This is a genomic window from Pseudomonas sp. HY7a-MNA-CIBAN-0227, assembly GCF_040310325.1.
GTDB lineage: Bacteria > Pseudomonadota > Gammaproteobacteria > Pseudomonadales > Pseudomonadaceae > Aquipseudomonas.
This window is the reverse complement of record NZ_JBEOPT010000023.1, coordinates 1-56,951: the sequence shown is the minus strand read 5'-3', so window position 1 is coordinate 56,951 and position 56,951 is coordinate 1. Positions and strand designations below refer to the sequence as shown.

Annotated in this window: 49 protein-coding genes and 5 pseudogenes (1 of these 54 running past the window's edge); 26 read left to right on the top strand and 28 right to left on the bottom strand. The window is 59.8% G+C overall.

The window, feature by feature from the left end:
- Positions 1–355, bottom strand: a pseudogene (locus AAEZ06_RS25490) (transporter substrate-binding domain-containing protein); its annotated part reaches 65 nt to the left of the window's first position; the annotation flags it as partial.
- A gap of 255 nt (positions 356–610) precedes the next feature.
- On the opposite strand from AAEZ06_RS25490, the gene AAEZ06_RS25485 reads away from it, so the two are divergent.
- From AAEZ06_RS25485 to AAEZ06_RS25470, 5 genes and pseudogenes are all read left to right on the top strand, one after another.
- Positions 611–2,764, top strand: coding sequence for a TonB-dependent receptor family protein (locus tag AAEZ06_RS25485; protein ID WP_350616833.1), 2,154 nt, complete (start codon positions 611–613; stop codon positions 2,762–2,764).
- 104 nt (positions 2,765–2,868) lie between these two features.
- Positions 2,869–2,949: pseudogene (locus AAEZ06_RS28645) on the top strand (outer membrane lipoprotein carrier protein LolA); the annotation flags it as partial.
- Positions 2,950–3,156: 207 nt separating this feature from the next.
- A complete protein-coding gene (locus AAEZ06_RS25480; RefSeq protein ID WP_149413915.1) occupies positions 3,157–3,486 on the top strand; it encodes a hypothetical protein in 330 nt (109 codons plus the stop codon).
- Between the two features lie 125 nt (positions 3,487–3,611).
- A pseudogene (locus AAEZ06_RS25475) lies at positions 3,612–4,055 on the top strand (GNAT family N-acetyltransferase).
- A 248-nt stretch (positions 4,056–4,303) separates the two neighbouring features.
- Complete coding sequence (locus AAEZ06_RS25470) at positions 4,304–4,552, top strand: DUF1652 domain-containing protein (RefSeq protein WP_149413917.1); 249 nt, start codon at positions 4,304–4,306, stop codon at positions 4,550–4,552.
- 53 nt (positions 4,553–4,605) lie between these two features.
- Here the strand turns inward: AAEZ06_RS25470 and AAEZ06_RS25465 are convergent, their stop codons facing one another.
- A complete protein-coding gene (locus tag AAEZ06_RS25465; RefSeq protein ID WP_350616830.1) occupies positions 4,606–4,968 on the bottom strand; it encodes an NUDIX hydrolase in 363 nt (120 codons plus the stop codon).
- 142 nt (positions 4,969–5,110) lie between these two features.
- Between AAEZ06_RS25465 and AAEZ06_RS25460 the strand changes: the two genes are divergently transcribed.
- On the top strand, positions 5,111–6,082 hold the full coding sequence (locus AAEZ06_RS25460) for a Gfo/Idh/MocA family protein (protein ID WP_149413919.1): 972 nt from the start codon (positions 5,111–5,113) through the stop codon (positions 6,080–6,082).
- A gap of 5 nt (positions 6,083–6,087) precedes the next feature.
- On the opposite strand, the gene tkt is transcribed toward AAEZ06_RS25460, so the two are convergent.
- Complete coding sequence (tkt, locus tag AAEZ06_RS25455) at positions 6,088–8,166, bottom strand: transketolase (RefSeq protein ID WP_350616827.1); 2,079 nt, start codon at positions 8,164–8,166, stop codon at positions 6,088–6,090.
- A gap of 190 nt (positions 8,167–8,356) precedes the next feature.
- On the opposite strand from tkt, the gene AAEZ06_RS25450 reads away from it, so the two are divergent.
- Positions 8,357–8,584 carry a DUF465 domain-containing protein gene (locus AAEZ06_RS25450; RefSeq protein WP_149413921.1) on the top strand — a complete coding sequence of 76 codons (228 nt, stop codon included), beginning with the start codon at positions 8,357–8,359 and terminating at the stop codon, positions 8,582–8,584.
- Between the two features lie 146 nt (positions 8,585–8,730).
- Here AAEZ06_RS25450 and hglS read toward each other — a convergent pair whose 3' ends face one another.
- A complete protein-coding gene (gene hglS, locus AAEZ06_RS25445) occupies positions 8,731–10,113 on the bottom strand; it encodes a 2-oxoadipate dioxygenase/decarboxylase HglS (RefSeq protein ID WP_149413922.1) in 1,383 nt (460 codons plus the stop codon).
- Positions 10,114–10,320: 207 nt separating this feature from the next.
- On the opposite strand from hglS, the gene AAEZ06_RS25440 reads away from it, so the two are divergent.
- Positions 10,321–12,957 (top strand): MGH1-like glycoside hydrolase domain-containing protein, encoded by a 2,637-nt coding sequence (locus AAEZ06_RS25440; protein WP_350616825.1) that lies wholly within the window; start codon positions 10,321–10,323, stop codon positions 12,955–12,957.
- Positions 12,958–13,011: 54 nt separating this feature from the next.
- Here the strand turns inward: AAEZ06_RS25440 and AAEZ06_RS25435 are convergent, their stop codons facing one another.
- Positions 13,012–13,326, bottom strand: a complete 315-nt coding sequence (locus tag AAEZ06_RS25435) for an SCP2 sterol-binding domain-containing protein (RefSeq protein WP_149413924.1) — start codon at positions 13,324–13,326, stop codon at positions 13,012–13,014.
- A gap of 56 nt (positions 13,327–13,382) precedes the next feature.
- Entirely contained in the window at positions 13,383–14,093 is a 711-nt protein-coding gene (locus tag AAEZ06_RS25430; protein WP_350616822.1) for a histidine phosphatase family protein, read from the bottom strand.
- A gap of 205 nt (positions 14,094–14,298) precedes the next feature.
- Between AAEZ06_RS25430 and sohB the strand changes: the two genes are divergently transcribed.
- Positions 14,299–15,321 carry a protease SohB gene (sohB, locus tag AAEZ06_RS25425; protein WP_350616820.1) on the top strand — a complete coding sequence of 341 codons (1,023 nt, stop codon included), beginning with the start codon at positions 14,299–14,301 and terminating at the stop codon, positions 15,319–15,321.
- A gap of 517 nt (positions 15,322–15,838) precedes the next feature.
- Here the strand turns inward: sohB and dhaL are convergent.
- The 4 genes from dhaL to AAEZ06_RS25405 are packed head-to-tail and all read right to left on the bottom strand — an operon-like array spanning position 15,839 to position 19,429.
- Complete coding sequence (gene dhaL, locus AAEZ06_RS25420; protein ID WP_149413927.1) at positions 15,839–16,483, bottom strand: dihydroxyacetone kinase subunit DhaL; 645 nt, start codon at positions 16,481–16,483, stop codon at positions 15,839–15,841.
- 3 nt (positions 16,484–16,486) lie between these two features.
- Complete coding sequence (locus AAEZ06_RS25415) at positions 16,487–17,488, bottom strand: dihydroxyacetone kinase subunit DhaK (protein ID WP_149413928.1); 1,002 nt, start codon at positions 17,486–17,488, stop codon at positions 16,487–16,489.
- A 40-nt stretch (positions 17,489–17,528) separates the two neighbouring features.
- The gene (locus AAEZ06_RS25410; RefSeq protein ID WP_149413929.1) at positions 17,529–18,644 is read right to left on the bottom strand and encodes an MDR/zinc-dependent alcohol dehydrogenase-like family protein; all 1,116 of its coding nucleotides are present in this window, start codon (positions 18,642–18,644) and stop codon (positions 17,529–17,531) included.
- 29 nt (positions 18,645–18,673) lie between these two features.
- Positions 18,674–19,429, bottom strand: a complete 756-nt coding sequence (locus tag AAEZ06_RS25405; RefSeq protein WP_149413930.1) for an SDR family oxidoreductase — start codon at positions 19,427–19,429, stop codon at positions 18,674–18,676.
- A 55-nt stretch (positions 19,430–19,484) separates the two neighbouring features.
- Between AAEZ06_RS25405 and AAEZ06_RS25400 the strand changes: the two are divergent.
- Positions 19,485–19,574, top strand: a pseudogene (locus AAEZ06_RS25400) (outer membrane lipoprotein carrier protein LolA); the annotation flags it as partial.
- 11 nt (positions 19,575–19,585) lie between these two features.
- Here the strand turns inward: AAEZ06_RS25400 and AAEZ06_RS25395 are convergent.
- The 3 genes from AAEZ06_RS25395 to AAEZ06_RS25385 are packed head-to-tail and all read right to left on the bottom strand — an operon-like array spanning position 19,586 to position 23,110.
- Entirely contained in the window at positions 19,586–20,593 is a 1,008-nt protein-coding gene (locus AAEZ06_RS25395; RefSeq protein WP_350616817.1) for a substrate-binding domain-containing protein, read from the bottom strand.
- 55 nt (positions 20,594–20,648) lie between these two features.
- Positions 20,649–21,626 (bottom strand): ABC transporter permease, encoded by a 978-nt coding sequence (locus AAEZ06_RS25390; RefSeq protein WP_350616815.1) that lies wholly within the window; start codon positions 21,624–21,626, stop codon positions 20,649–20,651.
- Entirely contained in the window at positions 21,623–23,110 is a 1,488-nt protein-coding gene (locus AAEZ06_RS25385) for a sugar ABC transporter ATP-binding protein (protein WP_350616813.1), read from the bottom strand. Before AAEZ06_RS25385 ends, AAEZ06_RS25390 begins: the two co-directional genes overlap by 4 nt.
- Positions 23,111–23,392: 282 nt before the next feature.
- On the opposite strand from AAEZ06_RS25385, the gene rpiB reads away from it, so the two are divergent.
- The 3 genes from rpiB (at position 23,393) to AAEZ06_RS25370 (ending at position 26,890) form a co-directional block, all read left to right on the top strand.
- On the top strand, positions 23,393–23,854 hold the full coding sequence (rpiB, locus tag AAEZ06_RS25380; RefSeq protein ID WP_133100166.1) for a ribose 5-phosphate isomerase B: 462 nt from the start codon (positions 23,393–23,395) through the stop codon (positions 23,852–23,854).
- Positions 23,855–23,917: 63 nt separating this feature from the next.
- Positions 23,918–24,898, top strand: coding sequence for a sugar-binding transcriptional regulator (locus AAEZ06_RS25375; RefSeq protein ID WP_149413934.1), 981 nt, complete (start codon positions 23,918–23,920; stop codon positions 24,896–24,898).
- Between the two features lie 429 nt (positions 24,899–25,327).
- Positions 25,328–26,890: a TerC family protein gene (locus AAEZ06_RS25370; protein WP_149413935.1), complete on the top strand. Its 1,563-nt coding sequence runs from the start codon at positions 25,328–25,330 to the stop codon at positions 26,888–26,890.
- Between the two features lie 15 nt (positions 26,891–26,905).
- Here AAEZ06_RS25370 and AAEZ06_RS25365 read toward each other — a convergent pair whose 3' ends face one another.
- Positions 26,906–27,283, bottom strand: coding sequence for a thioredoxin family protein (locus AAEZ06_RS25365; protein WP_149413936.1), 378 nt, complete (start codon positions 27,281–27,283; stop codon positions 26,906–26,908).
- A gap of 375 nt (positions 27,284–27,658) precedes the next feature.
- Here AAEZ06_RS25365 and AAEZ06_RS25360 point away from each other — a divergent pair, with 375 nt between their 5' ends.
- From AAEZ06_RS25360 to AAEZ06_RS25325, 8 genes are all read left to right on the top strand, one after another.
- A complete protein-coding gene (locus AAEZ06_RS25360) occupies positions 27,659–28,507 on the top strand; it encodes a transporter substrate-binding protein (RefSeq protein WP_350616810.1) in 849 nt (282 codons plus the stop codon).
- A gap of 51 nt (positions 28,508–28,558) precedes the next feature.
- A complete protein-coding gene (locus AAEZ06_RS25355; protein WP_133100161.1) occupies positions 28,559–29,221 on the top strand; it encodes an amino acid ABC transporter permease in 663 nt (220 codons plus the stop codon).
- Between the two features lie 9 nt (positions 29,222–29,230).
- On the top strand, positions 29,231–29,893 hold the full coding sequence (locus AAEZ06_RS25350; protein ID WP_350616808.1) for an amino acid ABC transporter permease: 663 nt from the start codon (positions 29,231–29,233) through the stop codon (positions 29,891–29,893).
- Positions 29,890–30,687, top strand: a complete 798-nt coding sequence (locus tag AAEZ06_RS25345) for an amino acid ABC transporter ATP-binding protein (RefSeq protein WP_350616806.1) — start codon at positions 29,890–29,892, stop codon at positions 30,685–30,687. Before AAEZ06_RS25350 ends, AAEZ06_RS25345 begins: the two co-directional genes overlap by 4 nt.
- A 23-nt stretch (positions 30,688–30,710) precedes the next feature.
- On the top strand, positions 30,711–31,100 hold the full coding sequence (locus AAEZ06_RS25340) for a RidA family protein (RefSeq protein ID WP_149413940.1): 390 nt from the start codon (positions 30,711–30,713) through the stop codon (positions 31,098–31,100).
- A 117-nt stretch (positions 31,101–31,217) separates the two neighbouring features.
- Positions 31,218–31,982, top strand: coding sequence for an IclR family transcriptional regulator (locus AAEZ06_RS25335; RefSeq protein WP_149413941.1), 765 nt, complete (start codon positions 31,218–31,220; stop codon positions 31,980–31,982).
- 10 nt (positions 31,983–31,992) lie between these two features.
- Positions 31,993–33,201, top strand: a complete 1,209-nt coding sequence (locus AAEZ06_RS25330; protein WP_149413942.1) for an amino acid deaminase — start codon at positions 31,993–31,995, stop codon at positions 33,199–33,201.
- Positions 33,202–33,229: 28 nt separating this feature from the next.
- Complete coding sequence (locus AAEZ06_RS25325; protein WP_350616803.1) at positions 33,230–34,138, top strand: sugar kinase; 909 nt, start codon at positions 33,230–33,232, stop codon at positions 34,136–34,138.
- Positions 34,139–34,206: 68 nt separating this feature from the next.
- Here the strand turns inward: AAEZ06_RS25325 and AAEZ06_RS25320 are convergent, their stop codons facing one another.
- The 13 genes from AAEZ06_RS25320 to AAEZ06_RS25260 all read right to left on the bottom strand — a co-directional run bounded on the left by AAEZ06_RS25320 (position 34,207) and on the right by AAEZ06_RS25260 (position 50,757).
- On the bottom strand, positions 34,207–34,482 hold the full coding sequence (locus AAEZ06_RS25320; RefSeq protein WP_149413944.1) for a peptidylprolyl isomerase: 276 nt from the start codon (positions 34,480–34,482) through the stop codon (positions 34,207–34,209).
- A 59-nt stretch (positions 34,483–34,541) separates the two neighbouring features.
- A complete protein-coding gene (locus AAEZ06_RS25315) occupies positions 34,542–37,079 on the bottom strand; it encodes a PAS domain-containing hybrid sensor histidine kinase/response regulator (protein WP_350616800.1) in 2,538 nt (845 codons plus the stop codon).
- 152 nt (positions 37,080–37,231) lie between these two features.
- Positions 37,232–39,187: an acetoacetate--CoA ligase gene (locus AAEZ06_RS25310; protein WP_350616798.1), complete on the bottom strand. Its 1,956-nt coding sequence runs from the start codon at positions 39,185–39,187 to the stop codon at positions 37,232–37,234.
- A gap of 93 nt (positions 39,188–39,280) precedes the next feature.
- Positions 39,281–40,054 (bottom strand): 3-hydroxybutyrate dehydrogenase, encoded by a 774-nt coding sequence (locus AAEZ06_RS25305; RefSeq protein ID WP_350616796.1) that lies wholly within the window; start codon positions 40,052–40,054, stop codon positions 39,281–39,283.
- 7 nt (positions 40,055–40,061) lie between these two features.
- Entirely contained in the window at positions 40,062–41,453 is a 1,392-nt protein-coding gene (locus tag AAEZ06_RS25300) for a GntP family permease (protein WP_149413948.1), read from the bottom strand.
- A gap of 298 nt (positions 41,454–41,751) precedes the next feature.
- The gene (locus tag AAEZ06_RS25295) at positions 41,752–43,158 is read right to left on the bottom strand and encodes a sigma-54 interaction domain-containing protein (protein ID WP_149413949.1); all 1,407 of its coding nucleotides are present in this window, start codon (positions 43,156–43,158) and stop codon (positions 41,752–41,754) included.
- A 15-nt stretch (positions 43,159–43,173) separates the two neighbouring features.
- Positions 43,174–44,745 (bottom strand): ABC transporter ATP-binding protein, encoded by a 1,572-nt coding sequence (locus tag AAEZ06_RS25290; RefSeq protein WP_350616793.1) that lies wholly within the window; start codon positions 44,743–44,745, stop codon positions 43,174–43,176.
- A gap of 14 nt (positions 44,746–44,759) precedes the next feature.
- Positions 44,760–45,782: an ABC transporter permease gene (locus AAEZ06_RS25285; protein ID WP_350616791.1), complete on the bottom strand. Its 1,023-nt coding sequence runs from the start codon at positions 45,780–45,782 to the stop codon at positions 44,760–44,762.
- Positions 45,782–46,843, bottom strand: a complete 1,062-nt coding sequence (locus AAEZ06_RS25280) for a microcin C ABC transporter permease YejB (RefSeq protein ID WP_149413952.1) — start codon at positions 46,841–46,843, stop codon at positions 45,782–45,784. The genes AAEZ06_RS25285 and AAEZ06_RS25280 overlap by 1 nt, the downstream gene beginning before the upstream one ends.
- Positions 46,843–48,726: an extracellular solute-binding protein gene (locus AAEZ06_RS25275; RefSeq protein ID WP_149413953.1), complete on the bottom strand. Its 1,884-nt coding sequence runs from the start codon at positions 48,724–48,726 to the stop codon at positions 46,843–46,845. The genes AAEZ06_RS25280 and AAEZ06_RS25275 overlap by 1 nt, the downstream gene beginning before the upstream one ends.
- A 139-nt stretch (positions 48,727–48,865) precedes the next feature.
- Entirely contained in the window at positions 48,866–49,147 is a 282-nt protein-coding gene (locus AAEZ06_RS25270) for a peptidylprolyl isomerase (RefSeq protein ID WP_149413954.1), read from the bottom strand.
- A 49-nt stretch (positions 49,148–49,196) separates the two neighbouring features.
- Positions 49,197–50,285 (bottom strand): 3-deoxy-7-phosphoheptulonate synthase, encoded by a 1,089-nt coding sequence (locus tag AAEZ06_RS25265; RefSeq protein WP_149413955.1) that lies wholly within the window; start codon positions 50,283–50,285, stop codon positions 49,197–49,199.
- Positions 50,286–50,622: 337 nt separating this feature from the next.
- Positions 50,623–50,757 (bottom strand): hypothetical protein, encoded by a 135-nt coding sequence (locus AAEZ06_RS25260; RefSeq protein ID WP_256666320.1) that lies wholly within the window; start codon positions 50,755–50,757, stop codon positions 50,623–50,625.
- Between the two features lie 281 nt (positions 50,758–51,038).
- On the opposite strand from AAEZ06_RS25260, the gene AAEZ06_RS25255 reads away from it, so the two are divergent.
- Positions 51,039–51,485 carry a GNAT family N-acetyltransferase gene (locus AAEZ06_RS25255; RefSeq protein WP_149413956.1) on the top strand — a complete coding sequence of 149 codons (447 nt, stop codon included), beginning with the start codon at positions 51,039–51,041 and terminating at the stop codon, positions 51,483–51,485.
- A 64-nt stretch (positions 51,486–51,549) separates the two neighbouring features.
- Here the strand turns inward: AAEZ06_RS25255 and AAEZ06_RS25250 are convergent.
- Positions 51,550–51,745: pseudogene (locus tag AAEZ06_RS25250) on the bottom strand (helix-turn-helix domain-containing protein).
- Between the two features lie 81 nt (positions 51,746–51,826).
- Between AAEZ06_RS25250 and AAEZ06_RS25245 the strand changes: the two are divergent.
- The 4 genes from AAEZ06_RS25245 (at position 51,827) to AAEZ06_RS25230 (ending at position 56,385) form a co-directional block, all read left to right on the top strand.
- On the top strand, positions 51,827–52,192 hold the full coding sequence (locus AAEZ06_RS25245) for a helix-turn-helix domain-containing protein (protein ID WP_149413957.1): 366 nt from the start codon (positions 51,827–51,829) through the stop codon (positions 52,190–52,192).
- Positions 52,193–52,343: 151 nt separating this feature from the next.
- Positions 52,344–52,985 carry a response regulator transcription factor GacA gene (gene gacA / locus AAEZ06_RS25240; protein WP_133100139.1) on the top strand — a complete coding sequence of 214 codons (642 nt, stop codon included), beginning with the start codon at positions 52,344–52,346 and terminating at the stop codon, positions 52,983–52,985.
- 61 nt (positions 52,986–53,046) lie between these two features.
- Positions 53,047–54,870: an excinuclease ABC subunit UvrC gene (uvrC, locus tag AAEZ06_RS25235; protein ID WP_350616835.1), complete on the top strand. Its 1,824-nt coding sequence runs from the start codon at positions 53,047–53,049 to the stop codon at positions 54,868–54,870.
- 54 nt (positions 54,871–54,924) lie between these two features.
- Positions 54,925–56,385 carry a tyrosine-type recombinase/integrase gene (locus AAEZ06_RS25230; RefSeq protein ID WP_350616786.1) on the top strand — a complete coding sequence of 487 codons (1,461 nt, stop codon included), beginning with the start codon at positions 54,925–54,927 and terminating at the stop codon, positions 56,383–56,385.
- Positions 56,386–56,951 lie beyond the last annotated feature (566 nt).

The window sequence follows — 56,951 nt, the reverse complement described above, 5'->3', positions numbered from 1 at the left end:
AGGCGTAATACTCGACCGGAAAGTTGAACACTTGTGCCCGTGCGGCGCTGGGGGTCATGGAACAGATACACACGTCATAACGGCCTTGCCAGCGTCCTGCCGCGATCACTTCCCAGGACGGCGTCTCCAACTTCAACTTGACCCCAAGTTTCTCGGCAACGGCCTTGGCAACATCGACGTCGAATCCATCCAGTTGGTTTTGTTCGTTGAGAAAAGAGAAGGGCGGGTAGTTCTCCATCAGTACGCCGACCAACTGTTTGGATTGGGTGATGCGGTCCAGCGTCGGCCCGGCAAATACTGCCGGGCTCGCCAATAGCAGGGCCAGGCCCAAGGGAACAACAGGGCGTAAATTCATATGGACACCAAGGTAAGTTAATAGGCGTTTTTTATATTAAAACGCGATAACCAATTTATGTTTAATGATTTTATGTGCTGTTGAGTAGGGTTTTAGTTATATGTTTTTTAAACTGTTGCTCAGCCAACAGTGACTATAAGCAACCGATAAATACTGAGTGTGCATTTGTTAATTCGATTCTGGGCTTGGCGTGGGCTTGCGTGACCTGCCGATCAACCGGGTCTTCCAAGCTCAGACCTCATCAAGGATAGGCACATGCGCCTGCGACAACCTTTGCTTCTTCTCTGCCCTCGCCTGCTCGGCTTCGGCGCGGCCATGACCCTCAGCCAACTGGCCCCGGCCCAAGACTCTATAGGGACTCTCCAACTGGCCCCGGTCGAAGTGACCAGCACCGAAATCAGCGAGGGCGAAGCGGCCCAGGCGCAACTGAAAAATGTACCGGGCGCTACCAACTACATCGATCTCGATAGCGTCAAGCAAGGCCGGGTGAGCACCAACGAAGACGTGCTCAAATACCAGGCCGGTGTCTACGCCAAGGCGGCGAACAACGAGGGGGTGAAGATTTCCATTCGTGGTTCGGGGATCAATCGCGGCCCTGGTGGCCATGCGTCCGGGCTGTACGAGACCTTCGACGGCCTGCCACTGACCGGCCCTGGCGGCACGCCTTATGAGCTGAAGGACCCGTTGTGGCTCAGCCGGGTCGAAGTGCTGCGGGGCGCCAACGGTTTTGATCGCGGGGCGCTGGCGTTGGGCGGGACGATCAACTACGTCACCCGCACTGGCTACGATGCACCCAAGTTGCAAGTGCGCTATGAGGCCGGCAGCCATGGTTACGCTCAGCGGGAGATCAGTTCCGGGCAGGTGCTGGGCGATGCCGACTATTACATCAGCCTGACCGACTCCGAATACGACGGTTTTCAACACCAGAGCGCGGGCAGTGGCAAGGGCGTGGCGGCCAACGTTGGCTACCGCTTCAATCCCGACCTGGAAACCCGTTTCTACTTGCGCTACCGGGAAACCGCCAACGATAGCCCCGGCAAGTTGACCCGCCAGCAGATCAGCCATGACCCTCGCGCGGCTAACGCCCTCAACCAGGCCCGGGACTCCAAACGCCTGCAACCAGGCTCGACCTGGATCGCCAACAAGACCACCTTGCGTCTGGATGACAACGCCAGGATCGAGGCCGGACTGGTTTATCACGATTACCCGATGGACCTGCGCGAAGGCACCAACCGCCTCAAAGTTGCCTACACCGATATCAGCGGCACCTTGAATTACATTCGCCAGGACACCCTGTTCGGTCGCGACAGCAAGACCACTGTCGGCCTGCGTACCACCCAAGGCATGCCCAATAACGGCGCTTCTGAATATGTGCGGGTGCCGACCGACAAGACGGCCCCCTATGCTCCCGGCACCAAGACCCGCGACTATAGCTACCTGGGTTCCGACACCGTGCTGCATATCGGGAATGACCTTGAACTGGTGCCGGACCTTTGGCTGACCACCGGCCTTGCGGCGATCTATACCCGCCGGGAAACCGAGGTCACCTATCCGGATACCCATGCGCCCTTGAGCAAGCACGACTGGGATTACGCCCCCCGCGTCGGTTTGCGCTACGACTTCAACCCGCAACTACAGGTGTACGGCAACCTCAGCCGCTCGGTCGAGCCGCCCCATGCGTGGTCGATGATCTGGGGTTCCAACAAGTTTTTCCCGGATAAAAGTGATCCGGCCAGCGGCTTGGCGCGTGAAGGCGTGGACCTGCAAAACCAAACCGCAACCACCCTGGAAGTGGGCGGGCGCGGCGAAGAATGGTTTGGGCAATGGGACCTGGCGCTGTATCACTCCGAGGTGCGCCACGAGTTGCTTACCGTGGAAACCCAGGCCGCGAGCCCCACCCAATCTCAGGTGCTCGCCGAGTCAAATGCCAGCCCCACAATTCACCAAGGCATGGAGCTGAGCCTGATCAGCCCGCTGTGGGACGGTGGCAACACCGGCAAGCTCGCCCTGCGCCAGGCCTACACCTACAGCGATTTCCACTACCGCAACGATGACCGTTTTGACGACAACATGCTGCCGGGCATCCCCAAGCACTATTACCAGGCGCAACTGCGCTACAGCCATCCCACCGGTTTTTACACCAGCCTCAATGGCGAGCACTCGTCGCGGGTTGCAGTGGACTATGCCAACTCCTACTACGCGGCGGCCTACACGCTGCTGGGTGCAACCGTCGGCTACGACGCGCCCAAGCAGGACTGGCAAGCCTGGGTTGACCTGCGCAACCTCACCAACAAGCGTTATGCCAATACGATAACGCCGGGTTATGACGACAAGGGCCGCGACGTTGCACGCTCCACGCCCGGTGACGGCATGGGCGTGTACGCCGGGGTTTCATGGAGTTTGCGTTAAGGCCAGGCCTCTACCCGTTTTTTGAGAGTGCTGATATCTGTGGCAAGCCCTAATGCCGGTAAGTTAAGCGAAGGTGATCCACTGTAGGAGCGAGCTTGCTCGCGATGGTCGCTAACGATAACGCGGAAAACCTGGCACCCCGTGGGTGCCTCAAGTTTTTCGCGAGCAAGCTCGCTCCTACAATTCGGCATTAGGGCTTGCCCGCGCTGGGCTGCGCAGCAGGCCTGAAACCAGTCACCACGGACGGTCTGAAAAGTCGTAGTGACCTGATTGGGGGTACTTTGCGGCCCAGTGGGAGCAAACCCCTCGCACCGAAGGCAATTTGCTGGCCCCGCTGTTACAAAATAATCGCCAAAATCACTTTTATTTTCAGGTGGTTAGGTGGGGTTTAAATGCGCATTGTAACAAGCACGCTGATCGCCTTATCCCTGGCGGGCGGGGCTGTGTCTGCCCAGGCAAAAGAGCTGCGCGAGAACGATCGCTTCATGTGCAGTTGGGGGGCGGGCACGGCGGCAAGGGCCCAGGAACTGAAGTTGTCCGGCGTTTCGCTGTATGCCGCACGACAGAAGATTCAGACGTACAAGTTCAACAAGTCCTGGATGCACATGATGGCCATGGGCATTACCGAACAGACCTACGACAGCCCCTCGCGCCTCAAGCCACCGGTAATCCGCAAGAGTTTTTATGAGGAATGCGTCCGGTACAAACTGGCGCGTAAATGACCCGGCCGATTCAGTCGTGGCAGAAGGCGTGGTCGCCTAGCCCCTTACAAAACAACCACAATCATTGTGTTTATTTACCCTCGCGCCACTCCCTACAATCCAGCGTTTCAATGGAGGAGGTGGCTATGACGTCGGTCGTCAGGGTGGCAACGGTTGGGGATATTGAAGTGCTCTTCGAGATCCGCACCTCGGTGGTGCAGAACCATTTGAGTCGTGAGCAAATGACTGAGTTGGGCATAACCCCGTAAGTGCTGGCGGATAGCATCAATGAGTCGCCCTGTGCCTGGATCGCCGAGGTCCAAGGCAAGCCTGTGGCGTTTTCCATGGTGGATCTCGCTGAAGGCGAGGTATTTGCCATGTTTGTCCTGCCTGCTTATGAGAATCGCGGGCTGGGCCGGTTGTTGATGGCCGTGGCCGAGCAGGCGTTGTTCGAACACCACGAAGAGATTTCCCTCATCACCGATGGCCGGGGTGACGTCAGGGCCAACGGGTTTTACCAGCGACTCGGTTGGTCGGTCATCGATGACGTCGACGGTGACGACGTGCGTTACCAGAAGCGTAGGGCCTGAAGCTGCGGCGACACCGCTCAGTGCCCATATTCGATCTGCCGCTGGCCGTCATTGTCAGGAATCAAGTGCTTCCACCGGCATCGGATGAGAGGTCGCTACGTGGTTTTTTTGGCGCCATTGAACAGGCAGTTTTGCGAAATTGTGGGGTAGCTAACACTTTCGTACTAATTGTCCGCGCACGGTGTAAAAGCTCATCTAATCTAGACGGATAAAATCCGCCGAGTCAGGTCCCAGGAAGGGTGTCCAGCATGATCTCGATCGTTGAATTCAGTCGCATCATGGAGTCCGGCTTCCTGCCGCTTTCGTGTGACTGCACCCTGAGCAAGGACGGCTCGCTGCGGATTCGCATCTTTGAACCCGAGTCTGGGCGGGTGGACTTGCTGCTGACGGGTGTGTCCACCAACGTCCTGGACAGCATCCGCTCCATCTCCAATTTGATTGGCGAGCTGCGTACCGAAATCAAGGCCGGTCGCCGGGGTTTTGCGGCGGTGGGGTAGGGGGCGCAGAGCGTTCCAGGGCAATACTATCCGTAGCGTGTGCCTGGCGGCGCCTAGAGGCGGCGCAGAAAGGACCTGACAATACGCTTGGTGGCCTGCGTGGTATCCAGTTGGTCGATGTCTCCGTAGGCGTGCCACTGACAGTCGATGATTTCGCTGCGTGGCTGGGCTTCGTCGATGTTCACCACTGAAGCCTCAAACACGTGATGCACGGTGTTGTCCGCCGTCAACTCCTGCAGATACAGCAAGCCATCGACGTTCAGTCCGGTTTCTTCCTCCAGCTCACGAGCGGCCGCGCCGACCGGCTGTTCATTGCGCTCGACCTTGCCGCCTGGCAGCGCCCATTTCGATCTGGCCTTGCGCACGAAGAGGATGCGCCCTTCGTGTTCGCAGATGACTGTTGCCCGTATTTTCATCGTCTGTGCCCCTGCAGTTGGATGATTGTCATAAAAGTGTAATTCAATTGTCATGATGGATGTTTGAGGCGCAGGCTGGAGAGGACGTGGGAAAACGCAGATACTGCCCCACTGGAAAAAAACACGACGAAGAGGGATGCAGATGAACACCGTGCGCTGGGGCATGATCGGCTGTGGCAGTGTCACTGAGATCAAGAGTGGACCGGCATTCTACAAAGCGCCAGGTTCTGCCCTTGTGGCCGTGATGGGGCGCCGGGAGGAGGCGGTGCGCGATTATGCGGCACGCCATGGCATTACCCGGTTCTACACCAATGCCCAGGCGCTGATCGATGATCCCGAGGTGGACGCGGTGTACATCGCCACACCGCCCGACAATCACCTTGAATACAGCCTGCTGGTGGCCGCCGCTGGCAAGCATTGCTGTGTCGAAAAGCCCATGTCGTTGAACGCCGAGCAGAGTGTGCTGATGCAGCGCACGTTCGAGCGGGCAGACCTGCATTTGTTTGTCTCCTACTACAGGCGGTCGCTGCCGCGTTTTCAGCAAGTGCGGGACTGGCTGCTGGACGGGAAAATCGGCGAGTTGCGTCACCTCACCTGGACGTTGTGCAAGCCGCCGTCCCCGGCTGATGAGAGTGCAGGTAACTGGCGTACCGACCCTCAGGTCGCCGGTGGCGGTTATTTTGCTGACCTGGCCAGTCATGGCTTTGATCTGTTTCAGTTCCTGGCGGGGGACATTGTCGATGTTGCCGGTTTCAGTGCCCACCAGGCTGGGCGTTATGCGGCTGAAGATGCCGTGACCGCCAGTTGGCGTTTTGCTTCGGGGGCCCTGGGAATGGGCTGCTGGAACTTTGTTGCGGATCGGCGGGAGGATCGGGTCGAGTTGATCGGCAGCAAGGGGCGCATTACGTTTTCGGTGTTCGATGAGCAACCGTTGCGGCTTGACGGTGTGTTCAACCTGACCCTGGAGGTACCTAACCATGCGCATATCCAGTGGCATCACGTGCTGGGGATGAATGCACATATCCGGGGCGAGGCGCAGCATCCGGCGGTGGCGATCGAGGCGCTGAAGACGGATCGGATCATGGATCGGATTCTGGGCCGTAGTGTGGCCTAGCGAGGCTAGGTTGGCGGCAACACAGCCATAGCGTGTTGAATTTGCTCTTTAGCCAGCTTCACCACGTTTTCCACGGTAAACCCGAACCTGGCCTGCAGCTTGGTCAGCGGTGCCGAGGCGCCGAAGCGGTTCATCACCACCTTGGCCCCGGTCTGCCCCACATAACGATCCCATCCCAGGGGCCCAGCCTGTTCTACGACCACCCGCGCTTTCACCGCCGGCGGCAAGACACTGTCGCGATAGGCTTGGTCCTGCTCTTCAAACAGCTCCCAACTGGGCATCGACACCACCTGCGCTGTCACGCCATCAGCCGTCAGCTGTTCATAGGCGTCCACTGCCAGACTGACTTCGCTGCCGGTGGCGATCAGGATGACTTCGGGCTTCCCGGCGCCGGCCAGCACATAGGCGCCACGGGCCGTACCTGACGCCGCTGCGTATTTCGTGCGGTCCAGGGTCGGCAAGGCCTGGCGCGACAGTACCAGACAACTGGGCCGATGGGTCTGGGCCAGGGCGACTGTCCAAGCCTCCAGGGTTTCATTGGCATCCCCCGGACGCAGGGTCAGCAGCCCCGGCGTGGCGCGAAGTTGGCTTAGGTGCTCGATGGGCTGGTGGGTCGGGCCGTCTTCGCCGACGCCGATGGAGTCATGGGTAAACACGAAAATCACCGGCAGTTCCATGATCGCTGCCAGGCGAATCGGTGGCTTCATGTAGTCGCTGAACACCAGGAAGGTCGAGGTGTACGGGCGCAGATAGGACAGTGCCATGCCGTTGGCAATGGCGCCCATGGCGTGCTCGCGAATGCCGAAGTGCAGGTTGCGTCCACTGTAGTCCTCGGCACTGAACCGCCCGGCACCGTCGAAGGTCAGGTTGGTCTTGGTGGACGGCGACAGGTCTGCCGAACCGCCCAGCAACCAGGGAATCTGCTGGGCGAACGCGTTCAGCACCTCGCCACCCGAAGCGCGGCTGGCGACGCCTTTGGCATCACTGGCAAAACGGGGCAAGCCCTTCTGCCAATGCTCAGGCATTTCCCCGGTGCGCATCCGGCGCAGTTCGTCGGCCAGTTCTGGTTCGTGCTGTTCAAGATGGGCCAGGGTTTGTGTCCAGTGCTTGTACAAAGGCTGGCTGCGCTCCACGAGCGCATCACGCAACACGGTGCGCGCCTCATCAGGCACCAGGAAACTGGAATCCTGAGGCCAGCCATAGACGGCCTTGGTCAGGCGAATTTCCTCGTCCCCCAGGGGCTCGCCATGGGCAGCGGCGGTATTGTGCTTGTGGGGCGAGCCATAACCGATAACGCTATCGACCACGATCAAGGTCGGTGCGTCCGTATTGCGCTGGAACGTTTGCAGGGCGTTGCTCAGGGCCTGCAGGTTATTGGCGTCGGTCACGTGCAAGGTGTGCCAGCCGTAGGCCTGGAAGCGCTTGATCACGTCCTCGCTGAAGGCAAGCTCGGTATGGCCTTCGATGCTGATGGTGTTGTTGTCGTAGATCCAGCACAGGTTATCCAGCTTCAGGTGGCCGGCCATGGACGCGGCTTCGCTGCTGATGCCTTCCATCATGTCGCCGTCGCCGCACAGGGTGTAGACGTTGTAGTCGAACAGCACCTGGTCATCGCGGTTGAAACGCCGGGCCAGCCAACGCTCGGCCATGGCCATGCCGACGCTGTTGGCGCAGCCCTGGCCCAACGGCCCCGTGGTGGTTTCGACGCCGGTGGTCATGCGGTATTCGGGGTGGCCCGGGGTCTTGGAATCCATCTGCCTGAACTGCTTGATGTCATCCAGGCTGATGGCCGGGAGGCCGGAGCGTTTGCCGTGCTCGTCAATCTCCACCACGCCGGCCAGGTGCAGCAGCGAATACAGGAGCATCGAGGCATGACCCACCGACAACACGAAGCGGTCGCGGTTAGGCCAGTCGGCGTGTTCGGGGTGGTAGCGCAGGAAGCGGCTCCACAGGGTGTAACCCACCGGCGCGAGGCCCATGGGCGTGCCGGGATGGCCGGAGTTGGCCTTCTGCACGGCGTCCATGGCCAGGGTGCGAATGGTGTTGATGCATTGGGTGTCGCAAGCGTTGGCGGCGTGATTCATTGAACCGGTTCTCCCTCGGGTGGCGATCTACAGTGGAGGCCGCTGGGGAGTAAAGGTTTTATCCATCAACCTGTGCCGCGACGAACGGGAACGCAAACACGACAGGCTTAATCTCAAACATGACAAAAGCCCCTCGGATGGGCTAGCTTCAAAGTGTATTCAGTCATTGATCAACTTGCGGAGGTACTCCATGCCAGTGAAACACGACCTGTATCAGGACCTGGATCTCACCAAGGAAGACATTCAAAAACGCAGGGCGGACGACAAGTATCTGGATTCGCTGCTCCACCAATACGACAGTGCCGACAAAGAGGTGGTGGACTTTGAGTCATCCGGCGGCGTAGATGAAGAGCTAGAGAAACTGAAAAAGAAACGCTTGTTGGTCAAAGACAAGATCGTTAACCAACTCGGTTCCTGAGGGTCAAGAGGATCGCAAATATTTGTTCAGAATTGTTTGAAGGACAGCGGTGATACCGCTGTCCTATCATGCCAACCGTTCGCCCGACCCTGGGGTACGTTGACTGCGCATGGAATGCGTTGTGGCGTCGGGCGAACTCTTTCCCTTCACGCCAGTGCCGGCAACCCCAGCGCCGTGGCGCACTCAGCGAGCGAGCGTTGTTGGGTCTCGCCATACAGCTGCAGCTCATCAATAGTCCAGCGTCCCAGGGCCTTTTCAAATTCCGCCTGATTGGAGTTGGTCGCATAGTGAGTTTGTGCGGCATCCCCCAGGTTCGACTGGAAAATTCCCGCTGCACTTACCGGCAGGAAATCCTCATATACCAACGGCTCCACATCCACATGACCGGTCGCGATCAGTTCGCTGAGGCTGCATGACGGATCAGCTTGTGCTCCACGACCCTTGTCGGTGACGAAGTAGCGAAAGAACGCCAACCCTTGCTCACGCATCTGCCGATGATCATCCGGGAAGGCCTCGAAGTGCTGCGCCATCAGCTCGGTGTAGCGTGAGGCATTGGCTTCATTGGGAAATGCCCCCAAGTCATCGCGTGCAGCATTCAGCAGTTGGTCGTACAGCGCCCGGCCCTTGGGCGTCAGCGCCACGCCGCGCTGTTCGATCTCGCCGAAGCGTGCACTGTGACTGCCTTTGGCGTCAGTAAAGGTAATGGCTTCGTCCAATGCCTTGAAACTGGTCTGGCGCAACAGGATCGGGCATTGGCGCCGTGGTGGGCCTTCGATCACGGCCTTTGGTGTGATGCCTTTGCCGGGCATGGCGGCCTGCACCTGGTCGATGTCCAGGGTGCGCGGTGTCAGGTGGTTGATGTGCGGGCCCTTGAACGCCACCACATCGGCGACCAACCGGTGCTGATTGCTCAACTGCTGGTACTGGGCAGCGCTGACGGTGGCGGTGTGGTGCCAGCGAAAGGTTTCCAGGGCTTGTTGGATAAACTGGTCGGCGTCTGCCTGCTCAAGGCCGCCGTCGGCTTCACACTGCTCGATCAGCGCCAGGGCGCGAGGGGTGAAGATCGAGCGCTTGGCCAGTGCCGCCTGGGCAAAGGCGCGCAGTTCAGGGTTTTCGATCAGCTCCAGGCGTAGCAACGAGGTGAAGACCCGAAATGGGCTGGTCTGCAACGCGCTTTCATGCACGGCGCGAAAGGCCGTGGAATGCACCGGCACCCCGGCCGGGGTCAGGTCGTAGTAACCCACCGGCTGCATGCCCATCACTGCAAACAGACGGCTAATGGTCGCCAGTTCGAAGGCGGTGCCCAGGCGGATGGCGCCGTGGCGTTCCATGTCCAGGCGCTGGATTTCCCCGGTGCGCTGCAGTTGCCGCGCCAGGCCGGTGTCTGTCGCCAGCACCCGTGCATTGGTCTCGGCTACCAGTTCCATCAACGCGCCATACAGCGGCACTTCATCGCGATACATGTCGGACATGGCCTTGGAGAAGCCTTTGCGGATGTCGTCTGGGCTGACATGACGGGCGGTTGGCATAGAAAAATTCCTGGCAGCTGTTAGAAGGGCTTGGCCGTTTGCGCTGATTTTGTTGGGCGCCGCGATGCCTTGCAAACGAAGATTCCTCTGGACTTCATTCTGCAAATGAATGAGCTGAACCGGCGCTGAACTTGATTGTGTTCCCGTGCATCTGATCGACCGTGGGCTCTACACTGGCCCTTACCTCAGTGCGCGATGGAAGACTCGATGACGGCCAAGCCTTTGACGAACATTCTGCAAACGATTGAAGGCCAGCGCTTAGCTAAAGATGACGCCGAGCGCTGGCGCGACTGGGGCCCCTACCTCAGTGAGCGGCAATGGGGCACGGTGCGCGAGGATTACAGCGCCGATGGCGATGCCTGGCGCTACTTCCCCCACGAACACGCACGCAGCCGCGCCTATCGCTGGGGCGAGGATGGCCTGGCGGGTTTCAGCGACAAGGCGCAGCGCTGGTGCCTGGGCCTGGCGCTGTGGAACGAGCGCGATGGCATCATCAAGGAGCGCCTGTTCGGCCTCAACAATGCCGAGGGCAACCACGGCGAAGACGTCAAGGAACTGTACTTTTTCCTCGATGGCGTTCCCAGCCATGCCTACATGCGCATGCTCTACAAATACCCTCACGCCGCCTTTCCCTATGACGACCTGATCAGCGAAAACGCCCGCCGTGGCTTGGCGGATGCCGAATACGAAATCCTCGACACCGGGGTGTTCGAAGACAATCGCTATTGCGACGTCAGCGTCGAATACGCCAAGCACCAGCCCGACGACCTGTTTATGCGGGTGACCGTGCACAATCGTTCCGATCAGCCGACGCGCTTGCAGGTGATGCCGCAGGTGTGGGCGCGCAATGACTGGAGTTGGACGGCCGATGTACCCAAGCCCGAACTGCGTCTTGAGGGCGAGCGGGTGTTGGCGCGTCACCCTGAGTTGCTTGACCGCCACCTCAGTGCCTGGGGTCAGGACGGCGTCGAATGGCTGTTTTGCGAGAACGAAAGCAACTTCCCAATACTTGACGGGCAGCCGGCGCCGGGCCAGTTCAAGGACGGGATCAACGATTACGTGGTGGCCGGCGCTGAGACGGCGATTCGCCGGGACGCGGGGACCAAGGTCGCTGCCCGTTTTATCCTTGAGTTGGCGGGGCTGGAAAGCAAAACCTTATACCTGCGCTTTGCTCCGGTGGATGCGCCACAGGTCAACGCGCGCAAGCTGTTCGAGCAGCGCCGCCAGGAGACCGACGATTTCTATGCGACGCTACAACAGGGCATCGCCGACGATGACGCGCGCAATGTTCAGCGCCAGGCTCTGGCGGGGTTGCTGTGGTCCAAACAGCTGTATTACTTCGACGTCAAACAGTGGCTTGATGGCGATCCCGCCCAACCCGCACCGCCGCCCGAGCGCCTGCATATCCGTAATATTCATTGGCGGCACCTGTCCAACTTTGACATCGTCTCCATGCCCGACACCTGGGAGTACCCGTGGTACGCCTCCTGGGACCAGGGTTTCCAGGCGGTGGCCTTTGCCCTGATCGATCCTGGCTACGCAAAGCAGCAATTATTACTACTGGTGAAAGATCGCTTCATGCACCCCAACGGCCAATTGCCGGCCTACGAGTGGCGTTTCGACGATGCCAACCCGCCGGTCCATGCCTGGGCCAGTTGGCGGGTGTATCAGCAGGACAAGGCGTTGACCGGCGTGGGCGACCTGGACTTCCTGGAGCGGATCTTCCACAAGCTACTGCTGAATTTTTCCTGGTGGGTCAACCGCAAGGACGCCGAGGGCCGCAACCTGTTCCAGGGCGGGTTCCTGGGGCTGGATAATATCGCCTTGTTCGACCGCTCGGCCACGTTGCCCCCCGGCTATCAATTGGATCAGGCCGACGGCACCGCCTGGGTTGCTGCCTATGCCCTGGACCTGATGCGCATCGCCCTGGAACTGGCCAAGCGCAATGGCGTGTATGTCGACATTGCGGTGAAGTTCTTCGAGCACTTTCTTTACATTGCAGGCGCCATTAATCGGGTCGATGACAGCGCTGAAGGCCTGTGGGATGAGCACGACCAGTTTTTCTATGACGTGCTGCACCGCCCCGACGGCCACAGCGAGCCGGTACGCCTGCGCTCCATCGTCGGCTTGATGCCGCTGTTTGCCGTGCTGGTGCTGGAGCAGCACGAGCATGAAGGGCTGGAAGGGTTGCGCGAGCGCTTGCTGGGCTTTATGAGGCATCGGCCGGATTTGGCCAAGCTGGTGTCGCGCTGGAACGAGCCGGGGCAGGGCAATCGCCTGTTGCTGGCGTTGCTGCGGGGTGAGCGGACCAAGGATTTGCTCAAGCGCATGCTCGATGACACGGAGTTCCTCTCGGCTTTTGGTGTGCGTTCACTGTCCAAGTCATACGCCGAGCAGCCGCTGGCGCTGAAGATGAATGGCGATACGTTGTGTGCCCGCTATGAGCCGGCGGAGTCCGACTCGCGGCTGTACGGCGGTAACTCCAACTGGCGTGGGCCGTTGTGGATGCCGGTCAACTACATGTTGATTGAGTCGCTGCGCGAATTTCACCGCTATTACGATGACAATTTTTCCGTGGAATACCCGACGGGCAGCGGTTATCTATCCTCTCTGGAAGAGGTGGCCGACAGCCTCAGCCAACGCCTGACGCGACTGTTTTTGCGGGATGAAAATGGCTTGCGCCCGTCGATGGCGAGTTACCCGCAATTGGAGGCAGACCCGCACAGCCGTGACATGGTGTTGTTTCATGAGTACTTTCATGGCGAAACCGGGCGTGGTTTGGGGGCTTCGCATCAGACGGGGTGGAGTGCGTTGGTGGCGTTGCTGTTGCAGCCCAGGGTCTGAAATGAAAAATCCCGCCAGAAGGCGGGATTGGTCTATCCAGGGTTTCCCCTTGGATCAGGCCGGGAACAGCTCGCTCAGCTTCATCGCCAGCATCATGTCGCCTTCGGCGCGCAGTTTGCCGCCCATGAAAGCCTGCATGCCGTCGGTGGAACCGTCGACGATGCCTTTCATGGTCTCGGCGTCCATGACCAGGGTCACTTGGGCGTCGTCATTTACGCCTTCTTTCAGTACGCAGGTGCTGTCCTTGACGATCAGCGAGAAGTTCTCGGTCTCGTCGATACGGAAACCGAACACCAGGTCCAGGCCGGCAGCAGCGGCTGGGTTGAATTTGGCTTTCATTGCTTCTACGGCTTTAGCTACGTCAGTCATGGTTCGATCCTTTTATGGGTGATTCCAGCGACCCAGGGGTCACGGTTGGCCGCAGCTCATCGGAAAGTGATGAGCTGCGGCGCCTTCAACAGTTGCAAGTGGGTATGGCTGTTGAAGGAAGCCAGTGCCACCTCGCGACCACGGAACTTCAAGTGGTTGAGCGAGGTGTTAACGATTTGCCAGTTCAATTCGAAGGCCTGGGTGGCAGGCATTCGGGTAATCAGGTGGAGCAGGGCGGTGATGGTGCCGCCGGAGGTAAACACGGCGATCTTGTCGCGGTTATCGGCGGCTTCAAGGATGCGTTGCAAGCCCCCCTGGACGCGTTCGATAAACCCCAGCCAGCTTTCCAGGCCCGGTGGATCATAAGTGCCGGCGAGCCAGCGTTCGATGATCAGGGCGAAGATGCGCTGGAATTCACTGCGGTTTTGCGCGGCATTGCGCAGGATATCCAGGGCTTCGGGTTCGCTATTGAGCAGGTCAGGGAGCAGGGCCCGGATGATGGCGTCGGCGTCGAATTCGTTGAAGGCACTGTCGATTTCCAGGGTAGGAACTGAAAGGCCGAGGGCGCTGAATTGTTCGAAGGCGCTGGTCGCGGTGTGCTGCTGGCGGCGCAAGTCACCCGAAACACAGCGGTCGAAGGTCAGCCCCAGTTCTGCCAGGTGGCTGCCCAATACTTGCGCCTGCTGCACACCAATGGGCGACAGCACGTCATAGTCGTCTGCACCGAAGGAGGCCTGGCCATGTCGAATCAAATAGATGCTGCCCACGTCCGTTCACCCGGTACGTTGAAAGTCTGGCGAGGTTATGAGGATGCCGAGAAGCTGTCAATGAAAAAACATACGCTTGTTTTAAAAGCTCGTTAGAGGCCCGCTACAAGTGGTTTCATCACTGGCTCCCCGGCAGTCCCGTCGGTATGCTTGGGCAATCCGCGCCCGCACTTGACAGAGGGCGCGCCGCATTTAAGGAGTTGCTGTGGATTTCCTTGCTGAGTACGCAAGTTTTCTGGCTAAAACCGTCACCCTGGTGGTTGCCATTCTGGTGGTCTTGATCAGTTTTGCTGCGCTGCGCAGCAAAGGCCGGCGCAAGAATGCCGGCCAGTTGCAGGTCAGCAAGCTCAATGATTTCTACAAGGGCCTGCGTGAGCGCCTGGAGCAGAACTTGCTGGACAAGGATCAACTCAAGGCCCTGCGCAAGTCTGAAAGCAAGGCCGAAAAGAAGACCAAGAAAAATCCTGAAGCCAAGCCTCGGGTGTTCGTGCTGGATTTCGACGGCGACATCAAGGCCTCGGCCACCGAAAGCCTGCGTCATGAAATAACCGCGCTGTTGAGCCTGGCCACGCCCAAGGACGAAGTGGTGCTGCGCCTGGAAAGCGGCGGCGGCATGGTCCACAGCTACGGCCTGGCCTCTTCGCAACTGGCGCGGATTCGCCAGGCGGGCGTGCCGTTGACCGTGTGTATCGACAAGGTCGCGGCCAGCGGCGGCTACATGATGGCGTGCATCGGCGAGAAGATCATCAGCGCGCCGTTTGCCATCCTTGGCTCCATTGGCGTCGTAGCGCAGTTGCCCAACGTCAACCGCTTGCTGAAAAAGCACGACATCGACTTCGAAGTGCTGACTGCCGGCGAATACAAACGCACCTTGACGGTGTTTGGCGAAAACACCGAGAAGGGCCGGGAAAAGTTCCAGGAAGACCTGGACATCACCCACCAACTGTTCAAGAATTTCGTTTCCCGCTACCGCCCGCAACTGGCCATTGATGACGTGGCCACCGGCGAAGTCTGGCTCGGCGTCGCGGCGCTGGACAAACAACTGGTGGACGAACTGCAAACCAGCGACGAATACCTGTCCACTCGGGCCAAGACAGCCGAGCTGTACCACCTACACTATGCCGAGCGCAAAAGCCTGCAAGAGCGGGTTGGCCTGGCAGCCAGTGGCTCGGTGGACCGATTGCTGCTGACCTGGTGGAGCCGCTTGACCCAGCAGCGCTTCTGGTAATACGGATCAAGGGTGCGCAGGCCTCGATGAGGCCTGCGGCACTGCTGGTATTGGATGCCTCATCAACGACCCCACCACCAACGCCCCCAGCAAGCCCAACAACCCGCCACACAACACGTTCGGCTGGAGGCGTGTAGGGAAGCAGTTCCAGTCTGCACGAGCGCTTGCTCGATCCAGTCAGGGTCAATCAGGCGGGTGAAACGGTCGAAAGAGGAAGGAGTCAGGTTGGTGGCTTCTTGAAGAGAAAGCTGAAGTGACATCAACCGGCCTAACAGAAAATAAGCGCGCTTCTACAATTGGCTGTGTTGTGTGTCAATTCAGGATGAGCGCTGTCCTGTGGCGAGCGGGCTTGCCCGCGTTGGGCTGCGTAGCGGCCCCCAAACCAGCAGCCTAGGTCGATCAGAGACACCAAAGCGACCGGCCAGGGAGCGCTTCGCACTCCAACGGGAGCAAGCTCCCTCGCCACAGATATAAGCACTCACAAAAAGAAGTGTAGAAACCAATGCTGCAATGGGTGCTATACCAGCCTGGGCTCAATGGAGTCCGCCAGCCTTGTCAGTATCAAGCAGCACGATACGGCCCCGGCATCCAGTACCCCCAACGAACGCTCACCCAACCGGCTGGCTCGACCAATCCTGGCCACCAGATCCTTGGTCGAATCACGCCCCTGTGAGGCGGCGCTTTTCATCGCATCGAGCGCGTCGTTGAAGGACGCGCCCGCCGCGTGGGCCTGCTCAAACGCCTCCACCGCCGGAATCAAGGTGTCCATCAAGCACTTGTCACCCACACCTGCTTCAGTGATGTCCTGCAATGAGGTCAGCCCACCGCGCAGCAAGTGGGCGAAGGTGACAGCATCAATGTCGTCACTGCCCCGCACTTCATCCGCCATGCCGATAAACAGGCTGCCATACAGCGGCCCCATGGAGCCGCCGATGCCTTCCATCAGGCTCAGGGTCAACTCATCCAGCGCCTCGGCCAGGGTCAGTTGCAGGCCTTCAATTGTGCGGCCGCAATGGGCAAAGCCCTTGGCCATGTTGATGCCGTGGTCGCCATCGCCGATGGCGCCGTCGACTTCACTGAGGTATTCGCGGTTGGCGACGATCACGCTCACCAGGTCGGCGACGATGGCGCTGCCGTCGTGGGTGGAGAAATGCTGGCTCATGGTTTATTCCGCCTGGGTCATGCCGATGGAGCGGCAAGGTTGGTCGATCAGGGTTTTCAGTTCGGCGTCCAGGCCCAGCAGGGTCAGGGTCACGCCCATCATTTCCAGGGAGGTGAAGTAGTTGCCGACGTAGCAGCGATGGATCTTCAAACCCTTGGTGGTGAGTTGACGCTCGACCTCGGCGTAGAAAATGTACAGCTCCATCACGGGCGTCGCGCCCAGGCCGGAGACCAGTACCACGACGCTGTCGTCCTGGCTGAAGTCACGGTCGGCAAGGATCGGCGCCAGCATCCGTTCAGCCATGGCGGCGGCGGACTCGATGGCGATCACTTCGATGCCGGGTTCGCCGTGGTGGCCGATGCCCAGTTCCATCTTGCCGTCCGGGATCTGGAAGTTGGGCTTGCCCACCGCCGCAATGGTGCACGGCGTCAAGCCGATGCCGATGGAGCGGCAATGATCAACGGCTTTCTGGGCGACGCGAATCACCCCGTCGAGGTCGTAGTGTTGTGCGGCGGCGGCACCGCCGACTTTCCACATGAAGATTTCCCCGGCCACCCCGCGTCTCTTGGCAATGTCGACCTTGGGCGCCGAGGCTACGTCGTCGTTGGCGACCACGGTGCGGATTTGCATGTCTTTGCTGGCGGCCATTTTCATCGCCAGTTTCACGTTCATATTGTCGCCGGCGTAGTTGCCGTACAGGCAGGCCACGCCAGCACCGTGGTCGGCGGCGCGGAAAGCGTCGAAGAAGCTTTTGGCGGTGGGCGAGGAGAAGATCTCACCGACGGCCACGGCGTCTACCAGGCCGGGACCGACATAGCCGAGGAAGGCCGGTTCATGGCCGGAGCCGCCGCCGGTGACGATGCCCACGCGGCCCTGTGGAGACGGCTTGGTCTTGCCGATCACCCGTGGATTGGTTTCGTATTGGCGCAGCTCGGGATGCGCGACCAGAATGCCGCGCAGCATGTCCTCGACTACTTGGTCCGGATCGTTTATCACTCGATTCATAACGCGGTTTCCTGTGTTCTTTTTATAAGGATTGGGCTGCTCACGGTTCCAATACCACTTTAAGCGACTTGTCCCCGCGCTCCATCACCGCAAACGCTTCCTTGAACTGTGCCAGTGGGAATTTGTGGGTCACCACGTCGCGCATGTCAATCTTGCGGTTGCCGATAAAGTCGATGGCTCGTGGGTACATGTACGGTCCCAGGTGCGAACCCAGCACGTCCAGTTCCTTGCGGTCGCCGATGATCGACCAATCCACCGTGGCCTCGTCGTTGAACACGCTGAATTCGACGAAACGTCCCAGCTTGCGCAGCATCGCCAGGCCCTGGTTCACCGCCTTGTGGTGCCCGGTGGCCTCAATATAAATGTCACAACCGTAGCCTTCGGTGATCTCGCGAATCTTCGCCAGCACGTCGACTTCGGCCGGGTTCCAGACTTCGTCGGCGCCCATGCGCAGGGCCAGTTCGGCGCGCTCGGGTTTCATGTCGAGGACGATTAGTTTTTTCGGATTGCGCATGCGCACCGCACCGATGATCCCCAGGCCCAGGGTGCCGGCGCCGGCCACCACCACAATGTCGTCGAAATCGACATTGGCCCGTTCCGCCGCGTGCAGCGAGCAAGCCAGGGGCTCAATGAGGATGGCTTCGTCCGGGGCGATGGAGTCCGGGACATGGTGGATGATGCCTTCCTTGGTGAAGATCATGTATTGGGCCATGGCGCCCTGGACGTTGTTCTGGAAACCGTAAAGGTCATGTTTCTGGCACATCCAGTACTGGCCGTGGTTGCAGAAACGGCAGCCCCAGCACGGCACGATCTGCTCGGAGATCACCCGGTCACCGACCTTCACGCCACGCTTTTCTGCGCCAGGGCCAAGGGCGACTACGCGGCAGACAAATTCATGGCCGGGAATCATTGGCGGTTTGACGTAGCGTGGCTGCTCGGCATCGCCCCAGAACGACGGCGCACCGCGATAGGTCTTGATGTCGCCCATGCAGATGCCACACAGCTCGACCTTGGTGAGGATCTCGTCGGGGCCGGGCGTTGGCACGTCGACGGTTTCCAGGCGGTAGTCTTCCGGGCCGTAGCAGACCACGGCCTGCATGGTGGCGGGGATCACCGGGTTGAGTTGCTCGGGGGTGCGTTCGGTAACGGTGGACATAACGATAAACCTCACGACAAAAAATTGAATTACTGAATGCTGTAGCCGCCGTCGATCACCACGTTTTCACCGGTGATCATCTTCGCGGCGTCGCTGAGCAGGTACAGCGCCAGCCCGGCGATTTCTTCCGGCTGGGCAAAACGGCCCGCAGGGATCTGCAATTTGGCCAGCTCCCCCAGTTCGCCGGCCCAGGCTTTCTTGCCCAGGGCGGTCTCGACGATGGTGGGGGAGATGGCGTTGACGTTGATCTGCGGTGCCCATTCCATGGCCAGGACTTTGGTCATGCCGACGATGGCGGCTTTGCTGGCGCAGTAGGCGACGTGACGGTCCAGGCCGATCACTGCGGCTTGGGACGCGAGGTTGACGATGCGTCCGCTGCCTTGGGCGAGCATGTGCCTGGCGCAGGCCTGGGCCACAAAGAAGCTGGCCTTGAGGTTGATATCGAGGGTGGTGTCCCAGGCGTTTTCGCTGACGTCCAGGGCCTTGTCCAGCAGGGCGACGCCGGCGCTGTTGACCAGGTAATCAATGCGTTTGAAGTGCTCGAACACGTAGTCGACGGAGCTTTGCACCTGGTCCAGTTGGCGCAGGTCGACAGCGATGCCGATATGCCCGGCACCGAGGCTGGCGGCGACTTCGGCCACGGCCGGGTCGCGGTCCAGCAGCGCTACCCGCGCCCCGCGCTCCACCAGCAGGCTGGCACAGGCCAGACCGATCCCGGCGGCCCCGCCGGTGATCACGGCGCAGCGGCCGGTAAGGTCGAAGGCCTGATTCCAGAATCCAGACATGAACATGACTCCTGTGTTGTGGGCTTTCTGTAGGAGCGAGGGGGACGCCTAGTTCTTGCTCGCGAAGGTCGTTAAGGATGACGCGGGAAGCCTGGTACCCCACTGCGCTCTCAGGTTCTTCGCGAGCAAGCTCGCTCCTACAGTGGATCGCGGGTGTTATTTGGTGCCACTGACCTGCTGATACAGTGCATCCGCATTGGCATTGGTCACTGGCACCCACGGCAGGATGTAGTTCTTGTCGGTACCGTCGCCCCATTTCACGTCCTTGGCATAGCGCTCCCAGATCACCGACTGCGGTTTGTAATCCTTGCCGGCCAGCGCGCGCAGGGCGACATCGAGGGCGCCTTGCGACTGGGCCTGGGCGTCTTGCAGGAAGGTGGTGACTTCGTCTTTCTTTGCTGCCTGGATTGCATCCGGCATACCGTCGATAGAGGTGACGGGCACATCCTTGGATGACAAACCATGGGATTTCAGCGCCTGCACGGCGCCGAGGGCCATGTCGTCGTTCTGCGCGATCACCCCGTTGATGCCTTTGGGGTGAGCGTTCAGCCAGTCTTCAGTCAGCGCCAGGGCCTGGGCACGGTCCCAGTTGGCGGTCTTCTTCTCGATGATCTTGATGTCGGGGTGCTTGCCGAGCACTTCCAGTTCACCCTTTTCCCGGTCGATCTGCGCCGACTGGCCAATCGGGCCCTGGATGATCACCACGTTGCCCTTACCCTTGAGCTTGTCGACCATGGCCTGGGCCTGGAGGCGACCGCCCTCCACGTCGTCGTTGCCCACATAAGGCACGTTGGCGTCGGCGACCTTGGTGTTGGAGGCGATGACCACCACATCGCTGGCCATGGCCTGTTTCACCGTGCCGACGCCAGCCTTGGTGTCGATCGGCACAAACAGGATTGCGTCGTAGTGCTGGGTCACCATGTTTTCAATCTGGTTGTTCTGGGTCAGCGCGTCGTAGTTGCCATCGAATACGGTTAACTGCACGGTGCCGTCCTTGACCGCTGGGTGCTCCTTCAATTCACGGACCCAATTCTGCATGAACTGGCCCTTGAGCCCGTACACAGCAGCGCCGATTTTGTAGGTCTTGCCATCGGCGGCCAGGGCGATGCTGCTGGCGAGCAGGGAGAGGGCCGCAACAGCGGCAAAGGATGTAGCGAATTTCATGATGAGAACTCCGTTTATTGTTGTGGTCGTTCAGTTCGTTTCAGAGGAAAAGCGACTAGCGTTTTTTCTTGCGCCACACATCAATCAGTACTGCGAACACGATGATCAGGCCCTTGGCGACCTGCTGGTAATAGGAGGAGACGCCGAGCAGATTCAGGCCGTTGTTGATTACGCCGATCAGCAGCGCGCCGAACAGCGTGCCGACAATGCTGCCGGTGCCACCGGACAGGCTGGTGCCACCGATCACCACCGCCGCGATGGCGTCCAACTCATAAGAAGTGCCGGCCTGGGGCAGGGCGGAGGTGGTCCGTGCCGACAACACCACACCGGCCAGGCCTGCGAGCAACCCCGACACCACGTACACCGAAAACATCACCTTGCGCACGCCGATCCCGGAGGTGCGCGCGCTTTTTTCGTTGCCGCCCACCGCATACACGTAGCGCCCGTAGGTGGTGTAGCGCAGCACCATCCAGAAAATCAGCGCGACCACGGCGAAGATGATGATCGGCACGCCAATCGGGCCGATCTTGCCGATGCCCAGCGCCAGGTACGCGTCCGGAAGGTCGGTCACCGGGCTGCCGTCGTTGAGAATAAAGGTCATGCCTCGGGCAATGCTGAGCATGCCCAAGGTGGCGACGAAGGGTGGGATCGACAGGTTGGCGACCATAAAGCCGTTGACCGCGCCGATCGCTGCTCCGGCAAACATCCCGGCGCTGACTGCGGCCAGCAAACCGTAGCCTTGAGTCGCGACGAGCGCGCTGCACAGCCCGGCGAAAGCAAGGATCGAACCCACCGACAGGTCGATGCCCTTGGTCAAAATCACATAGGTCATGCCCACGGCGAGGATGCCGTTGATGGAGGTCTGGCGCAGGATGTCCATCCAGTTACGCCAGGTCATGAAGTATTCGCTGGCGAAGGCCATCACCACGCACAGCAGGATAAACACCAGTGGCAGGCCGAAGCGGTCCAGGGACAAGCGCAGGCGACTGCGCGGGGCAGTGGTGATAGGCGCAGCAATGGTTTTGGCATTCATGAGGCAAGACTCAACAAGGCTTCCTGGGAAAGGGCGGTGTCGCTGCTGATAGTCACCAGCCGGCCGCCCTTGAACACAGCGATACGATCGCTCAAGTGCAGCAGCTCCGGGGCTTCCGACGACACCACAATGGCCGCGCCGCCAGCGCGCACGAACTGGTCCAGCAGGTGATAGATCTCCTGCTTGGCACCTTCATCGATGCCCCGTGTCGGTTCATCGCACAGCAGGCAGACCGGCTGGGTCGATAGGCACTTGGCGAGCACCACTTTTTGCTGGTTGCCGCCGCTCATGGATTCCACCGGCAGATCCAGGGAAGTGGTCTTGATTTGCAGGCGCTTGACCATGTCCTGGGCCAACTGGTTTTCCTTGCGCGCATTGATCAGCGACCAGCTCGACAGCTGCTTGTACGCCGACAATGCGATGTTGGAGAGGATGCTGCCACTGAGCACCAGGCCGCTGTCCTTGCGATCTTCGGTGACCAGCGACATACCGGCGCTGATGGCCGCCTTGGGCAGCCCGACTGGCATGGGTTTGCCTTGCAGGGTGACGGTGCCGGAGTCCGCCGTGGTCAGGCCATAGATACAGTTGAGGAACTCGCTGCGCCCCGAACCCATCAGCCCATAGATGCCGAGGATTTCGCCCTGGCGCAGTTGCAGGCTGATGTCCTGAAACTCGCCGCTGCGGCTCAGGCTGTCCACCTCCAGGCAACACTCGGCGGCGCATTCGCGGCCGACCTTGTGGTCGATCCGCACCAACTCCTGGCCGACGATGCCGCGCACCAAGTGGGCGCGGTCGATATCGGCCATGCGCCCGGTTTCGACGAAAGCGCCATCGCGAAAGATGCTGTAGTCATCGGCAATCTGCGCCAGTTCGCTGAGGCGGTGGGACACATAAACAATGCCGGCGCCGCGAGCGGTGAGGCGGCGGATGGCCTTGAACAGAGTTTCTGCTTCGCGTTCGCCGATGGCCGAGGTGGGCTCGTCCATGATCATCACCTGGCAGTCATGGCTGAACGCCTTGGCGATCTCCACCAGTTGGATCTGCGCCACGCTCAAACGGTGCATGGGGCTGGTCGCGTCGACCTCGAATTCCAGGCTTTCCAGCAGCGCATGAGTGCGCCGGTTGAGCTCCTTGCTATCGACGATGCAACCGGCGCGGCGCGGTTCGCGGCCCAGCCAGATGTTTTCGGCGACGCTCATGTAGGGAATGGGTTCCAGTTCCTGGGTGATCATCGCGATCCCCGAGGCCAGGGCTTCACTGGGCCGGTTGAATTGCACCGGTGAGCCGTTGAGCAGGATGGTGCCGGCATCACGCTGGGTGATGCCCATCAGGATGCTGAGGAAGGTGGATTTACCTGCGCCATTGCCGCCGCACAGGGCATGCACGCTACCGGCACGCAGCGAGAGGCGACCCTCGCGCAGGGCGGGAATGCCGGCGTAGGCCTTGGCGACGTGTTCAGCCTGGAGCAGTAATGGCGTGGCCATCGGCGTGTCCTCGTGCTGTGAGTTCTTATTAGGTGCACAGTCGTGTTGCTCTGTGAGCATATGTGTATCAAATGAAATTCTGATCAGTCAATCTCTTTCACTTAAAAGTTGTAAAAGCCAGGATTTGCGCAAAGCATGCCCTTTTATAGGGCTTTGACTAAAGAGTCAGCTAAATCATGCTTGACAAGAGGAGTGGAATATCCGAGAAATGACTGAGTGAAATTTCACTGATTGATCATCTGATCAGTCTTAAGCACGACCACGGCAGCGGAGCCAAACGCCATGAACACACCTTTCCCGGTGGCTATCGGATGCGATGAAGCGGGTTATGAGCTCAAAGAGCTGTTGAAGCGCTATATCGAAGCGCTGGGCTATCCGGTGACCGACTTCGGCACCCATTCCACTGCGCCGGTGCTCTACCCGGACATTGCCCTGGCGGTGGCCACGGCCATCAATGCCGGGCAGCAGCGCCTGGGCGTGCTGGTGTGTGGCACGGGGATCGGCATGGCCATCTCGGCCAACAAGGTGCTGGGGATTCGCGCGGCCCAGGCCCATGACACCTATTCAGCAGAGCGGGCGCGCAAGAGCAACGATGCGCAAATTCTCTCTATCGGTGCGCGGGTGATCGGCGTGGAGCTGGCGAAAAGCATCGTCAAGTCGTTCCTGGAGTCGGAGTTCGAAGCAGCGCGCTCCGGGGCCAAGGTCGATCGCATCAATGCCATCGAGCGCGATGGGCATCAGTAGTGGACGTGACGGGGCAAGAGTCGGGAGAATGCGCCTTTGACGCCGAAACGGAAGCCCGTCCCCATGAGTGACAGTACCCAGCGCATTGCCAGCGATATCGATCTGATGACCGAAGTGGCGATGCTCTATTACCTTGAGAACGTCACTCAGGAAGCTATCGCCAAGCGCTTCGACCTGTCCCGGGCAAAAGTTAGTCGCCTGCTCAAGCGCGCGCGCGATGAAGGGATTGTCGAGGTGCGGGTGCTGCAGCATCCGGCCATGAACAACGAGCTGGAGCAGGCGTTGGTGGCGCGTTTCCAACTGGATCGCGCGCTGATTGCGGTCGATCACAGCGACCCGGACACCCAGCGTTCGGCCGTGGCCAGCCTGGTGGCCAACTACCTGAATAAAACCTTGAGTGACGGCATGATTGTCGCCGTCGGCATGGGGCGCAATGTCGGCGCGGTAGCCGATAACGTGTTTTTGCCGGTGACCCGCAACTGTACGTTTGTTTGCGCCATCGGCGGTTCTCTCAAGGCCGGCGAATACATGAACCCTGACCATATCTGCCGTCGCCTGGCCCTGCGCTTTGGCGGTGAGAGTGAAAGCTTGTACGCCCCGGCCCTGGTGGCTAACCCGGAACTGCGTGGCGTGCTGATCAGCAACGACACCGTGCGCTCGACTCTGGACCGCGCTCGCCGCGCCGACATGGCCTTGATCGGCATTGGCGATATGAGCGAGAACAGCAACATGGTGCGAATGGGCTGGTTCTCGCCTCAGGAAATCGCCCAGGCGCGGTTGTCCGGTACGGTGGGAGACATGATGGGGTATGACTTTATCGACATTCACGGGCAGCCGGCGGTCAACGCGATTCAAGGGCGGGTGATCGGGTTGACGGTGCAGGAGTTGTTTCGCATTCCCGATGTGGTGGCGATTGCCAGTGAAAACACTAAGGCGGCTGCGACGCTGGGGGCGCTGCGGTCGGGGGTGATCAATACTCTGGCGACCACTGTTACCAATGCGCACACCATTCTGGCGTTGGATGATGCGACCCGTAAAAGCTGAGTGCTGATCGGTGGCGAGCGGGCTTGTCGGATCGCCGCACCGCCCTGCGAAGCAGTCCTAAAACCAACTACTGCGGCCTGACCTTATTGGGGCCGCTGCGCGCCCCAGCGCGGGCAAGCCCGCTCGCCACAGGGCGGGGCATTATTTTTTATAGGGGGCTGTTACAGATCTTGTAATAGTTTTGCGTGGTAGGGGATTTGGCTTTCGGTTGTAGGATTCAAGTCCTTTTTCCGCTACAGGACTTGCATGAACACCCTCTCGGAGCCCCCCAGTCGTCTTTCTCCAAGACATCCGCTGCCGCTGTTCCCGCTGAACGCCTGCCTCCAGGCCAAGCATCCCGTTTTCCGATTGCCCACTGTTTCCCGGCCTTCTGGTCGTGCCTTGCCGTGTCTGGCATTCTGAAATCAATAACGAGATAGAGATATTTATATGGAATGGTTAGCGGATCCAACGGCCTGGCTCGGCCTGTTGACCTTGATTGTGCTGGAATTGGTTCTGGGTATCGACAACCTGGTGTTTATCGCGATCCTGGCGGACAAGTTGCCGCCGGAGCAGCGCGACCGTGCGCGCTTGATCGGTTTGTCCCTGGCGCTGTTGATGCGCCTGGGCCTGCTGGCGAGTATTTCCTGGCTGGTGACCCTGACCCAGCCGTTGTTCGAGGTGTTCGACAAGAGCTTCTCCGGACGAGACCTGATCATGTTGTTCGGTGGTGTGTTCCTGTTGTTCAAGGCCACCATGGAACTGCATGAGCGCCTGGAAGGCCATATCGCCCAGCGCACCGGCAACGCCGCCTATGCGATGTTCTGGCCCATTGTTGCGCAGATCGTGGTGCTGGACGCCGTGTTCTCCCTTGATGCGGTAGTTACCGCCGTGGGCATGGTGGATGAGTTGGCGGTGATGATGATCGCCGTGATCATCTCCATTGGTGTGATGATCATTGCCAGCAAGCCGCTGACCCGCTTCGTCAACGCGCACCCGACGGTGATCATGCTGTGCCTGGGCTTTTTGATGATGATCGGCTTTGCGCTGACCGCCGAAGGCCTGGGCTTCCATATTCCTAAAGGCTACCTCTATGCGGCCATTGGCTTCTCGATCCTGATCGAGGTGTTCAACCAGATCGCCCGGGCCCGGCGCAAGAAATCTGCGCAAGGTACGCGGCCGATCCGCGAGCGTACTGCCCATGCAGTGATGCGCTTGTTGGGCGGGCGAAACCTGGCAGTGGAAGAGGTGGGTGAAGATGTTAGCGACCTGCTGGGTGATGCTCAGGCCAACGAAGGCCCGTTGTTCGACCGCCGTGAGCGGGTGATGATCAGTGGCGTGTTGCAGTTGGCCGAGCGGCCTATCCGCACCTTGATGACGCCGCGAGCCAATGTCGACTATATCGATCTGGCGGATGATCCCGACACCATCCGCTTGAAACTGATGCATTCGTCCTACTCGCGGCTGCCGTTGATCCGCAATGGTGCTATCGACGAGCCCTTGGGCTTTGTGCACAAGAAGGAATTGCTCAAGGAATACCTGGCCGGCAACGAGCCAAACCTGGAGCACCTGGCGCGCCGGGCGATCAACCTGTTGGAGAGCTTTTCGATCCTTAACGCTCTGGAGCAAATGCGCCAGGAATCGACCCACATCGCCTTCGTGATCAACGAATTCGGTGACTTCATGGGCGTGTTGAGCATGACCGACATTCTTGAATCCATTGCCGGTGAATTGCCCGATGCCAGTGAAGTCGAAGGTCCGGACATCGTCGAAGAACAAAGCGGTTTCCGCGTCAACGGTGCCTTGAATCTCAACCTGATCCGCCAGCGCACCGGCTTTCAGGCACAGGCGACCGAGGATTACCAGACCCTTGCCGGCCTGGTCATGAGCCTGCTGGATCGCTTGCCGGTGGTGGGCGATAGCCTGGAGCATGAAGGCTGGCGCCTGACGGTGGCGACGGTGGCGGAGCGGCGGGTGACCCAAGTGCTGCTGGCGCCCGCCGACCCCGTGTAAGAGCGAGGGGGGCGCCTAGTTCTTGCTCGCGAAAAACGGCAGGGCGCCACGTTTTTCAGGCAGCCTGCCGTAGCGGCTAAATGTCTGCTCCAAGGTTGGCTCCTGGGTCCCCCAGGTGCCGAACCCTTTAAGCTTCTCGACCATTTCGCCATTCTGGAAAATCAGTAGGGTGGGGGTGCCAGTCACCTCCGGGTGCCTGGGGGTTTGGGCGGTGTCGAGCACCAGACTTTCCACGGTTTCGGTATATTTTCCGGCAATGCGCATAAAGAGCGGCACGGCTTCCTCGCACGCTGGGCAGTGCTGTGAGACAAACAGCATGAAGACCGCTTTTGGCGTCTTCAGGACCCGCTGGTAATCCTCGTTACTGGCAATAACTGCGGTGGCAATTCCCATGATGATCTCCTTCTCGAAAGCCCGATGGCTCCTGCACTCAAGCTAAGCCAGCAAGCGGATACGGTCTACTGTCAGAACTCACAGGTAGCCAACTGATCCCGGCGGCTATACCTGCATCTCTTTTGTGCGCGTAAAAGACTCACGTGTGCACCCAAATGTGACTTGTCACCGATACGTGGGGCCATCGGTAGCAATCCGAGTTTCGTTATTGGCTTAACGGCGCTTCGTTCGTAAGTCTCTATCTATCTGATTTACAACAAATTTAATCCTTGAATGTTTTTCTGCTACGGCCTGTGGCACACTTTCTGCTGTCTATTCCGTTGTTACATACCAAGTTCCGGTATAGCGGAATATACAACTCCTGGAGTGCTTGTCATGCATCAGCGACCTTCCGTATTCAAAGCGTGTGCTTTTCTCTTCGCCGCATCGGCTTCCCTCGCAAGCGTTGTGCAAGCGGCGGACAGCAAGCTCGACAGCGTGCTCTCCCGTGGGCATCTGATCGTGGGTACAGGCAGTACCAATGCGCCGTGGCACTTCCAGGGAGCGGATGGCAAGTTGCAAGGTTTTGATATCGACATCGGCCGAATCGTGGCCAAGGGGTTGTTCAACGACCCCAGTAAGGTCGAGTTTGTGGTGCAGTCCTCCGACGCGCGGATTCCCAACCTGCTGACCGACAAGGTCGACATGAGCTGCCAATTCATCACCATCACTGCCAGCCGTGCGCAGCAAGTGGCGTTCACCCTGCCGTACTACCGCGAGGGCGTCGCCCTGCTGCTGCCGACCAACAGCAAATACAAGGAAATCGAAGACCTGCAAGCCGCAGGCGACGACGTCACCGTGGCCGTGCTGCAAAACGTCTACGCCGAAGAGCTGGTGCACCAGGCGCTGCCCAAGGCCAAGGTCGACCAGTACGACAGTGTCGACCTGATGTACCAGGCCGTGAACTCCGGCCGTGCCGACGCCGCCGCCACCGACCAGTCTTCGGTTAAGTACCTGATGGTGCAGAACCCCGGCCGCTACCGCAGCCCAGCCTACGCCTGGAGCCCGCAAACCTACGGCTGCGCCGTCAAGCGTGGCGACCAGGACTGGCTGAACTTCGTCAACACCGCGCTGCATGAGGCCATGACTGGTGTCGAGTTCCCGATGTACGCGGCGTCGTTCAAGCAGTGGTTCGGTGTTGACCTGCCAACGCCAGCAATTGGTTTTCCCGTCGAATTCAAATGATCGTGAGCGCGGGGCGGTGCTGCTGGCGCCTCGATTAAGGTACTGCTGACCATGAATTATCAGTTGAATTTTGCCGCCGTATGGCGCGATTTTGACAGTTTGCTGGTGGGGCTCGGTTTGGGCCTTCAACTGGCATTGCTGTCGATTGCCATTGGTTGCGTGATCGGCCTGCTAGCGGCCTTTGCCATGCTGTCCAAACACCGTGCGCTGCGAATCCTGGCGTCGGTGTATGTGACGGTGGTCCGCAATACGCCGATCCTGGTGCTGATCCTGTTGATCTACTTTGCCTTGCCGAGCCTGGGGATTCGCCTGGACAAAATCCCCTCGTTCATCATCACTCTGTCGCTGTACGCCGGTGCCTACCTGACCGAAGTGTTCCGCGCCGGGCTGTTGAATATTCCCAAAGGTTTGCGTGAAGCGGGGTTGGCCATCGGCCTGGGCGAGTGGCGCATTCGTGCCTACATCACCGTGCCGGTGATGCTGCGCAACGTGCTGCCGGCGCTGTCGAACAACTTCATCTCGCTGTTCAAGGACACCTCCCTGGCGGCCGCAATCGCGGTGCCAGAGCTGACCTATTACGCCCGCAAGATCAACGTCGAAAGCTACCGGGTGATTGAAACCTGGATGGTCACGACCGCGCTCTACGTGGCCGCCTGTTACCTCATCGCCATGCTGCTCCGTTACCTGGAACAGCGTCTGGCAATTCGCCGCTAAGGAGGCCCCATGTACGAATCCCCCAGCTGGCTGCATGAGTTGTGGATCGCCCGGGAAACCCTCTGGGCGGGGTTCCAGACCAGCGTTTATTGCTCGGTACTGGCGATTATTTTTGGCACGCTGATCGGCATTGTCGCCGGGCTGGTGCTGACCTACGGCAAGTTCTGGATGCGCGCGCCGTTTCGCCTGTATGTCGACCTGATCCGTGGCACACCGGTGTTTGTACTGGTATTGGCCTGCTTCTACATGGCTCCGGCCCTGGGTTGGCAGATCAGCGCGTTCCAGGCCGGCGCATTGGGCCTGACGCTGTTTTGCGGTTCACACGTTGCCGAAATCGTCCGTGGCTCGCTGCAGGCTATTCCTCGTGGGCAACTGGAAGCGGGCAAGGCCATCGGCCTGACGTTCTACCAGTCTCTCGGTTATGTACTGTTACCCCAGGCATTGCGGCAGATCCTGCCGACCTGGGTCAACTCGTCCACGGAAATCGTCAAGGCCTCCACACTGCTGTCGGTGATAGGTGTCGCCGAGTTGCTGCTCAGCACGCAACAGGTGATCGCCCGGACCTTCATGACCCTGGAGTTCTACCTGTTCGCTGGTTTTCTGTTCTTTGTCATCAACTACGCCATCGAGTTATTCGGGCGCTACATTGAAAAGCGGGTGGCCTTGCCATGACTCCTTCTTACACAACTGCAGTAAACAATAGCCAACCGCTGCTGGACATTCGCGGCCTGCGTAAACAATACGGCCCGGTGGAAGTGCTCAAGGGCGTCGACCTGGCCATGGATCGCGGCAACGTGGTCACGCTGATCGGTTCCAGTGGCTCGGGCAAGACCACGCTGTTGCGCTGTGTCAACCTGCTGGAAGAGTTCCAGGGTGGGCAGATTACCCTCGACGGTGAGTCCATCGGTTACAACGAAGTCAACGGCAAGCGCGTGCGCCACGCCGAGAAAGTCATCGCCCAGCATCGCGCGATGACTGGCATGGCGTTCCAGCAGTTCAACCTGTTCCCGCATTTGAGCGCATTGCAAAACGTCACCCTGGGCCTGCTCAAGGTCAAGAAAATGGGCAAGGACGAGGCGGTAGCGCTGGCGGAAAAATGGCTGGAGCGTGTAGGTCTTCTGGAACGCCGTAACCACTTTCCAGGTCAGTTATCTGGCGGCCAGCAACAGCGTGTGGCGATTGCCCGGGCGATTGCCATGAATCCCAGCCTGATGCTGTTCGACGAAGTGACCTCGGCCCTCGATCCGGAATTGGTGGGCGAAGTGCTCAGCGTCATCAAGGGCCTGGCGGAGGAGGGCATGACCATGTTGCTGGTCACCCACGAAATGCGTTTTGCCTATGAGGTCTCGGACAAGATCGTCTTCATGAACCAGGGTCGCATTGAAGAGCAGGGGCCGCCGAAGGACATCTTTGAGCGCCCGCAATCGCCACGCCTGGCGGAATTTCTCAAGAACATTCGTTTTTAATTGTTTTAATCAGGAGAACCATTATGAGCATTACTCGTTACGGCGCAGGCAGTACCGCTGGCGGTGGCCAGCCGCGCCCTTTCGCCCGCGCCGTAGAAGCGGATGGCTGGTTGTATGTGTCGGGCCAGGTGCCGGCGGTGGATGGCGAAATCATCCAGGGCGGGATCGTCGAACAGACTCGCCAGACCATGCGCAACGTCGTCGCCATTCTCGAAGAGGCCGGCTATGAGCTCAAGGATGTGGTGCGTGTTGGTGTGTGGCTGGAAGACCCACGGGATTTCTGGAGTTTCAATAAGGTGTTTGGCGAGTACTTCAGCCCGGAGCACGCCCCGGCACGGGCCTGTGTGCAGGCGAACATGATGGTTGATTGCAAGGTTGAGATTGATTGCGTGGCCTACAAAAAAAAAGGCTAAATGCCCGATTGACCTGTGGATAGGGGGCAAGCCCCCTATCGACAAGGTTTTGCCAGTTTTCAAAGATGTGTAGATGCCCATGCACACATTAAGCCTTTGACGGGACCCGACACTGCCATGACCGAAGACACCATCAAGCGCCGCGCCAAAGGCCTGGACCGGGCGTTCGATATCCTCGATTTCCTCAAGGAAGTTGGCCAGCCCCTGCGCCCCAACGATATTGCCAGCGGCATCGGCAGCCCGAAATCCACGGTCTACGAACTGGTCGCTTCGCTGCTGGAACGACGGATTCTCGAAACCGTGGGCAAGGACGGTCACGTCTACCTCGGCCGTCAGTTGTACTTCCTTGGTCAGGCGCATTTGCGTCATTTCGACCTGACCCGCGAGGCCGATCACGCCTTGCAGGAAATCGTCAGCCAGACCCACGAAACCGCGCAGATGTGCCTGCTTAACGGGCGCAAATACACCGTGGCGCTGATGCGTGAAGGCGAGCGGCATTTTCGCATTTCCTCGGACATCGGCGAGAACGCGCCGATCCCCTGGACCGCCTCCGGACGCTTGTTGCTGGGGCATCTGAGTGACCAGCAAATCATCGACCTGATCGACCATGACGACTTCATTTTGCCGGACGGTCAGCGCCTGCCCCTGGAGACCTTCCTCGGGCAAATCCGTCAGGCCAGCGTCGATGGGTTTTTCTCCTTCGACAGTGTGGCCGACACCTTTACCCATTGCTTTGCCGCCCCGGTACGGGACGCGCAGGGCATCAGCATTGCGACCCTGTGCATCGTTGCCCCGCGGGCTGATGCCAAGAACAACTACAACGACTATCGCCGGGTGTTGATTGAAAGCGCTAACAACCTGGCCCGTCGCATCAATGAATAGGAGATTGTCCATGACTGCCTTCAATGCTGTCGAAAAAGGCGCCGCTCAAATCGGTGCCCACCTGGTGCGCGACGTCAGCCTGCCAGCGCTGGTACTGCACCGCGACGCCCTGGAACACAACATTCGCTGGATGCAGGATTTCGTCAGCAGCAGTGGCGCGCAACTGGCGCCACACGGCAAGACCAGCATGATGCCGGCGCTGTTCCAGCGTCAGCTTGAGCAGGGCGCCTGGGGTATCACCCTGGCCACTGCGGTGCAGACTCGCGCCGCCTATGTCGGTGGCGTGCGGCGGGTGCTGATGGCCAACCAATTGGTGGGTGCGCCGAACATGGCGCTGATCGCCGAGTTGCTGGCCAACCCTGAGTTCGACTTCCACTGCATGGTCGATCACCCGGACAACGTTGCCGACCTGGGGGCCTTCTTCGCTGCACGCGGCCTGCGCCTGAACGTGATGATCGAATACGGCGTGGTCGGCGGGCGTTGTGGCTGCCGCAGCGAGCAGGAAGTATTGAACCTGGCCAACGCGATCAAGGCGCAGCCAGCCCTGGCGTTGACCGGTATTGAAGGCTATGAAGGTGTGATCCACGGCGACCAGGCCGTCAGCGGCATCCGTGAATTCGCCGCCTCGCTGGTGCGCCTGGCGGTGGACCTGCAAAACAGTGGTTCTTTCGACCTTGGCAAGCCGATCATTACCGCGTCGGGTTCGGCCTGGTACGACCTGATTGCCGAATCATTCGAAGCGCAAAACGCTGCCGGTCGCTTCCTCAGTGTGCTGCGTCCGGGCAGCTACGTGGCGCACGACCATGGCATCTATAAAGAGGCGCAATGCTGCGTGCTCGACCGTCGCAGTGACCTCAATGAAGGCCTGCGCCCGGCGCTGGAAGTCTGGGCGCACGTGCAGTCGTTGCCGGAACCAGGCTTTGCGGTGATAGCCCTGGGCAAGCGCGACGTGGCCTACGACGCCGGGTTGCCGGTGCCGCTGCTGCGTTACAAAGCTGGCGTGGTACCTGCGGTGGGCGATGATGTCAGCGCCTGCAAGGTCACGGCAGTGATGGACCAGCATGCGTTCATGACTGTAGCGCCTGGGGTTGAGTTGCGTATCGGCGACATCATCTCCTTCGGCACTTCCCATCCGTGCCTGACCTTCGACAAATGGCAAGTGGGTTGCCTGGTGGATGAGCAGTTGCAGGTGATCGAGGCCCTGCATACCTGCTTCTAGACCTAAAGCACACCATGAGAACCAAGGCATGAACACAACCCCCCGCATCGCCCTGATCGGCGAATGCATGATCGAACTGCAACACCGCGCCGACGGCAGCCTGCAACAAAGCTTCGGCGGCGACACCCTGAACGCCGCTGTTTACCTGCGACGTGAACTGGGCGAAGGCGCCAGCGTTGATTACGTCACGGCCCTGGGCGATGACAGCTTTAGCGACGCCATGTGCAAGCAGTGGTCTGAAGAAGGCCTCGGCCTGGGCATGGTCCAGCGCTTGCCGGGTCGTCTGCCGGGCTTGTACTGCATCCAGACCGACGCCCGCGGCGAGCGCAAGTTTCTCTACTGGCGCAACGAAGCGGCGGTGCGCGACTGTTTCACCACGTCGGCGGCGGAACCTATTCTGGCCGCATTACCGGCTTACGATGTGCTGTATTTCAGCGGCATCACCCTGGCGGTATTGGGCGAAGTGGGGCGTGAGCGTCTGTTGGAAACCCTGATCGAAGCCCGCAAGCGTGGCGCCAAGGTGGTGTTCGACAACAACTACCGGCCGCGCTTGTGGGCCAGTGTCGAGGCGGCGCGAACGGCTTATCACCCAGTGTTGGCGCAGGTAGATATCGCCTTGTTGACCGAGGATGACGAGCGGGCGCTGTTTGGCTATGAGGACAGCGAGCAGGTGTTTGCTGCTTATCCGGCGATTGGCGAAGTGGTGCTCAAGCGCGGCGCGGATGAGTGTCTGATTCGCTGTGACGGCGAGCGTTTTACCGTCCCGGCCCTGGTGGTCGAGAAGGTGGTGGACACCACGGCGGCGGGGGATTCGTTCAGTGCGGCATATCTGGCCAGTCGGCTCAAGGGCGGCACGCCGCAGCAGGCAGCATTGGCCGGGCATCGCTTGGCGAGCCGGGTGATTCAGGTGCCTGGAGCGCTTATCCCAAGGGAATAGAACGACCTAACCTGTGGCGAGCGGGCAAGCCCGCTCGCCACAACAAGTCTGCTGGCCATAAAGGCTCATTAGTCGCGGTAAAACACCTGCACCAGGTGATAGCCAAACTTGCTCTTGATAGGCCCATGCACTACCCGCAGAGGCTTTTTGAAGATCACCGCATCAATCACCCCGACCATCTGCCCTGGTTGCACTTCACCCAGGTCGCCGCCGCGCTTGCCGGACGGGCAGGTGGAGTACTTCTTCGCCAGCACATCAAAGGCTTCGCCCTTGGCAATACGCTGCTTGAGCTGTTCGGCTTCTTCGCTGGTCTTCACCAGGATGTGACGGGCTTGGGCTTTCATTGATCAATTACCTGGCTTGCTTATGTCGTAAGGCGTAGGGCGCGCGATTATGCCTGAACTCATTTCTTGGTGCTGATCATGCTGCGGATTTTATTGGCCAACAGGTCAATGGAGAACGGCTTGGCCACCATGTCCATGCCTTCTTCCAAAAAGCCCTGGCGCTCGGCGGCCATCTCGGCATAACCGGTCATGAACAGCACCTTGAGCCCGGGGCGATGCTGACGGGCGATCTCGGCCAATTGCCGGCCATTCATCCCCGGCAACCCGACATCGGTCACCAGCAAGTCCACCCGCAGATCAGATTCCAGCAACGGCAACGCCGCCCGCGCATCGGCGGCCTGGTGGGCGGTGTAACCCAGTTCATCCAACACATTGACCACCAGCATGCGCACCGCGGGATCGTCCTCGACCACTACCACAGCTTCGCCAGCCAGGGCCACTGGGGCTTCCCCGAGGCTGGTGGGCACGGTTTTTTCAAGCGCGGTGCCATGCAGGCGCGGCATGTACAGGCGCACGCAAGTGCCCTGGCCCGGCTCGCTTTGAATCGTTACGTGGCCGCCGGATTGCTGGGCAAAGCCATAAATCATCGACAGCCCAAGGCCTGTGCCCTGGCCGATGGGCTTGGTGGTGAAGAATGGATCGAAGGCCTTGGCCAGGATCTTGGCGCTCATGCCAGCGCCGTTGTCGCTAACACCGAGCATCACGTAGTCGCCGGCCTTGACCGGCTCCAGGGTGGAGATGTCGGTGCCGTCCAGGTAGCTGTTGGCGGTCTCGATGCACAGTTCGCCGCCATCGGGCATGGCGTCGCGGGCGTTGATCACAAGGTTGAGCAGGGCGTTTTCCAGTTGGCTGGCATCGGTATTAACCGGCCAGATATCGGTGCCCAGCCGCACCTTGAGTTCGATATGGGCGCCCTTGGTGCGGCGAAATAGCTCTTCCAGGGAGGCGACCAGTTGGTTGGGGTCGATAGGTCGTCGGTCCAGCGATTGGCGCCGGGAAAAGGCCAGCAGGCGGTGGGTCAGCGCTGCCGCCCGATGGGCCGAGGACACGGCGGCGTCGGTGAAGCGGCCAATCTCATCGCTGCGCCCGGCGGCGATGTAGCGCTGCATCAAGTCCAGGCTGCCGATGATGCCGGTGAGCATGTTGTTGAAGTCATGGGCGATACCGCCGGTGAGCTGGCCGACCGCTTCCATTTTTTGCGCATGGCGCAGGGCGTCCTCGGCGCGTTCGCGTTCGTACATCTCGTTTTGCAGGCGCTGGTTGGCCTCGGCCAGGGCCTGGGTGCGCTGGCTGACCCGCTCTTCGAGGTTATCGTTGAGGTGGCGCAACGCCTCTTCGGTGAGTTTTCGTTCGGTTTCATCGATCACAAAAATGTAGAAGCCATTCACCGAACCATCGCCGCTGAAGCGCGGCAAATACTTCATTAGCGCATGCCGTGGCCGGCCATCCCGATGGGGGGTCACGGTGACAAAGCTACAGGCCTTGCCCTTGAGCGCGGCGGCAATTTTATTGGCACGCCCGGCATAGACCTCCTCACCGAGTACTTCGCGAATGGTCTTGCCATACAGCTCTTGCGGGGTTTTGCCGTACCAGTCCAGGTAGGCGCTGTTGTTCAGGCGAAAGCGTTGTTCGTGGTCGACGTAGCCAATGAGCACCGGCATGGCGTTGATGATCAGTTGCAGCTCGGTCTGGCTTTGGCGCAGCGCTTGTTCGGTGTGTTTGCGTTCAGTCAGGTCCAGGGCGGCGCCGAGAAAACGCGCCGGGCGGCCATTATGATCCTTGTAGCAGCGGCCACGGGCGAACACCCAGCGCACCTTGCCGTCGGCCTGCAGCAGGCGGTATTCCTCGGCGTACTCGGTGCCGTGGGTGATGCAATGCTTGATGCTGCGGGCGACCATGCCGCGGTCTTCAGGGTGTACGCCGTGCAGGTAGTCGCTGATGGGCAACAGGCTCGCTTCATGGGGATCGACCCCGTACAGTTGCGCGAAGTGGGCGTCAGCGATGAAGCGGTCTTCGCTGATGTCCCAGTCCCAGGTGCCCACGGCATCGGTGGCCGCCAGGGCCAGTTGCAGGCGTTGTTCGGTGTTGTGCTGAGCCTTGATGCTTTCTTCGGAGCGTTGTTGCAACTCCAGGGTGATACGCCGGCGCTCGCTGGTCTCGATGGCGGTGACCAAAATGCCGGCGACGTTGCCGCGCTCGTCGCGGATCGGGCTATAGGTCAGGTCCAGCCAGATATCGGTGTCGCGGTGGTTGCGTTGCAGGACGAAGCGCTGCTCGGTGAACGCGCGTACCTGGCCGGCGAGTACCGCACTGTAGATCGGGTCGGTAAAAGGTTTCATCTCCGGCCAGACCAGGTCCACCGGCTGGCCGAAGGCAGCAGGGTGCTTATTGCCGGCCAGCAGGGCGAAGCCGTCGTTGTAGATCTGGGTAAGTGACGGGCCCCATAGCAACAGCATTGGCATGGGCGAGTGGATCACGATGTCGACGGCAGTACGCAGGCTTTGCGGCCAGTCGCTGGCATCACCGAGGGGGCTTTTGGCCCAGTCTAGCCGGGTAATCAGTGCTGCGGCCTCGCTGCCGGCGGGTGATCCGTTCATGTAAAAGCCCTGTGCGTAACGCTTTGAAAAATGACAAAAACCGATTATCCCGCGAGACGGGAAAGGCTTTCTACCCTCGAAAAATAGCATGCTTGAGGGGTTTGTCTTCAAATGAGTGCGCCAAGGCTAAAGCGTTTTACCTTTCTGTCAGGTCAGGTGGTCAGCTCCTGGCGATTGCGAAACTGCTCCAGCGCCTCAGGATTGGCCAGGGCGTCGGTGTTCTTGACCGCCTCGCCATGCACCACGTTGCGCACCGCCAGTTCGACGATTTTGCCGCTGATAGTGCGCGCAATGTCCGTCACCGCGAGGATCTTCGCTGGCACGTGGCGGGGCGTGGTGTTGGCGCGGATCACCTCGCGGATCTGCTGTTGCAGCGCCTCATCCAGCTCTATCCCGTCATTGAGGCGGACAAACAGCACCACCCGCACATCGTCCTGCCAGCGCTGACCGATGGCCAGGCTTTCCAGTACCTGGGGTACTTTCTCCACCTGGCGGTAAATCTCTGCCGTGCCGATGCGCACGCCGCCGGGGTTGAGCACTGCGTCGGAGCGGCCATGGATCAGCAGGCTACCGTTGGGCCGTTGCTCGGCATAGTCGCCCTGCGCCCAGACGCCGGGAAACTGGCTGAAATAAGAGGCGCACAGCTTTTCCTGGTGCGGGTCGTTCCACAGGCCGATGGGCATCGCCGGGAAGTGTCGGGTGCACACCAGTTCACCCTTTTCACCGATCAGGGGGCGTCCCTGGTCGTCCCACACTTCGATGGACATTCCCAGGCTCTTGCACTGCATTTCGCCGCGTCGTACGGGCAGCACAGGGTTGCCGATCACAAAGCAGGAGACGATATCGGTGCCGCCGGACATGGACGACAGGCACAGTTCTTCCTTGACCTCGCGGTACACGTAGTCGTAGCTCTGGGGCGACAGTGGCGAACCAGTGGAAATCAGGCCCTTGAGGCTACTCAGGTCGTGGCTCAGGCGCGGCTTGAGGCCAGCCTTTTCCAGGGTTGCGAGGTATTTCGGGCTGGTGCCGAAGATGCTAATTTTTTCCTGGTCGATCAGGTCAATCAACCGCTCCGGCCCGGGATGAAACGGCGAGCCGTCATACAGCACCGCCGTGGCGCCGATAGCCAGTACCGAGACCAGCCAGTTCCACATCATCCAGCCGCAGGTGGTGTAGTAGAACAGGCAGTCGTCCCTGGACAGGTCGGCGTGCAGGCCGTGTTCCTTGAGGTGGGTCAGCAGCACGCCGCCGGTGCCGTGGATGATGCACTTGGGTACGCCAGTGGTGCCGCTGGAATAGAGGATGTACAGCGGGTGATCGAAGGGTACGGCGACGAATTCGGGCTCACCGCCGACGGTGTAGAAATCTTCCCACAGCGCAACCTTGGCCTGGGTCCGATAATCCTCAGCGCGTGCCTCGGGCCGGGCGTAAGGCACGATGATCAGTTGTTGCAGGGACGGCAGGCGTTCGAGGATTTCATTGAGCTTGGCGCTCTGGTCGATGACCTTGCCGGCGTAGCGGTAACCGGCGCAGGTGATCAGCACCTTGGGTTCGATTTGGCCGAAGCGGTCGATCACCCCTTGAGTGCCGAAGTCCGGCGAAGAGCAGGACCAGATCGCACCCAGGCTGGTAGTGGCGAGCATGCCCACCAGGGTTTGCCAGGAGTTGGGCATGCAGGCGGCAACCCGATCCCCCGTGCCAACACCGGCTGCCTGCAGGCTGTGTTGAAGGCCGGCGACGTGCTGGGCCAGTTCGGCGTAGGTCAGTTGTTCGCGCTGTCCGTCTTCGCTGATGGCTACCACCGCCGGATGATCATCACGACGGCGCAGCAGATGCTCGGCGAAGTTCAGGGTGGCGCCGGGAAACCAATGGGCGCTGGGCATCTGCGCGTCTTCGATCAGTGCCGCGCTGGGCGGGGTACGGAACTGCACGTCGAAGAACGCGACAATCGCGCGCCAGAAGTCCGGGCGCTCATCGATGCTCCATTGGTGTAGGGCCGGATAGTCATTGATCTGCACGCCGTGGCGCTCATTGATAAAGCGCCGGAACTGGTCCATTCGGGTGGTGCGGATGCGTTCGGGGCTGGGTTGCCAGAGGATGTTGGACATGATTGGCCTATTGTTATTTTTCGATAGTGCAGTACTGACTATGGCGAGGGGGTAAGCCCTCCTCGCCACAAAAGTGCTTTTGTCATGGCAGGTTTACTGGGCCAGCCAACCACCATCAATATTCCACGCCGCGCCACGCACCTGGCTACCGGCTTCGCTGCACAAGAACAGCACCAACTCGCCCAACTGCGACGGCGTCACAAACTCCAGGGACGGCTGCTTCTCGGCCAGCAAATCATGCTGCGCCTGCTGCGGATCAACCCCGGCGGCAATACGATCATCAATCTGCTTCTGCACCAGCGGGGTCAGTACCCAGCCTGGGCAAATAGCGTTGCAGGTAACGTTGCTGGTGGCGGTTTCCAGGCCCACCACCTTGGTCAGGCCGATTACCCCGTGCTTGGCGGCCACGTAAGCCGCCTTACCCACCGAGCCGACCTGACCGTGCACTGAGGCGATGTTGACGATCCGTCCCCAGCCCTTGGCCTTCATGCCCGGCAGGCTCAGGCGCGTGCTGTGAAACACCGAGGACAGGTTGATGGCGATGATCGAATCCCAGCGTTCCACCGGGAAGTCTTCCACGGCGGCTACGTGCTGGATGCCGGCGTTGTTCACCAGGATGTCGACGCCGCCGAACTCGCGATCGGCATAGGCGATCATCTCGGCGATTTGCGCCGGGTCACTGACATCCGCCGGGTGATGGCCGACCTTGCCGCCGAACGCCTGCACCTGGGCGATCACCGCACTGGCGTCGCCGAAGCCATTGAGGATCAGGTTGGCGCCGGCCTTGGCCAGGCTCAGGGCAATCCCCAGGCCGATGCCGCTGGTGGAACCGGTGACCAGGGCGGTCTTGCCGTTCAATGTCGTCATGAAAACCTCACACAATACCGGTGGCATAGAAAGTACCGATCACCACGAACACCGCAAGGGTCTTGATGATGGTGATGCCGAAAATGTCTTTATAGGCTTCGCGGTGGGTCAGCCCGGTCACCGCCAGCAGCGTGATGACGGCGCCGTTGTGGGGCAGGGTGTCCATGCCGCCGCTGGCCATGGCCGCGACCCGGTGCAGCACTTCAAGGGGGATATTGGCCGCATGCGCTGCCGAAATAAAACTCTCGGACATCGCCGCCAGGGCGATGCTCATGCCGCCGGATGCAGAACCGGTGATGCCGGCCAGCAGGGTCACGGTAATCGCTTCGTTGACCAGTGGGTCGGGGATGCCCTTGAGCCAGTCCGCCAGCACCAGGAAACCCGGCAAGGAGGCGATCACCGCGCCAAAGCCGTATTCCGAAGCGGTGTTCATTGCCGCCAGCAGCGCACCGCTGACCGCGCTTTTACTGCCTTCGGCCAGCTTGCTGCGGATCGCCGAAAAGCCGAACACCAGCACCATGATGATCCCCACCAACAGCGCCGCCTGCACTGCCCAGATTGCCGTGAGCTTAGCGATCTCGGTCTGCACCGGCACGCTCATGCCCGGCAGGCTGAGGCTGTGGGTCTTGCCGTACCACAGAGGAATCCAGTGGGTGAACAGCAGGTTCATGACCCCTACCAGTAGCAGCGGCGACAGGGCGATCCACGGGTTGGGCAGCTTGATGTCTTCAGCGGTTTCCGGTTCGTTGCGCAGTTCGGTGCCGTAGCCTTCACCGGCGCGCTGGGCCTTGTTGCGCTGGCGGGCCAGGTAGAGCATGCCGGCGCAGAACACGAAGATGGCGCCGATCACGCCCAGCAACGGGGCAGCCCAGGCGGTGGTGTTGAAAAAGGTGCTGGGGATGATGTTCTGGATCTGCGGCGTGCCGGGCAGTGCGTCCATGGTGAATGAAAATGCACCGAGGGCGATGGTCGCCGGGATCAGGCGCTTGGGGATATTGCTCTGGCGGAACATCTCGGCGGCAAACGGGTACACCGCGAACACCACCACAAACAACGACACGCCGCCGTAGGTCAGCAAAGCGCAGACCAGCACGATTACCAGCATCGCCTGGCGAGTGCCGAGCAAACGAATGGCGGCGGCGACGATGGAGCGCGAGAAACCGGAAATTTCGATCAGCTTGCCGAACACCGCACCCAGCAGGAACACCGGAAAGTACAGTTTGATAAAGCCGACCATTTTTTCCATGAACACCCCGGTGAAGGCGGGCGCGACGGCGGAAGGGTCGGTGAGCAATACGGCGCCGAGGGCGGCAATGGGAGCAAACAGGATGACGCTGTAGCCACGGTAGGCCGCCAGCATCAGCAGCGCGAGGGCTGCGAGGGCAATGATCACACTCATGGAGTGTCTCCAATCGGATTGTTATTTTTGTGGGGGTGAAGCTGTGGAAAGGGGCTATAGCGGGATTTGTGCCAAGTTGTTAACTTGTTGAAATATATGAATATTATTTTATTTTAGTAAAAGTTATTCAGCAGTTATCTCTGTTTTGAGACGAGTACTGGCCCACTGTAGGAGCGAGCTTGCTCGCGATGGTCGTCAACGATAACGCTGGCACCCAGGATGCATGCGGTGCCTTTGCGCTTTTTGCGAGCAAGCTCGCTCTTACAAGGGGTGTCTCTATTTCGGGATTTTAATCTCTTTATTGAGATTGTTCGATGCCCAACGCCACCATTTTCTTGTACAGCGTCGACCTGCCCAGCTCCAACCGCTTCGCTGCTTCAACCACATTCCCCTCACACGCCTTAAGCGCCGCCCCAATCATCTGCCGATCAAACCGTTCCCGCGCCGCACTGAAGGTTTCACCTTCAACCGACTCCACGGCACTGCGCTCCACCGGACTGAACGTGCCAATCGCCGCGCGAATCTCGCGGGCATCCAGCACCAGGTCATCACTGAGCAGCGCCGCCCGCTCCAGCACGTTGCGCAACTCGCGGATATTCCCCGGCCAGGCGTGCTGTGCCAGGAGCGCCAAGGCCTCGCGATCCAGTTCATGCTCGCTGCGCAGTTCCTCCAGGATTGCTTCACTCAACGCCGGCAGGTCGTCCAGGCGGTCGCGTAAGGGCGGGACCTGGATCGGCAGGACGTTAAGGCGGTAATACAAGTCCGCCCGAAACTCGCCGCGTTTGATCGCGGCTTCCAGGTCCATGGACGTCGCGGCGATCACCCGCACGTCGCTGTGGATCATCTCGTTGGAGCCCACCGGCTCGAACTCCTTCTCCTGCAACACCCGCAGCAATTTGCTTTGCAGCGGCAGCGGCATGTCGCCGATTTCATCGAGAAACAACGTGCCGCCCTGGGCGATCTGCAACTTGCCGGGGCGACCCTTGCGGTCGGCGCCGGTGAAGGCGCCGGGGGCGGTGCCGAAGAATTCGGCTTCCAGCAGGTCATGGGGGATCGCCGCACTGTTGATGCTGACAAACGCCTTGTGGGCGCGTGGTGAGGCGCCGTGAATGGCCTGGGCCAACAATTCTTTGCCGGTACCGGTTTCCCCCAGCAGCAACACCGGGGATTCGGCGCTGGCGCTGCGTCGGGCGCGGCGTTTGACTTCCAGGCTGGCGGCGCTGGTGCCGATAAAGTGCGCGAAGTTGTACTTGCTCTGGCGTGAGCGCAGCAGCGAGCGGGTGGAGGCCAGCTCCTGCTGCATGCTCAGGTAACGTTCGATCAGCGGCGACAGGTTGCGCAGCTCATCGAACAGGGCAAAACCAATGGCGCCGATCACCGCGCCGGCATCGTCATGGATCGGCAGGCGCATCACCACCAGCGGGCCTTTGGGGGTGTCCTGGATATCCAGCAGGATGGGCAGGTCTGTGCGCACCACCTGGCGCAACAGGCTGTTGGAAATCACCTGCTCGCACGGTTGACCGATGGCCTGGTCGGCGCTTTTGAGGCCGAAGCGCTTGGCGTAGCGTTCGTTCATCCAGACGATATTGGCGTCGCTGTCGACAATCACCGTGCCTTCGCTGGACTGCTCGATGATCTTGAACAACGAGCGGATCGCCAGGGCGCGAACGCGTTGGTAGTCCTTGAGGCTTTCGGTGGTGTTCATGTCAGGCAATCCGTTTTACACGCATGCAGCGGCGAGAAGTTCTTGGGTGTAAGGATGCTGTGGCGATTCAAATACGTCATGGCTCGGCCCGCGCTCCACCACCTTGCCGTCCTTGATCACGATCATGTCATGGGCCAGGGCACGCACCACCGCCAGGTCGTGGCTGATAAACAGGTAGGTCAGGCCGTATTTTTCCTGGAGTTCACGCAGCAGAGCGACCACTTGTTTCTGCACCGTACGGTCAAGTGCCGAGGTCGGTTCATCCAGCAGCATCAACGCTGGCTTGAGCACCAGGGCGCGGGCGATGGCGATGCGTTGGCGCTGGCCGCCGGAGAATTCGTGGGGGTAGCGATGGCGGCTGGCGGGGTCCAGGCCTACGTCTTCGAGCACCTGAATCACCTGCGCCTCGCGGTCCTTGAGGCTGCACGGGGCATGGACTTCCAGGCCTTCGCTGATGATCTGCTCCACCGACATGCGCGGGCTGAGGCTGCCGAAGGGGTCCTGGAACACCACTTGCATTTGCTTGCGCCAGGGGCGCATTTGCTTGTGGGTCAGGCCGTCAAGGGCTTCACCCTGGAAGCGAATGCCGCCGCTGGAATCCAGCAACCGCAGGATCGCCTGGCCGAGGGTTGACTTGCCGGAGCCGGATTCGCCAACGATCCCGAGGGTCTTGCCGCGCTGCACGCTCAGGCTGATACCGTCCACTGCCCGCAGGTATTGCTTGCGTCGAAACAGGCCGCCGCCGATCTGGAACTGCACGCTCAAGTCATCGACCTGCAGCACGGTCTCGTACTCGTCGCGGCACAACGGGGCGCCAGCCGGTTCGGCGTCCAGCAACAGGCGGCTGTAGGGATGTTGCGGCGCGCTGAACAGGGTTTGGCAGTCGGCCTGCTCGACGATTTCCCCGGCGCGCATCACGCAGACTCGCTGGGCAATACTACGCACCAGATTGAGGTCGTGGCTGATCAGCAACAGCGACATGCCCAGGCGTTGTTGCAGGGACTTGAGCAGCACCAGGATCTTGCGCTGCACCGTCACATCCAGTGCCGTGGTGGGTTCGTCGGCGATCAATAGTTCCGGTTCGCAGGCCAGCGCCATGGCGATCATCACCCGTTGGCGCTGGCCGCCGGACAGTTGATGGGGATAAGCCTTGAGCCGTTCCTGGGGTTTCTGGATGCCTACCAGTTCCAGCAGCTCAAGGGTGCGTGCTTGCGCCGCCTTGCCACTCAGACCCTTGTGCAGCAGCAGGGTTTCGCCGATCTGTTTTTCGATGCTGTGCAGCGGGTTGAGGGAGGTCATCGGCTCCTGGAAGATCATCGCAATCCGGTTGCCCCGCAGCTTTTGCAGGGTGGAGGCGGATGCCCCAATCAACTCCTGGCCGCGATAACGCACGGAGCCTATGGTTTCAGTGCCGACTTCGGGCAGCAGTTGCAGGATCGAGTGGGCGGTCACCGACTTGCCGGAACCAGATTCACCCACTAGCGCCAGGCACTCGCCGGGGCGCACATCCAGGCACAGCTTGCGCACCACGGTCTGGCCGCTGAAGGCGACGCACAGGTCGCGGATCTCGATCAGGTTGTCGGTCATAAGTTCGCTGCCTTTCATGATCGTGGGTCGAAGGCGTCACGCAACGCCTCGCCGATAAACACCAGCAGCGACAGAATCAGCGCCAGGGTGAAAAACGCCGTCAGCCCCAGCCAGGGCGCTTGCAGGTTCTGTTTGCCTTGGGCGATTAGTTCACCCAATGAGGCGCTGCCCGCCGGCATGCCGAAACCGAGGAAGTCCAGGGCGCTCAAGGTTGAAATCGCCCCGGTCAGAATGAATGGCAAATAGCTCAAGGTGGCATTCATTGCGTTGGGCAGGATATGCCGGCGGATGATCTTGGCGTCGCTCAGGCCCAACGCCCGTGCGGCTTTGACGTATTCGAGATTGCGACCGCGCAGGAATTCGGCGCGTACCACGTCCACCAGGGCCAGCCACGAGAACAGCGCCATGATCCCCAGCAGCCACCAGAAGTTGGGCTCGACAAACCCTGAGAGAATGATCAGCAGGTACAGCACCGGTAATCCCGACCACACTTCCAGTATTCGTTGGCCGAGCAGGTCTACCCAGCCGCCGTAGTAACCCTGCAAGGCCCCGGCGGCAATGCCGATGGCGCCGCTGATGACAGTCAGGGCCAGGGCGAAGAGGATTGACACCCGCGCACCGAAGATCACCCGCGCCAGTACGTCGCGGGACTGGTCGTCGGTGCCCAGCCAGTTCACCGTCGACGGTGGGCTTGGGGCAGGGCGGGTCAGTTCATAGTTGGGGGTGTCGTCGCTGAAGGGGATCGGCGGGAACAGCATCCAGCCGCCGTCTTTCTTGATCAGCTTTTGCACGTAGTCGCTGCGGTAGTCAGCCTGGAACGGCAGTTGGCCGCCGAACTGCTGTTCGGTGTAGCGCTTGAAGGCCGGGAAGTACAGTTCGTCCTGGTAACTGAGTACCAAGGGCTTGTCATTGGCGACCAACTCGCCGCCCAGGGTCAGGATGAACAGGCCGATAAACAGCCATAGCGACCACCAGCCGCGCCGGTTTTTCTTGAAACGTTCAAAGCGCCGGCGAGCTACGGGGGACAGTCTGAGCATCAGGCGTTCCTCGCGGCGAAGTCGATGCGCGGGTCCACCAGGGTGTAGCAGAGGTCACCGATGAGTTTTATCAAAAGGCCGAACAAGGTGAAGATAAACAACGAGCCGAACACCACCGGGTAATCCCGCGAGACGGCGGCTTCGTAGCTCATGCGGCCCAGGCCGTCGAGGGAGAAGATCACCTCGATCAGCAGGGAGCCTGCGAAGAACACGCTGATGAACGCCTGGGGAATGCCGGCGATCACCAGCAGCATCGCGTTGCGAAACACATGGCCGTAGAGCACGCGGCGTTCGCTCAGGCCCTTGGCGCGGGCGGTGACCACGTATTGGCGGGTGATTTCATTGAGGAACGAGTTTTTGGTGAGGATGGTTAAGGTGGCAAAGCCGCCGATCACCAGGGCGCTGACCGGCAACACCAGGTGCCAGAAGTAGTCGGCGATCTTGCCGATAGTGCTTAACTGGTCGAAATTTTCCGAGACCAGGCCACGCACCGGGAACCAGTTCAGCGAGGTGCCTCCGGCAAAGACCACGATCAGGAACATCGCAAACAGGAACGCCGGCATTGCATAACCGATGACGATGGCCGTGCTGCTCCATATGTCGAACTGGCTGCCATGGCGCACGGCCTTGCGAATTCCCAGGGGAATCGATACGAGGTAGGTGATCAGCGTCGCCCACAGGCCCAGGGAAATGGTCACGGGCATTTTTTCCAGAATCAGATCAATCACCGTCGAGCCGCGAAAGAAGCTGTTGCCGAAATCCAGTTGGGCGTAGCTCTTGAGCATCAGCCACAGGCGCTCCGGCGCTGGCTTGTCGAAGCCGTACTGTTTTTCGATGTCCTTGATCAGTTTCGGGTCCAGCCCACGACTGGCCCGTGAGCCGTTGCCGATGCTTTCGCCGGACGAGCCGCCAATGCCACCGCCGCCAATCCCTTGCAGGTGGGCGATGGCCTGTTCCACCGGGCCGCCCGGCGCGGCCTGGACGATGACGAAATTCACCAGGAGGATGATCACCAGGGTGGGGATGATCAGCAGCAGGCGCTGCACGATATAGGTAAACATCAGTGGGCACCTCCCGACTGGCCGCGCTTGATCAGCTCGGCGTCCATTTGCTCATTGGTCAGCGGGGTGTGGCTGACTTCCCACCAGGTTTCCAGGGCTTCGTCATTGCTGGCTGCCACGGCCGGGCGACCGAAGCGGTTCCACCATGCCGCCGATGAGCCGGGCGGGTAGTAATTGGGGATCCAGTAGTAATTCCATTGCAGCACCCGGTCCAGGGCGTGGGCATAGCTGAGCATCTGCGCCTGGGTGGTAGCGCGGACCAGCCCGGTGATCAGGGTATCCACCGCCGGGTTTTTCAACACCATGTAGTTGTTGGCGCCGGGATCGAAGGCGGCAGACGAGCCGAAGTAGTTGTATAGCTCCATCCCCGGCGAGGTGGTGACCGGGAAGCCGGTGACGATCATGTCGTAGTCCCGGGCCATCATGCGATTGACGTACTGCGAGGAGTCGATACGGCGGATATTGAGAGTGATGCCGATCTGCGCCAGGTTGCGCTTGTAGGGCAACAATAGGCGTTCAAGGCCGCCTTGGGCATTGAGGAAGGTGAACTCCAGCGGTTCGCCGGCGGCGTTGACCAGTTTGTCGCCTTTAGGCTTCCAGCCGGCCTGTTCCAGCAGTTCCAGGGCTTGCAGTTGTTTGTCGCGGATCATGCCGGTGCCGTCGGTGGTCGGCGCCTTGAACACTTTGGTGAAGACTTCGTCGGGAATCTGCCCGCGTAGGGGTTCGAGAATCGCCAACTCCTGAGCGTCCGGCAACTGAGTGGCCGCCAGCGGGCTGTTGGAGAAATAGCTTTGCTGGCGGATGTACATATTGCGCATCATCTGCCGGTTCGCCCACTCGAAATCCCAGAGCATGGCCAGAGCCTGACGCACGCGGCGGTCCTGGAATATCGGTTTTTGCGTGTTGAACACGTAGCCCTGGGCCGGTTGCGGCGCGTCCTTGGCCAGGTGCGCTCGTTGCAGGCGGCCGTCGTCCAGGGCCGGGCCGTTGTAGCCGATGGAGTAGCCGGTGGCGGAGAATTCGCGGTTCAAATCGTAGGCGCCACCCCGCAGGACTTGGCGCGCGACTTCGGTGTCACCGAAGTACTCCAGGCTCAGGTGATCGAAGTTGTACAGGCCACGGCTGATGGGGAGGTCCTTGCCCCACCAGTCAGGGTTGCGCTGGAAACTGATGGTGTTGCCCGAATCGACCTTGCTGACGCGGTACGGGCCGCTACCCAGTGGCGCTTCGTAGCCGCCGCCGTTGGCGAAGTCACGGGTTTTCCACCAGTGCTCGGGGAAGACCGGCAGGGTGGCGATATCCAGGGGCAGGGTGCGGTTTTCGTTGCTGGAAAAGTCGAAGCGCACTTGCCGAGGGCCTTCCACTTCGACGTGCTTGACGTCGGCGAACAGGGTTCTGTAGCGCAGGCTGCCCTGGGTCATCAGCAGGTCAAAGGTGTAGCGCACGTCTTCGGCGGTGATCGGCGTGTTATCGGCAAACTTGGCTTTGGGGTTGAGGTAGAAACGCAGAGACAGACCATCGTCTGAGCGCTCCATTTTTTCCGCCACCAGGCCATAGACGGTATAGGGCTCATCCAGAGAGCGCTGGGCCAGGGGCGAGTACACCCAGCCGTCGAGTTGGCTGACGCCGATGCCTTTATCGATATACGGCAGGACGTGGTCGAAACGGCCGATCTCCACGGCCGAGCGTCGCAGGCTACCGCCCTTGGGGGCCTTGGGATTGGCGTAGGCAAAGTGACTGAAGCCGGCGGGGTATTTCGCCGGTTCTCCGTAGACGGTCAATGCCTGTTGCGGCGCGGCGACAACGGCTGCGCTCGCCATTAGCAGGGCCAGGGTGGAGCAAAGCAGGGTCGAGCCAAATAAGGTGAAGAAGTCCAGTCGCATTATCAGCCTTGGGCGCCGGGTGAAGAAGGAAGAGGATTTGTACGCTAACCGCGCACGCGTCGCCAGTCGCCATGCTGTCGCACAAACACAACGGCCCACCAAAAGGCGGGCCGTTGTTTTATGCATCAGTGTGCACGGATCAGTCCTGGCGGCTGGTCACTTCCAGCAGGTGATAACCGAACTGGGTTTTCACCGGGCCTTGCACGGTGTTGACCGGGGCGCTGAAGACCACGGCGTCGAACTCCTTGACCATCTGGCCTGGACCGAACGAGCCCAGGTCGCCACCTTGACGGCTGGATGGGCAAGAGGAGTTGGCTTTGGCAACTTCGGCGAAATCGGCGCCGCCTTCGATCTGGGTCTTCAGTTCGTTGCACTTGTCTTCAGTGGCAACCAGGATGTGGCGGGCGGTGGCTTTGGCCATGAGGGGTAACTCCTTGAATAAAAAAGGTGAGCGTACCGGATTCAGGCGGTTATTTCCCGGCAAAGTTCCGATGATGTTCACGCAGCCGATGGGCAGCGTCGCGCAGCAACTGGTCTGTCCCGTTCCAGCCCAGGCAACCGTCTGTCACCGATACCCCGTAGCGCATCGACGGGCCCAGTGGTTGACAGCCTTCGAAAAGGTGGCTTTCCAGCATCATGCCGATCAGTGATGTGTCGCCTTGCAAGCGCTGCTCCAGCACATCATTGAACACTGCCGGTTGGCGTAAAGGGTCCTTGCCACTGTTGGCGTGGCTGCAATCGACCATGATCCGAGTGGCTACCTTGGTTTTCGCCAGGTCGTCTTTCACTTGGGCCACGCTCTGGCGGTCGTAGTTCGGCCCACGGTGGCCGCCGCGCAACACCAGGTGGGTGTCGGGGTTGCCCTGGGTCTGGATGATCGCCGGATGCCCCTGGCTGTCGACACCGAAGTGGCGGTGCGGATGAGCGGCAGAGCGCATGGCGTCGCAGGCGATGGCCACGCCGCCGTCGGTGCCATTCTTGAAGCCCACGGGTATGCCCAGGCCGCTGGCCATTTCCCGGTGGATCTGCGATTCGGTGGTGCGTGCGCCAATGGCGACCCAACTGAGCAGGTCATCGAAGTAGCCGCCGGCCATCGGTTGCAGCACCTCGGTGGCGACCGGCAGGCCCAGGCGCAGCATTTCGCGCATCAATTCACGGGACAGGGTCAGGCCGGCGGCCATGTCGTCGCTGCCATCCAGGCGCGGGTCGTAGGCAAGACCCTTCCAGCCGATGGTGGTGCGGGGCTTTTCGACATAGGCGCGGATCACCAGCAGCATCTGGTCACGGACCTCATTGGCCAGTTTTTTCAGGTTGCGGGCGTATTCCATGGCCGATTCAGGGTCGTGGATCGAGCAAGGGCCAACGATGACCAGCAGGCGTGAGTCCTTGCCATCGAGAATGGCGCGCACGGCCTGGCGATGGGCGCTGACTTGCTCGGTCAGGAACGGGCTCAGGGGCAGTTGCTGCTTGAGTTCAAGGGAACTGGGCAAACGCTGGGTCAGCGTTTCATTGGCACAGGACAAGGTGCAAACAGGCAGGGCGGCGATGGACGAGTTCATATTCGGGCTTCCTGGGCAAGCGGCGGGCTGTTCCCGCACGCTCGGCCCTACTGGGGTGTTCGACAATTGGCCAGACTGGCTACGTGTGTTGGCTTGCCACCTGTAGGTGACCGGTCGGAGGCGGCAGGCTGTCCCGAGCGGAGCTTGCTAAATCGCCAGGCGGTGCAAGTGTCGTAGCGGTAATAAGTGATGCAGTTCATGTCGCGATTCCTTTAAGTATTCTGGATCAAGCAAAAAGTGAGGGGCCGAAAAAACAAAACCCCCGGTCGGGGAGCCGACCGGGGGTTAGATTTCTCTGGCAGGCGACCCCTTGATTCGTGGGCGCCGATTTCAGGTATCAGGCGCGCCAGTGGCTAAACCAATAACCAAAATAAAAGCTGACCAGTGCGCTCAAACCGTTCACGCGGGTAGCCACGACCGAACGCTGGGCGTTGGCGGTAGGGCGAACCTTAGTTTGGGTGAGTTGCAACATGGCGTGTCTCCAAATGATAGGTGGAGCTTAACTGAGGCGTGCGGGTGGATTCAATCAGTAATTTCTATTGCGCTTGGGTACTTACGGCTATGGCTCAACTGCCGATATGCTGCATGAAACTTCACGATGATTGCTGGGACGCGACCACATGACTGCCTTGACCCTTGCTGCTGCTCAATCCATCCCCATTGCTGGCGACGTGCCAGCGAACATCGCCCGCAGAAATGCCGGGCGGTGGAGCGGGCAGCAGGTGGTGATTTGATCTAAGGGAGCGCATTCATATGGCGTTTCAACTGCGGGTCGCGACGGACGAGTACTTGGCGTTTGCCCGAACCCTGACGCATCAGGCGATGGGCAATTACTACCGTCAATATGATTTGTCGTGGTCCGACAAGGGCTTCGATACCGCCTGGGTCGGCCGGGAAAATTGGCTGATCTGCCGAGACGACACAGTATTGGGCTTTTTCAGCCTGAGTCGGGATGCCGAGGCGCTCTATATTCGCGAATTGCACATCCTCGACGCCTTTCGCCGGCAAGGGGCGGGTGCCTGGGCCCTGGAGCAAATGACGCTCAAGGCGCACACGGAAGGGCTTGGCCTGCTACGGCTGACAGTATTCAAGACCAATCCGGCGAAAAGACTCTATCAGCGCATGGGCTTGGCTATCGTGGGCGAGGAAGACTGTTTCTGGCGCATGGAGCTTGATTGTTTGCCCGTCAACGTGCGGTGAACAGGTGGGTAATCCACTCATTTCAGCAAAACAGGCACTCGATTCTAATAAGCGCATACTGACCCTACGAGACGACTTCCTGATCGTACTTCGGGGTTTCATCCACTGACGCGATGATGCCGTCTTTCATGCCCAGCAGGACTGCAACCTTATGGGCCCTCCACGCCGTCTCTTTTTGCGCCCGGCGAACGCTTGAAAAGACTTGCCTTGATGCCCCAGCCAGGCCGTGGCTTGTGTGCAGCAGTGCGAGTACCGGGCATAGTTCAAAACCGTTCAGGTTTGTGTAAAACGAGATGAGTGTGTCACCTCTAGGGGTGTGCAGAACAGGATATTACATCCAAATGAGTGGAATCGGTTCGCGGTTAAGGCTGGAAAGAGAGCGGCTTGGCCTGTCGCAAAAAAACTTTGGCGAAATAGGAGGCGTAGAAGCGAACGCGCAAGGTAAATATGAAAACGGTGATCGGGCGCCGAAAGCCGACTACTTGTCCCGTGTGGCTGAAAGAGGTGTGGATATCCTGTACGTGTTGACAGGTAGCCCTACGCCCATCCAATTGGATAACTTGAGCCAGGTCGAAGAGAAAGTGCTGGGTAACTACCGAGCAATGTTCAAGGAAGACCAGGACGCAATCCGCCGATTGACTGCTACCCTGGCGGAGCATTCATTCGCGTTTAATGGAAAAGCCAAGCCGGCGGCCCAGGATTCCTGACCCTTTGCTTGGGAAAGAACCCCGTCTGCCGCTCGGTAGACGCTCGTAGTGTATTGAAACTCTATATATATGACGCTTGCAGCTAGGTCTGTGCCTTGGTTTTTTGCTAAGGTGTTCAGCAACCTATAAGACCATATCGCGAGGTGTCTGCTTGATTAGGGTGCTAGTAGTCGATGACCATGATCTCGTTCGTACAGGCATTACACGAATGCTGGCTGACATCGATGGCCTGCAAGTAGTCGGCCAGGCCGAGTCAGGGGAGGAGTCCCTGATCAAGGCTCGGGAGTTGAAGCCTGATGTGGTTTTGATGGACGTCAAAATGCCCGGTATCGGCGGTCTTGGCGCCACTTGCAAGCTGTTGCGCAGCCATCCGGACATCAAGGTCGTCGTAGTCACTGTGTGTGAGGAAGATCCATTTCCTACGCGGCTTCTACAAGCGGGTGCCGCCGGCTACCTGACAAAAGGCGCGGGTCTGGCAGAGATGGTCCAGGCCATTCGCCTGGTGTTTGCCGGCCAGCGTTACATCAGCCCGCAGATTGCCCAACAGTTGGCTATCAAATCGTTCCAGCCCACCAGCGACTCGCCGTTCGATGCGCTGTCGGAGCGGGAGATCCAGATCGCCTTGATGATTGTCGGCTGCCAGAAGGTTCAGTCGATTTCCGACAAGCTGTGCCTGTCGCCGAAAACCGTGAACACCTACCGTTATCGAATTTTTGAGAAGCTGTCCATTAGCAGCGATGTTGAATTGACCCTGCTGGCGGTTCGCCACGGCATGGTGGACGCCAGCGCCTGAAATGTCGGTATCTGAAATGCCAAGCGCTGAAATACCAAGCTCTGAAATACTAAGCTCTGAAATAAGTGCCCCGTTTAATTCGAGTGCCTTTCTCGCAACCTGCAGTGGCCGTCCCGGCGTGTATCGCATGTTCGACAGTGATGCGCGCCTGCTTTACGTCGGTAAAGCCAAAAACCTGAAGAGCCGCTTGGCGAGTTATTTTCGCAAGTCCGGCCTGGCGCCGAAAACCGCTGCGCTGGTGGGGCGTATCGCCCAGGTGGAAACCACCATCACTGCCAACGAAACCGAGGCGCTGCTGCTTGAGCAGACGTTGATCAAGGAATGGCGGCCGCCCTACAACATCCTGCTGCGTGACGATAAATCCTACCCGTATGTATTTTTATCGGACGGTGATTTTCCGCGCCTGAGCATCCATCGTGGCGCAAAGAAGCAGAAGGGCAAGTACTTTGGACCTTACCCCAGCGCCGGCGCGATCCGTGAAAGCTTGAGCCTACTGCAAAAGGCTTTCTTTGTGCGCCAGTGCGAAGATAGCTTCTACAAGAACCGTACCCGTCCGTGCCTGCAATACCAGATCAAGCGCTGCAAGGCGCCATGCGTGGGCCTGGTCGAGCCCCAGGAATATGCCGAGGACGTGCGTCACTCGGTGATGTTCCTCGAAGGGCGCAGCAATGCCCTGGCCGACGAGCTGTCCGGCGCCATGGAGCAGGCGGCCAGCACCCTGGATTTCGAGCGCGCTGCCGAACTGCGTGACCAAGTGTCGTTTCTGCGTCGGGTCCAGGACCAGCAAAGCATGGAAGGTGGCACCGGCGACGTCGATGTCATCGCCGCCTTCGTTAACCCGGGCGGCGCCTGTGTGCACTTGATCAGCGTGCGTGGCGGGCGGGTATTGGGCAGCAAGAACTTCTTCCCGCAAACCGGTATACAAGAAGAGGTCGCCGAGGTCATGGCGGCGTTCCTGGGCCAATACTACGTCAGCAGCCCCGAGCGCGACTTGCCTGGCGAACTGATCGTCAACGTGGTCCATGAGGACTTCCCTGCGCTGATCGAGGCGATTTACAAACTGCGCGGCCGCGAACTGGACATCAGTCACCGGGTACGTGGCACCCGTGCCCGCTGGCAGCAGTTGGCCGTGACCAACGCCGAACAGGCCTTGAGCGCGCGCCTGGCGAATCGACAGCACGTCGCTGCGCGTTTTGAAGCCTTGGCCGACGTCCTCAAGCTCGATGAGCCGCCCCAGCGCCTGGAGTGCTACGACATCAGCCACTCCAGCGGCGAGGCGACGGTGGCGTCCTGCGTGGTATTTGGGCCGGAAGGACCGATCAAGTCCGATTATCGGCGCTACAACATCGAAGGTATCACCGCTGGCGATGACTACGCGGCCATGCATCAGGCCTTGACCCGGCGCTTCAGCAAACTGAAGGATGGCGAGGGCAAGCTGCCGGATATCCTGCTGGTGGACGGCGGCAAGGGCCAGCTGTCCATGGCCCGCGATGTGCTCAATGAGCTGGCGGTGCCTGACCTGATCCTGCTCGGCGTGGCCAAGGGTGCTACCCGCAAGGCCGGTTTTGAAACGTTGTACTTGAATGATGCGGCTCATGAGTTCACTTTGCGGGGAGATTCGCCGGCGCTGCACTTGATTCAGCAGATCCGTGATGAAGCTCACCGTTTTGCCATTACCGGCCACCGTGCCCGACGCGGAAAAACCCGGCGTACCTCAACCCTGGAAGGGATCGCAGGCGTGGGGCCCAAGCGTCGGCGGGAACTGTTAAAACATTTTGGTGGCTTGCAGGAACTATCGCGTGCCAGCATCGACGAAATAGCCAAAGCCCCTGGTATCAGTAAAAAGCTCGCTGAGTTGATTTATGCAAACCTGCATAGCGAGTAGAATGCCAACTTGGTGACTCATGAGGTTTAACCCAATGAATACAGGGGTTTAACCATGCTGCACACCACTCAGAACACCGCTAAGAACCCTCAAAGTGTTAGAACACTGTTAGACCTTGCCTGTCCCTATCTGTACAGGAGGGAGGGTCGATACACCCTAAGAGTCCGTCCTATGGGCTCTAAACAATCCTGCACGCTCTCCCTCAAGACAACCCACAGGCAAACCGCGTTGACCATCGCTAAACACCTCTTAGGCACTCTCCGAGCCTTCCACCTCGATACTCCTGAAGCTACATGGCCTGAACTCAAAGAGAACCTACTGCGCATCGCTACCAGCGTCCTAAAGACACGCACTATGTGGGATGAACTGGGTGACTCAAGGCTAATCTTTAAGGACGTTCGTAAGGACCTCAATGAGATAGCCAGTACGGTGCCGCTGAGCGCTGCGCAGGCTCTTACAGTGTCCATTGGCAAACGGATAACCACAGCAGGTGAGAGGCGTGACGAGGGGAACCTTGGGCCAATCATGCAGATCATTGCGGCGCTTGATACGCCTGAAGGGGATGCTCTGGGGGTGGTAGCAGAGGCGCCAGCCATTAGCAGTAGCAGTAAGACAATCACCACCACCACCACCACCACCTTTAAGGCTCTCTCGGACCTCTACTTAGAAGAGCGCAAGGCGGACGTTAAAGAGTCGTCTATGCGAAGCATGCGGGCCTGCTGCGTGACCCTCCTTTCGGTAATCGGAGAGATGGACATGGGGACGCACACCAGGGCCGACCTCGTGACTGTCCGAGAGAGCCTTAAGGAAGGGCGTAAGCCAATGACCGTTAACAAGATCCTTACCCAACTGACCACTATCCTGAACTGGGCGGTGGACAATGGGCATATCAAGCAGGCTTTCGGGAAGAAGCTTCAGCTAACCAAAGGGGCTGAGAGTGGCCGTACAGGGTTCTCCCCGGAACAGATAGCATCCCTCATGCTGCACGCTAATGGCCTCCCTGCTGACGATTGGCAGCGCTGGGCGATCAGCCTGGGGGTTATCACTGGGGCGCGTATTGGAGAGATTCACCAACTGACCACAGCGGACCTTATCGACATCGACGGGTTGCTGGTGATGGACATAAACACCAATGACGGGAAGGAGACCAAGAACAAATTCAGTGTCCGTAAGGTGCCCTTGGTGAGTGTCTATGGCCTGGACCTTGAGGCTCTTAAAGCGTTCGCTGTGGCAGCTAATGGCGCTCTCTTCACACGGACCATCGGTTCTTTCTATGCGGTCCTTAACAAGCTACTCCGAGAGGTCTTAGGGACCTCCCCAGGTACAGGTCAATCTTTCCACTCCTTACGTCACCACCTTGCAGGGGCTCTGAAGGCCGCTGAGGTTCCTTTGGGGACCGCTCAAGAAATCTTAGGGCACAGCTCTGGGTCTATTACGTTTGACCTCTATGGCGCTGGTAGGTCAGTACAGGTCAACAGAATGGCTGAGGCTCTAAGGGTCGCTCTGGTGGTGTAGGTGGTGGTAGTGATGGCTAAGGGCTCTTGTTGGTGGTGATGCTGCTGTATCATGTGCGGCTTTCTTGTAGATGGATAGGGAGCTTTTCAATGGGGAACATTGCCTGGTCGGTGTTAGTTGTTTGGATGGTTGCAGCTTGGTTCACGCACTTGTTTGTATGCTTCACGGCTGCGAGCTGGGGGTTCTTGATTGCCGGGGCGATCTTCTTTCCAATTGCGATTGTTCACGGTACGGGCTCTTGGTTTGGGGTCTGGTAATCACAAGCTTCGTAGGGTTGAATGTGGACGATTGGCGGCTGTTCCCACTGCCGGATTAAGAACCACGCGGGGTTCCAGCTTCAAGAGATACATAAAAAATGTATCTTCATTGACCCTGCAATCGTGACCGCAGGGACTCGAAAAGACCTCGTCATCTTCACTGAGTCTGAAGTAATTCGGCTGCTCATGCGGTGACGTTGGCCGGACTCTTAATAGTGTTATCGGGAGATTCTGTAGTGGTCTAATGAAACCGGACACCCTTTTAGGCGAGAATGCTCGCCAGATCGAGGTGTCAGATGACCAAACAAC

Bases quoted from the DNA above. Each gene is read 5' to 3' on its own strand.
- AAEZ06_RS25485 (WP_350616833.1), top strand. From the start codon at position 611: ATGCGCCTGCGACAACCTTTGCTTCTTCTCTGCCCTCGCCTGCTCGGC.
- AAEZ06_RS25480 (WP_149413915.1), top strand. From the start codon at position 3,157: ATGCGCATTGTAACAAGCACGCTGATCGCCTTATCCCTGGCGGGCGGG.
- AAEZ06_RS25470 (WP_149413917.1), top strand. From the start codon at position 4,304: ATGATCTCGATCGTTGAATTCAGTCGCATCATGGAGTCCGGCTTCCTG.
- AAEZ06_RS25465 (WP_350616830.1), bottom strand. From the start codon at position 4,968: ATGAAAATACGGGCAACAGTCATCTGCGAACACGAAGGGCGCATCCTC.
- AAEZ06_RS25460 (WP_149413919.1), top strand. From the start codon at position 5,111: ATGAACACCGTGCGCTGGGGCATGATCGGCTGTGGCAGTGTCACTGAG.
- tkt (WP_350616827.1), bottom strand. From the start codon at position 8,166: ATGAATCACGCCGCCAACGCTTGCGACACCCAATGCATCAACACCATT.
- AAEZ06_RS25450 (WP_149413921.1), top strand. From the start codon at position 8,357: ATGCCAGTGAAACACGACCTGTATCAGGACCTGGATCTCACCAAGGAA.
- hglS (WP_149413922.1), bottom strand. From the start codon at position 10,113: ATGCCAACCGCCCGTCATGTCAGCCCAGACGACATCCGCAAAGGCTTC.
- AAEZ06_RS25440 (WP_350616825.1), top strand. From the start codon at position 10,321: ATGACGGCCAAGCCTTTGACGAACATTCTGCAAACGATTGAAGGCCAG.
- AAEZ06_RS25435 (WP_149413924.1), bottom strand. From the start codon at position 13,326: ATGACTGACGTAGCTAAAGCCGTAGAAGCAATGAAAGCCAAATTCAAC.
- dhaL (WP_149413927.1), bottom strand. From the start codon at position 16,483: ATGAGCCAGCATTTCTCCACCCACGACGGCAGCGCCATCGTCGCCGAC.
- AAEZ06_RS25415 (WP_149413928.1), bottom strand. From the start codon at position 17,488: ATGAATCGAGTGATAAACGATCCGGACCAAGTAGTCGAGGACATGCTG.
- AAEZ06_RS25410 (WP_149413929.1), bottom strand. From the start codon at position 18,644: ATGTCCACCGTTACCGAACGCACCCCCGAGCAACTCAACCCGGTGATC.
- AAEZ06_RS25405 (WP_149413930.1), bottom strand. From the start codon at position 19,429: ATGTCTGGATTCTGGAATCAGGCCTTCGACCTTACCGGCCGCTGCGCC.
- AAEZ06_RS25395 (WP_350616817.1), bottom strand. From the start codon at position 20,593: ATGAAATTCGCTACATCCTTTGCCGCTGTTGCGGCCCTCTCCCTGCTC.
- AAEZ06_RS25390 (WP_350616815.1), bottom strand. From the start codon at position 21,626: ATGAATGCCAAAACCATTGCTGCGCCTATCACCACTGCCCCGCGCAGT.
- AAEZ06_RS25385 (WP_350616813.1), bottom strand. From the start codon at position 23,110: ATGGCCACGCCATTACTGCTCCAGGCTGAACACGTCGCCAAGGCCTAC.
- rpiB (WP_133100166.1), top strand. From the start codon at position 23,393: ATGAACACACCTTTCCCGGTGGCTATCGGATGCGATGAAGCGGGTTAT.
- AAEZ06_RS25375 (WP_149413934.1), top strand. From the start codon at position 23,918: ATGAGTGACAGTACCCAGCGCATTGCCAGCGATATCGATCTGATGACC.
- AAEZ06_RS25370 (WP_149413935.1), top strand. From the start codon at position 25,328: ATGGAATGGTTAGCGGATCCAACGGCCTGGCTCGGCCTGTTGACCTTG.
- AAEZ06_RS25365 (WP_149413936.1), bottom strand. From the start codon at position 27,283: ATGGGAATTGCCACCGCAGTTATTGCCAGTAACGAGGATTACCAGCGG.
- AAEZ06_RS25360 (WP_350616810.1), top strand. From the start codon at position 27,659: ATGCATCAGCGACCTTCCGTATTCAAAGCGTGTGCTTTTCTCTTCGCC.
- AAEZ06_RS25355 (WP_133100161.1), top strand. From the start codon at position 28,559: ATGAATTATCAGTTGAATTTTGCCGCCGTATGGCGCGATTTTGACAGT.
- AAEZ06_RS25350 (WP_350616808.1), top strand. From the start codon at position 29,231: ATGTACGAATCCCCCAGCTGGCTGCATGAGTTGTGGATCGCCCGGGAA.
- AAEZ06_RS25345 (WP_350616806.1), top strand. From the start codon at position 29,890: ATGACTCCTTCTTACACAACTGCAGTAAACAATAGCCAACCGCTGCTG.
- AAEZ06_RS25340 (WP_149413940.1), top strand. From the start codon at position 30,711: ATGAGCATTACTCGTTACGGCGCAGGCAGTACCGCTGGCGGTGGCCAG.
- AAEZ06_RS25335 (WP_149413941.1), top strand. From the start codon at position 31,218: ATGACCGAAGACACCATCAAGCGCCGCGCCAAAGGCCTGGACCGGGCG.
- AAEZ06_RS25330 (WP_149413942.1), top strand. From the start codon at position 31,993: ATGACTGCCTTCAATGCTGTCGAAAAAGGCGCCGCTCAAATCGGTGCC.
- AAEZ06_RS25325 (WP_350616803.1), top strand. From the start codon at position 33,230: ATGAACACAACCCCCCGCATCGCCCTGATCGGCGAATGCATGATCGAA.
- AAEZ06_RS25320 (WP_149413944.1), bottom strand. From the start codon at position 34,482: ATGAAAGCCCAAGCCCGTCACATCCTGGTGAAGACCAGCGAAGAAGCC.
- AAEZ06_RS25315 (WP_350616800.1), bottom strand. From the start codon at position 37,079: ATGAACGGATCACCCGCCGGCAGCGAGGCCGCAGCACTGATTACCCGG.
- AAEZ06_RS25310 (WP_350616798.1), bottom strand. From the start codon at position 39,187: ATGTCCAACATCCTCTGGCAACCCAGCCCCGAACGCATCCGCACCACC.
- AAEZ06_RS25305 (WP_350616796.1), bottom strand. From the start codon at position 40,054: ATGACGACATTGAACGGCAAGACCGCCCTGGTCACCGGTTCCACCAGC.
- AAEZ06_RS25300 (WP_149413948.1), bottom strand. From the start codon at position 41,453: ATGAGTGTGATCATTGCCCTCGCAGCCCTCGCGCTGCTGATGCTGGCG.
- AAEZ06_RS25295 (WP_149413949.1), bottom strand. From the start codon at position 43,158: ATGAACACCACCGAAAGCCTCAAGGACTACCAACGCGTTCGCGCCCTG.
- AAEZ06_RS25290 (WP_350616793.1), bottom strand. From the start codon at position 44,745: ATGACCGACAACCTGATCGAGATCCGCGACCTGTGCGTCGCCTTCAGC.
- AAEZ06_RS25285 (WP_350616791.1), bottom strand. From the start codon at position 45,782: ATGCTCAGACTGTCCCCCGTAGCTCGCCGGCGCTTTGAACGTTTCAAG.
- AAEZ06_RS25280 (WP_149413952.1), bottom strand. From the start codon at position 46,843: ATGTTTACCTATATCGTGCAGCGCCTGCTGCTGATCATCCCCACCCTG.
- AAEZ06_RS25275 (WP_149413953.1), bottom strand. From the start codon at position 48,726: ATGCGACTGGACTTCTTCACCTTATTTGGCTCGACCCTGCTTTGCTCC.
- AAEZ06_RS25270 (WP_149413954.1), bottom strand. From the start codon at position 49,147: ATGGCCAAAGCCACCGCCCGCCACATCCTGGTTGCCACTGAAGACAAG.
- AAEZ06_RS25265 (WP_149413955.1), bottom strand. From the start codon at position 50,285: ATGAACTCGTCCATCGCCGCCCTGCCTGTTTGCACCTTGTCCTGTGCC.
- AAEZ06_RS25260 (WP_256666320.1), bottom strand. From the start codon at position 50,757: ATGTTGCAACTCACCCAAACTAAGGTTCGCCCTACCGCCAACGCCCAG.
- AAEZ06_RS25255 (WP_149413956.1), top strand. From the start codon at position 51,039: ATGGCGTTTCAACTGCGGGTCGCGACGGACGAGTACTTGGCGTTTGCC.
- AAEZ06_RS25245 (WP_149413957.1), top strand. From the start codon at position 51,827: ATGAGTGGAATCGGTTCGCGGTTAAGGCTGGAAAGAGAGCGGCTTGGC.
- AAEZ06_RS25230 (WP_350616786.1), top strand. From the start codon at position 54,925: ATGCTGCACACCACTCAGAACACCGCTAAGAACCCTCAAAGTGTTAGA.